The 52,855-nt window shown below is 45.9% G+C and carries 80 protein-coding genes, 2 tRNA genes and 10 pseudogenes; 39 read left to right on the forward strand and 53 right to left on the reverse strand.

The annotated features are described in order from the left end of the window. Together JCM16161_RS03950 and JCM16161_RS03955 are read left to right on the forward strand one after the other, a co-directional pair. Window positions 1–526: pseudogene (locus JCM16161_RS03950) on the forward strand (hypothetical protein); the annotation flags it as partial. Window positions 527–936: 410 nt separating this feature from the next. Then, on the forward strand, window positions 937–1,419 hold the full coding sequence (locus tag JCM16161_RS03955; protein WP_243669182.1) for a hypothetical protein: 483 nt from the start codon (window positions 937–939) through the stop codon (window positions 1,417–1,419). Between the two features lie 409 nt (window positions 1,420–1,828). Here JCM16161_RS03955 and JCM16161_RS03960 read toward each other — a convergent pair whose 3' ends face one another. The 5 genes from JCM16161_RS03960 to JCM16161_RS03980 form a co-directional block, all read right to left on the reverse strand. Next, window positions 1,829–2,188, reverse strand: coding sequence for a hypothetical protein (locus JCM16161_RS03960; protein ID WP_243669184.1), 360 nt, complete (start codon window positions 2,186–2,188; stop codon window positions 1,829–1,831). Between the two features lie 35 nt (window positions 2,189–2,223). Then, the gene (locus JCM16161_RS03965; RefSeq protein ID WP_243669186.1) at window positions 2,224–3,384 is read right to left on the reverse strand and encodes a hypothetical protein; all 1,161 of its coding nucleotides are present in this window, start codon (window positions 3,382–3,384) and stop codon (window positions 2,224–2,226) included. Between the two features lie 760 nt (window positions 3,385–4,144). After that, window positions 4,145–4,363 carry a hypothetical protein gene (locus JCM16161_RS03970; protein WP_054855062.1) on the reverse strand — a complete coding sequence of 73 codons (219 nt, stop codon included), beginning with the start codon at window positions 4,361–4,363 and terminating at the stop codon, window positions 4,145–4,147. Window positions 4,364–4,384: 21 nt separating this feature from the next. After that, entirely contained in the window at window positions 4,385–4,717 is a 333-nt protein-coding gene (locus JCM16161_RS03975) for a hypothetical protein (protein WP_054855063.1), read from the reverse strand. Next, window positions 4,717–5,289 (reverse strand): hypothetical protein, encoded by a 573-nt coding sequence (locus tag JCM16161_RS03980; RefSeq protein WP_054855064.1) that lies wholly within the window; start codon window positions 5,287–5,289, stop codon window positions 4,717–4,719. Before JCM16161_RS03980 ends, JCM16161_RS03975 begins: the two co-directional genes overlap by 1 nt. A 355-nt stretch (window positions 5,290–5,644) precedes the next feature. On the opposite strand from JCM16161_RS03980, the gene JCM16161_RS03985 reads away from it, so the two are divergent. The 3 genes from JCM16161_RS03985 (at window position 5,645) to JCM16161_RS15070 (ending at window position 6,724) form a co-directional block, all read left to right on the forward strand. Beyond that, entirely contained in the window at window positions 5,645–6,190 is a 546-nt protein-coding gene (locus JCM16161_RS03985) for an ATP-binding protein (RefSeq protein ID WP_054855065.1), read from the forward strand. A gap of 94 nt (window positions 6,191–6,284) precedes the next feature. Beyond that, window positions 6,285–6,548 carry an ATP-binding protein gene (locus JCM16161_RS03990; protein ID WP_054855066.1) on the forward strand — a complete coding sequence of 88 codons (264 nt, stop codon included), beginning with the start codon at window positions 6,285–6,287 and terminating at the stop codon, window positions 6,546–6,548. A gap of 26 nt (window positions 6,549–6,574) precedes the next feature. Beyond that, window positions 6,575–6,724 (forward strand): hypothetical protein, encoded by a 150-nt coding sequence (locus tag JCM16161_RS15070; protein WP_243669189.1) that lies wholly within the window; start codon window positions 6,575–6,577, stop codon window positions 6,722–6,724. 270 nt (window positions 6,725–6,994) lie between these two features. Here the strand turns inward: JCM16161_RS15070 and JCM16161_RS03995 are convergent, their stop codons facing one another. The 5 genes and pseudogenes from JCM16161_RS03995 to JCM16161_RS04015 all read right to left on the reverse strand — a co-directional run bounded on the left by JCM16161_RS03995 (window position 6,995) and on the right by JCM16161_RS04015 (window position 9,053). Then, entirely contained in the window at window positions 6,995–7,495 is a 501-nt protein-coding gene (locus tag JCM16161_RS03995; RefSeq protein WP_054855067.1) for a hypothetical protein, read from the reverse strand. Window positions 7,496–7,505: 10 nt separating this feature from the next. Next, a complete protein-coding gene (locus tag JCM16161_RS04000) occupies window positions 7,506–7,808 on the reverse strand; it encodes a hypothetical protein (protein ID WP_054855068.1) in 303 nt (100 codons plus the stop codon). A gap of 72 nt (window positions 7,809–7,880) precedes the next feature. Further along, entirely contained in the window at window positions 7,881–8,402 is a 522-nt protein-coding gene (locus tag JCM16161_RS04005) for a molybdopterin-binding protein (protein WP_054855069.1), read from the reverse strand. Beyond that, window positions 8,402–8,668, reverse strand: a complete 267-nt coding sequence (locus tag JCM16161_RS04010; RefSeq protein ID WP_054855070.1) for a hypothetical protein — start codon at window positions 8,666–8,668, stop codon at window positions 8,402–8,404. The genes JCM16161_RS04005 and JCM16161_RS04010 overlap by 1 nt, the downstream gene beginning before the upstream one ends. Continuing rightward, window positions 8,668–9,053: pseudogene (locus tag JCM16161_RS04015) on the reverse strand (hypothetical protein). The gene JCM16161_RS04010 and the pseudogene JCM16161_RS04015 overlap by 1 nt, the downstream one beginning before the upstream one ends. Window positions 9,054–9,198: 145 nt before the next feature. Between JCM16161_RS04015 and JCM16161_RS04020 the strand changes: the two are divergent. Further along, on the forward strand, window positions 9,199–10,269 hold the full coding sequence (locus JCM16161_RS04020) for a hypothetical protein (RefSeq protein WP_054855072.1): 1,071 nt from the start codon (window positions 9,199–9,201) through the stop codon (window positions 10,267–10,269). A gap of 61 nt (window positions 10,270–10,330) precedes the next feature. Here the strand turns inward: JCM16161_RS04020 and JCM16161_RS04025 are convergent, their stop codons facing one another. From JCM16161_RS04025 to JCM16161_RS04035, 3 genes are read right to left on the reverse strand one after another with little or no spacing between them, the layout of a single operon-like run. Beyond that, a complete protein-coding gene (locus tag JCM16161_RS04025; protein ID WP_243669191.1) occupies window positions 10,331–10,564 on the reverse strand; it encodes a hypothetical protein in 234 nt (77 codons plus the stop codon). A gap of 33 nt (window positions 10,565–10,597) precedes the next feature. After that, window positions 10,598–11,014, reverse strand: coding sequence for an HIT family protein (locus tag JCM16161_RS04030; protein ID WP_054855073.1), 417 nt, complete (start codon window positions 11,012–11,014; stop codon window positions 10,598–10,600). Between the two features lie 46 nt (window positions 11,015–11,060). Further along, complete coding sequence (locus JCM16161_RS04035) at window positions 11,061–11,372, reverse strand: hypothetical protein (RefSeq protein WP_054855074.1); 312 nt, start codon at window positions 11,370–11,372, stop codon at window positions 11,061–11,063. A gap of 157 nt (window positions 11,373–11,529) precedes the next feature. Here JCM16161_RS04035 and JCM16161_RS04040 point away from each other — a divergent pair, with 157 nt between their 5' ends. The 7 genes from JCM16161_RS04040 to JCM16161_RS04065 all read left to right on the forward strand — a co-directional run bounded on the left by JCM16161_RS04040 (window position 11,530) and on the right by JCM16161_RS04065 (window position 14,058). Further along, entirely contained in the window at window positions 11,530–11,718 is a 189-nt protein-coding gene (locus JCM16161_RS04040) for a hypothetical protein (protein WP_054855075.1), read from the forward strand. 183 nt (window positions 11,719–11,901) lie between these two features. Continuing rightward, on the forward strand, window positions 11,902–12,051 hold the full coding sequence (locus tag JCM16161_RS15075; RefSeq protein WP_243669193.1) for a hypothetical protein: 150 nt from the start codon (window positions 11,902–11,904) through the stop codon (window positions 12,049–12,051). Window positions 12,052–12,125: 74 nt separating this feature from the next. Further along, window positions 12,126–12,605, forward strand: a complete 480-nt coding sequence (locus JCM16161_RS04050) for a hypothetical protein (protein WP_243669195.1) — start codon at window positions 12,126–12,128, stop codon at window positions 12,603–12,605. Window positions 12,606–12,619: 14 nt separating this feature from the next. After that, window positions 12,620–12,772 carry a hypothetical protein gene (locus JCM16161_RS15080; protein ID WP_243669197.1) on the forward strand — a complete coding sequence of 51 codons (153 nt, stop codon included), beginning with the start codon at window positions 12,620–12,622 and terminating at the stop codon, window positions 12,770–12,772. 17 nt (window positions 12,773–12,789) lie between these two features. After that, entirely contained in the window at window positions 12,790–13,155 is a 366-nt protein-coding gene (locus JCM16161_RS04055) for a hypothetical protein (protein WP_054855078.1), read from the forward strand. A gap of 102 nt (window positions 13,156–13,257) precedes the next feature. Next, complete coding sequence (locus tag JCM16161_RS04060) at window positions 13,258–13,839, forward strand: ZPR1-type zinc finger protein (RefSeq protein WP_054855079.1); 582 nt, start codon at window positions 13,258–13,260, stop codon at window positions 13,837–13,839. A 45-nt stretch (window positions 13,840–13,884) separates the two neighbouring features. Beyond that, window positions 13,885–14,058, forward strand: a complete 174-nt coding sequence (locus JCM16161_RS04065) for a preprotein translocase subunit Sec61beta (RefSeq protein WP_054855080.1) — start codon at window positions 13,885–13,887, stop codon at window positions 14,056–14,058. Here the strand turns inward: JCM16161_RS04065 and JCM16161_RS04070 are convergent. Both JCM16161_RS04070 and JCM16161_RS04075 read right to left on the reverse strand, forming a co-directional pair. Next, window positions 14,044–14,817 (reverse strand): geranylgeranylglyceryl/heptaprenylglyceryl phosphate synthase, encoded by a 774-nt coding sequence (locus JCM16161_RS04070; protein WP_054855081.1) that lies wholly within the window; start codon window positions 14,815–14,817, stop codon window positions 14,044–14,046. The genes JCM16161_RS04065 and JCM16161_RS04070 overlap by 15 nt on opposite strands. 32 nt (window positions 14,818–14,849) lie before the next feature. Beyond that, window positions 14,850–15,284 (reverse strand): hypothetical protein, encoded by a 435-nt coding sequence (locus tag JCM16161_RS04075; RefSeq protein WP_054855082.1) that lies wholly within the window; start codon window positions 15,282–15,284, stop codon window positions 14,850–14,852. Between the two features lie 230 nt (window positions 15,285–15,514). Here JCM16161_RS04075 and JCM16161_RS04080 point away from each other — a divergent pair, with 230 nt between their 5' ends. From JCM16161_RS04080 to JCM16161_RS04090, 3 genes are all read left to right on the forward strand, one after another. After that, window positions 15,515–16,357, forward strand: coding sequence for a DUF92 domain-containing protein (locus JCM16161_RS04080; protein ID WP_243669199.1), 843 nt, complete (start codon window positions 15,515–15,517; stop codon window positions 16,355–16,357). Between the two features lie 208 nt (window positions 16,358–16,565). Next, entirely contained in the window at window positions 16,566–16,904 is a 339-nt protein-coding gene (locus tag JCM16161_RS04085) for a hypothetical protein (protein WP_054855083.1), read from the forward strand. A gap of 45 nt (window positions 16,905–16,949) precedes the next feature. Beyond that, complete coding sequence (locus tag JCM16161_RS04090; protein ID WP_054855084.1) at window positions 16,950–17,930, forward strand: AIR synthase related protein; 981 nt, start codon at window positions 16,950–16,952, stop codon at window positions 17,928–17,930. Here JCM16161_RS04090 and JCM16161_RS04095 read toward each other — a convergent pair. From JCM16161_RS04095 to JCM16161_RS15090, 3 genes are read right to left on the reverse strand one after another with little or no spacing between them, the layout of a single operon-like run. Beyond that, entirely contained in the window at window positions 17,927–19,387 is a 1,461-nt protein-coding gene (locus JCM16161_RS04095) for an MFS transporter (protein ID WP_054855085.1), read from the reverse strand. The two genes, JCM16161_RS04090 and JCM16161_RS04095, sit on opposite strands and share 4 nt — an antisense overlap. Beyond that, window positions 19,363–20,115: a hypothetical protein gene (locus tag JCM16161_RS15085; RefSeq protein WP_243669201.1), complete on the reverse strand. Its 753-nt coding sequence runs from the start codon at window positions 20,113–20,115 to the stop codon at window positions 19,363–19,365. The genes JCM16161_RS04095 and JCM16161_RS15085 overlap by 25 nt, the downstream gene beginning before the upstream one ends. 41 nt (window positions 20,116–20,156) lie before the next feature. Next, the gene (locus JCM16161_RS15090) at window positions 20,157–21,200 is read right to left on the reverse strand and encodes a hypothetical protein (protein ID WP_243669203.1); all 1,044 of its coding nucleotides are present in this window, start codon (window positions 21,198–21,200) and stop codon (window positions 20,157–20,159) included. A 113-nt stretch (window positions 21,201–21,313) separates the two neighbouring features. Here JCM16161_RS15090 and JCM16161_RS04105 point away from each other — a divergent pair. Together JCM16161_RS04105 and JCM16161_RS04110 are read left to right on the forward strand one after the other, a co-directional pair. Next, a tRNA-Leu gene (locus tag JCM16161_RS04105) sits at window positions 21,314–21,401 on the forward strand. Between the two features lie 297 nt (window positions 21,402–21,698). After that, the gene (locus JCM16161_RS04110) at window positions 21,699–22,169 is read left to right on the forward strand and encodes a PaREP1 family protein (protein WP_054855086.1); all 471 of its coding nucleotides are present in this window, start codon (window positions 21,699–21,701) and stop codon (window positions 22,167–22,169) included. Between the two features lie 345 nt (window positions 22,170–22,514). Here the strand turns inward: JCM16161_RS04110 and JCM16161_RS15095 are convergent, their stop codons facing one another. The 7 genes from JCM16161_RS15095 to JCM16161_RS15115 form a co-directional block, all read right to left on the reverse strand. Further along, window positions 22,515–22,670 carry a hypothetical protein gene (locus JCM16161_RS15095; protein WP_243669204.1) on the reverse strand — a complete coding sequence of 52 codons (156 nt, stop codon included), beginning with the start codon at window positions 22,668–22,670 and terminating at the stop codon, window positions 22,515–22,517. A 639-nt stretch (window positions 22,671–23,309) separates the two neighbouring features. Then, window positions 23,310–23,873, reverse strand: coding sequence for an RNA 2',3'-cyclic phosphodiesterase (gene thpR, locus JCM16161_RS04120; protein ID WP_054855088.1), 564 nt, complete (start codon window positions 23,871–23,873; stop codon window positions 23,310–23,312). 36 nt (window positions 23,874–23,909) lie between these two features. Then, on the reverse strand, window positions 23,910–24,344 hold the full coding sequence (locus JCM16161_RS04125) for a MarR family transcriptional regulator (RefSeq protein WP_054855089.1): 435 nt from the start codon (window positions 24,342–24,344) through the stop codon (window positions 23,910–23,912). A gap of 126 nt (window positions 24,345–24,470) precedes the next feature. After that, a complete protein-coding gene (locus tag JCM16161_RS15100; RefSeq protein ID WP_243669206.1) occupies window positions 24,471–24,869 on the reverse strand; it encodes a hypothetical protein in 399 nt (132 codons plus the stop codon). 38 nt (window positions 24,870–24,907) lie between these two features. Then, complete coding sequence (locus tag JCM16161_RS15105) at window positions 24,908–25,189, reverse strand: hypothetical protein (RefSeq protein ID WP_243669209.1); 282 nt, start codon at window positions 25,187–25,189, stop codon at window positions 24,908–24,910. Window positions 25,190–25,196: 7 nt separating this feature from the next. Next, window positions 25,197–25,403, reverse strand: a complete 207-nt coding sequence (locus JCM16161_RS15110) for a hypothetical protein (protein ID WP_243669211.1) — start codon at window positions 25,401–25,403, stop codon at window positions 25,197–25,199. A gap of 123 nt (window positions 25,404–25,526) precedes the next feature. After that, window positions 25,527–25,664, reverse strand: coding sequence for a hypothetical protein (locus JCM16161_RS15115; protein ID WP_243669213.1), 138 nt, complete (start codon window positions 25,662–25,664; stop codon window positions 25,527–25,529). A 179-nt stretch (window positions 25,665–25,843) separates the two neighbouring features. Between JCM16161_RS15115 and JCM16161_RS04140 the strand changes: the two are divergent. Next, window positions 25,844–26,754: pseudogene (locus tag JCM16161_RS04140) on the forward strand (carbamate kinase). Window positions 26,755–26,803: 49 nt separating this feature from the next. Here the strand turns inward: JCM16161_RS04140 and JCM16161_RS15120 are convergent. From JCM16161_RS15120 to JCM16161_RS15135, 4 genes are read right to left on the reverse strand one after another with little or no spacing between them, the layout of a single operon-like run. Beyond that, complete coding sequence (locus JCM16161_RS15120; RefSeq protein WP_243669215.1) at window positions 26,804–27,592, reverse strand: cytosine permease; 789 nt, start codon at window positions 27,590–27,592, stop codon at window positions 26,804–26,806. A 55-nt stretch (window positions 27,593–27,647) separates the two neighbouring features. Continuing rightward, complete coding sequence (locus JCM16161_RS15125) at window positions 27,648–27,920, reverse strand: hypothetical protein (protein WP_243669216.1); 273 nt, start codon at window positions 27,918–27,920, stop codon at window positions 27,648–27,650. A gap of 7 nt (window positions 27,921–27,927) precedes the next feature. Then, window positions 27,928–28,239: a cytosine permease gene (locus tag JCM16161_RS15130; protein WP_243669218.1), complete on the reverse strand. Its 312-nt coding sequence runs from the start codon at window positions 28,237–28,239 to the stop codon at window positions 27,928–27,930. Further along, window positions 28,140–28,403 (reverse strand): hypothetical protein, encoded by a 264-nt coding sequence (locus tag JCM16161_RS15135; protein ID WP_243669221.1) that lies wholly within the window; start codon window positions 28,401–28,403, stop codon window positions 28,140–28,142. Before JCM16161_RS15135 ends, JCM16161_RS15130 begins: the two co-directional genes overlap by 100 nt. Window positions 28,404–28,512: 109 nt before the next feature. Here JCM16161_RS15135 and JCM16161_RS15140 point away from each other — a divergent pair, with 109 nt between their 5' ends. From JCM16161_RS15140 to JCM16161_RS04165, 5 genes and pseudogenes are all read left to right on the forward strand, one after another. Further along, complete coding sequence (locus JCM16161_RS15140) at window positions 28,513–28,926, forward strand: enoyl-CoA hydratase/isomerase family protein (RefSeq protein ID WP_243669223.1); 414 nt, start codon at window positions 28,513–28,515, stop codon at window positions 28,924–28,926. After that, entirely contained in the window at window positions 28,917–29,255 is a 339-nt protein-coding gene (locus tag JCM16161_RS15145; protein WP_243669225.1) for a hypothetical protein, read from the forward strand. The genes JCM16161_RS15140 and JCM16161_RS15145 overlap by 10 nt, the downstream gene beginning before the upstream one ends. Before the next feature lie 34 nt (window positions 29,256–29,289). After that, entirely contained in the window at window positions 29,290–29,820 is a 531-nt protein-coding gene (locus JCM16161_RS04155) for a hypothetical protein (RefSeq protein WP_054855090.1), read from the forward strand. A gap of 23 nt (window positions 29,821–29,843) precedes the next feature. Further along, window positions 29,844–30,136: pseudogene (locus JCM16161_RS04160) on the forward strand (bifunctional precorrin-2 dehydrogenase/sirohydrochlorin ferrochelatase); the annotation flags it as partial. 3 nt (window positions 30,137–30,139) lie between these two features. Beyond that, window positions 30,140–30,499: a hypothetical protein gene (locus JCM16161_RS04165; RefSeq protein ID WP_054855092.1), complete on the forward strand. Its 360-nt coding sequence runs from the start codon at window positions 30,140–30,142 to the stop codon at window positions 30,497–30,499. A gap of 10 nt (window positions 30,500–30,509) precedes the next feature. Here JCM16161_RS04165 and upp read toward each other — a convergent pair whose 3' ends face one another. From upp to JCM16161_RS04180, 5 genes are all read right to left on the reverse strand, one after another. After that, the gene (upp, locus tag JCM16161_RS04170) at window positions 30,510–31,169 is read right to left on the reverse strand and encodes a uracil phosphoribosyltransferase (protein ID WP_054855093.1); all 660 of its coding nucleotides are present in this window, start codon (window positions 31,167–31,169) and stop codon (window positions 30,510–30,512) included. A 121-nt stretch (window positions 31,170–31,290) separates the two neighbouring features. Then, window positions 31,291–31,509: a hypothetical protein gene (locus JCM16161_RS15150; protein ID WP_243669227.1), complete on the reverse strand. Its 219-nt coding sequence runs from the start codon at window positions 31,507–31,509 to the stop codon at window positions 31,291–31,293. Between the two features lie 219 nt (window positions 31,510–31,728). Further along, the gene (locus tag JCM16161_RS15155) at window positions 31,729–31,914 is read right to left on the reverse strand and encodes a hypothetical protein (RefSeq protein WP_243669229.1); all 186 of its coding nucleotides are present in this window, start codon (window positions 31,912–31,914) and stop codon (window positions 31,729–31,731) included. Beyond that, window positions 31,911–32,177: a hypothetical protein gene (locus tag JCM16161_RS15160; RefSeq protein WP_243669231.1), complete on the reverse strand. Its 267-nt coding sequence runs from the start codon at window positions 32,175–32,177 to the stop codon at window positions 31,911–31,913. The genes JCM16161_RS15155 and JCM16161_RS15160 overlap by 4 nt, the downstream gene beginning before the upstream one ends. A gap of 79 nt (window positions 32,178–32,256) precedes the next feature. Further along, the gene (locus JCM16161_RS04180) at window positions 32,257–33,003 is read right to left on the reverse strand and encodes a HesA/MoeB/ThiF family protein (RefSeq protein WP_243669233.1); all 747 of its coding nucleotides are present in this window, start codon (window positions 33,001–33,003) and stop codon (window positions 32,257–32,259) included. 58 nt (window positions 33,004–33,061) lie between these two features. On the opposite strand from JCM16161_RS04180, the gene JCM16161_RS04185 reads away from it, so the two are divergent. Then, a complete protein-coding gene (locus JCM16161_RS04185; RefSeq protein ID WP_054855094.1) occupies window positions 33,062–34,219 on the forward strand; it encodes an MFS transporter in 1,158 nt (385 codons plus the stop codon). Here the strand turns inward: JCM16161_RS04185 and JCM16161_RS04190 are convergent. Then, window positions 34,209–34,553 (reverse strand): hypothetical protein, encoded by a 345-nt coding sequence (locus JCM16161_RS04190; RefSeq protein WP_054855095.1) that lies wholly within the window; start codon window positions 34,551–34,553, stop codon window positions 34,209–34,211. The genes JCM16161_RS04185 and JCM16161_RS04190 overlap by 11 nt on opposite strands. A 78-nt stretch (window positions 34,554–34,631) precedes the next feature. On the opposite strand from JCM16161_RS04190, the gene JCM16161_RS04195 reads away from it, so the two are divergent. From JCM16161_RS04195 to JCM16161_RS04205, 3 genes are all read left to right on the forward strand, one after another. Then, window positions 34,632–34,708, forward strand: a tRNA-Lys gene (locus JCM16161_RS04195). A 92-nt stretch (window positions 34,709–34,800) separates the two neighbouring features. Beyond that, on the forward strand, window positions 34,801–35,745 hold the full coding sequence (locus JCM16161_RS04200; protein WP_054855096.1) for a tyrosine-type recombinase/integrase: 945 nt from the start codon (window positions 34,801–34,803) through the stop codon (window positions 35,743–35,745). 35 nt (window positions 35,746–35,780) lie between these two features. Continuing rightward, window positions 35,781–36,083 (forward strand): hypothetical protein, encoded by a 303-nt coding sequence (locus tag JCM16161_RS04205; RefSeq protein ID WP_054855097.1) that lies wholly within the window; start codon window positions 35,781–35,783, stop codon window positions 36,081–36,083. 373 nt (window positions 36,084–36,456) lie between these two features. Here JCM16161_RS04205 and JCM16161_RS04210 read toward each other — a convergent pair whose 3' ends face one another. The 5 genes and pseudogenes from JCM16161_RS04210 to JCM16161_RS04225 form a co-directional block, all read right to left on the reverse strand. After that, window positions 36,457–36,888: a hypothetical protein gene (locus tag JCM16161_RS04210; RefSeq protein ID WP_054855098.1), complete on the reverse strand. Its 432-nt coding sequence runs from the start codon at window positions 36,886–36,888 to the stop codon at window positions 36,457–36,459. Between the two features lie 334 nt (window positions 36,889–37,222). After that, window positions 37,223–37,462 (reverse strand): hypothetical protein, encoded by a 240-nt coding sequence (locus tag JCM16161_RS04215; protein ID WP_054855099.1) that lies wholly within the window; start codon window positions 37,460–37,462, stop codon window positions 37,223–37,225. Between the two features lie 102 nt (window positions 37,463–37,564). Then, on the reverse strand, window positions 37,565–37,669 hold the full coding sequence (locus tag JCM16161_RS15165; RefSeq protein WP_243669581.1) for a hypothetical protein: 105 nt from the start codon (window positions 37,667–37,669) through the stop codon (window positions 37,565–37,567). Window positions 37,670–38,404: 735 nt separating this feature from the next. Next, complete coding sequence (locus JCM16161_RS15170; protein ID WP_243669235.1) at window positions 38,405–38,647, reverse strand: hypothetical protein; 243 nt, start codon at window positions 38,645–38,647, stop codon at window positions 38,405–38,407. Beyond that, a pseudogene (locus JCM16161_RS04225) lies at window positions 38,637–40,207 on the reverse strand (phosphoenolpyruvate carboxykinase (GTP)). The gene JCM16161_RS15170 and the pseudogene JCM16161_RS04225 overlap by 11 nt, the downstream one beginning before the upstream one ends. A 211-nt stretch (window positions 40,208–40,418) precedes the next feature. On the opposite strand from JCM16161_RS04225, the gene JCM16161_RS04230 reads away from it, so the two are divergent. After that, on the forward strand, window positions 40,419–41,246 hold the full coding sequence (locus tag JCM16161_RS04230; RefSeq protein ID WP_054855100.1) for a hypothetical protein: 828 nt from the start codon (window positions 40,419–40,421) through the stop codon (window positions 41,244–41,246). A gap of 2 nt (window positions 41,247–41,248) precedes the next feature. Here the strand turns inward: JCM16161_RS04230 and JCM16161_RS04235 are convergent, their stop codons facing one another. From JCM16161_RS04235 to JCM16161_RS04250, 6 genes and pseudogenes are all read right to left on the reverse strand, one after another. Beyond that, window positions 41,249–41,695, reverse strand: a complete 447-nt coding sequence (locus tag JCM16161_RS04235) for a hypothetical protein (protein ID WP_243669237.1) — start codon at window positions 41,693–41,695, stop codon at window positions 41,249–41,251. A 304-nt stretch (window positions 41,696–41,999) separates the two neighbouring features. After that, window positions 42,000–42,380, reverse strand: a complete 381-nt coding sequence (locus JCM16161_RS15175) for an IS200/IS605 family accessory protein TnpB-related protein (RefSeq protein WP_243669239.1) — start codon at window positions 42,378–42,380, stop codon at window positions 42,000–42,002. Window positions 42,381–42,446: 66 nt separating this feature from the next. After that, entirely contained in the window at window positions 42,447–42,800 is a 354-nt protein-coding gene (locus JCM16161_RS15180; RefSeq protein WP_243669241.1) for a hypothetical protein, read from the reverse strand. 2 nt (window positions 42,801–42,802) lie between these two features. Continuing rightward, window positions 42,803–43,045, reverse strand: a complete 243-nt coding sequence (locus JCM16161_RS15185; RefSeq protein ID WP_243669243.1) for a hypothetical protein — start codon at window positions 43,043–43,045, stop codon at window positions 42,803–42,805. Further along, window positions 43,042–43,647 (reverse strand): annotated as a pseudogene (locus tag JCM16161_RS04245) (IS607 family transposase). Before JCM16161_RS04245 ends, JCM16161_RS15185 begins: the two are co-directional and overlap by 4 nt. A 56-nt stretch (window positions 43,648–43,703) precedes the next feature. Further along, entirely contained in the window at window positions 43,704–43,916 is a 213-nt protein-coding gene (locus tag JCM16161_RS04250; protein ID WP_054855101.1) for a hypothetical protein, read from the reverse strand. A gap of 164 nt (window positions 43,917–44,080) precedes the next feature. Between JCM16161_RS04250 and JCM16161_RS04255 the strand changes: the two genes are divergently transcribed. Further along, window positions 44,081–44,356: a hypothetical protein gene (locus JCM16161_RS04255; protein WP_054855102.1), complete on the forward strand. Its 276-nt coding sequence runs from the start codon at window positions 44,081–44,083 to the stop codon at window positions 44,354–44,356. A gap of 122 nt (window positions 44,357–44,478) precedes the next feature. Here JCM16161_RS04255 and JCM16161_RS04260 read toward each other — a convergent pair. The 3 genes and pseudogenes from JCM16161_RS04260 to JCM16161_RS15195 all read right to left on the reverse strand — a co-directional run bounded on the left by JCM16161_RS04260 (window position 44,479) and on the right by JCM16161_RS15195 (window position 46,084). Beyond that, a pseudogene (locus JCM16161_RS04260) lies at window positions 44,479–45,609 on the reverse strand (NAD(P)H-hydrate dehydratase). After that, the gene (locus tag JCM16161_RS15190) at window positions 45,606–45,791 is read right to left on the reverse strand and encodes a hypothetical protein (protein ID WP_243669245.1); all 186 of its coding nucleotides are present in this window, start codon (window positions 45,789–45,791) and stop codon (window positions 45,606–45,608) included. Before JCM16161_RS15190 ends, JCM16161_RS04260 begins: the two are co-directional and overlap by 4 nt. Continuing rightward, window positions 45,755–46,084, reverse strand: a complete 330-nt coding sequence (locus JCM16161_RS15195) for a hypothetical protein (protein WP_243669247.1) — start codon at window positions 46,082–46,084, stop codon at window positions 45,755–45,757. Before JCM16161_RS15195 ends, JCM16161_RS15190 begins: the two co-directional genes overlap by 37 nt. Window positions 46,085–46,134: 50 nt before the next feature. On the opposite strand from JCM16161_RS15195, the gene JCM16161_RS15200 reads away from it, so the two are divergent. The 9 genes and pseudogenes from JCM16161_RS15200 (at window position 46,135) to JCM16161_RS15215 (ending at window position 50,882) form a co-directional block, all read left to right on the forward strand. Next, the gene (locus JCM16161_RS15200; protein ID WP_243669249.1) at window positions 46,135–46,287 is read left to right on the forward strand and encodes a hypothetical protein; all 153 of its coding nucleotides are present in this window, start codon (window positions 46,135–46,137) and stop codon (window positions 46,285–46,287) included. A 2-nt stretch (window positions 46,288–46,289) separates the two neighbouring features. After that, window positions 46,290–46,466 (forward strand): Hsp20/alpha crystallin family protein, encoded by a 177-nt coding sequence (locus JCM16161_RS15205; RefSeq protein ID WP_243669251.1) that lies wholly within the window; start codon window positions 46,290–46,292, stop codon window positions 46,464–46,466. Beyond that, a complete protein-coding gene (locus JCM16161_RS04265) occupies window positions 46,466–47,086 on the forward strand; it encodes an HAD-IB family phosphatase (RefSeq protein WP_054855223.1) in 621 nt (206 codons plus the stop codon). Before JCM16161_RS15205 ends, JCM16161_RS04265 begins: the two co-directional genes overlap by 1 nt. Window positions 47,087–47,162: 76 nt before the next feature. Next, window positions 47,163–48,427, forward strand: a pseudogene (locus tag JCM16161_RS04270) (enolase). Between the two features lie 64 nt (window positions 48,428–48,491). Further along, window positions 48,492–49,168 (forward strand): annotated as a pseudogene (gene rpsB / locus JCM16161_RS04275) (30S ribosomal protein S2). Window positions 49,169–49,237: 69 nt separating this feature from the next. After that, window positions 49,238–50,097 (forward strand): annotated as a pseudogene (gene amrB / locus JCM16161_RS04280) (AmmeMemoRadiSam system protein B). A gap of 68 nt (window positions 50,098–50,165) precedes the next feature. After that, window positions 50,166–50,447 carry a hypothetical protein gene (locus tag JCM16161_RS04285; RefSeq protein WP_054855224.1) on the forward strand — a complete coding sequence of 94 codons (282 nt, stop codon included), beginning with the start codon at window positions 50,166–50,168 and terminating at the stop codon, window positions 50,445–50,447. A 73-nt stretch (window positions 50,448–50,520) separates the two neighbouring features. Beyond that, a complete protein-coding gene (locus tag JCM16161_RS15210) occupies window positions 50,521–50,739 on the forward strand; it encodes a hypothetical protein (protein ID WP_243669253.1) in 219 nt (72 codons plus the stop codon). Beyond that, a complete protein-coding gene (locus tag JCM16161_RS15215) occupies window positions 50,736–50,882 on the forward strand; it encodes a hypothetical protein (RefSeq protein ID WP_243669255.1) in 147 nt (48 codons plus the stop codon). Before JCM16161_RS15210 ends, JCM16161_RS15215 begins: the two co-directional genes overlap by 4 nt. A gap of 204 nt (window positions 50,883–51,086) precedes the next feature. Here the strand turns inward: JCM16161_RS15215 and JCM16161_RS04295 are convergent, their stop codons facing one another. From JCM16161_RS04295 to JCM16161_RS15225, 4 genes are read right to left on the reverse strand one after another with little or no spacing between them, the layout of a single operon-like run. Beyond that, window positions 51,087–51,449: a cytidylate kinase family protein gene (locus JCM16161_RS04295; protein ID WP_243669257.1), complete on the reverse strand. Its 363-nt coding sequence runs from the start codon at window positions 51,447–51,449 to the stop codon at window positions 51,087–51,089. Between the two features lie 5 nt (window positions 51,450–51,454). After that, a complete protein-coding gene (locus JCM16161_RS04300) occupies window positions 51,455–51,721 on the reverse strand; it encodes a 50S ribosomal protein L34 (RefSeq protein WP_054855104.1) in 267 nt (88 codons plus the stop codon). Window positions 51,722–51,749: 28 nt separating this feature from the next. Next, complete coding sequence (locus JCM16161_RS15220; RefSeq protein ID WP_243669259.1) at window positions 51,750–52,286, reverse strand: hypothetical protein; 537 nt, start codon at window positions 52,284–52,286, stop codon at window positions 51,750–51,752. Continuing rightward, window positions 52,244–52,816 (reverse strand): hypothetical protein, encoded by a 573-nt coding sequence (locus JCM16161_RS15225; RefSeq protein ID WP_243669261.1) that lies wholly within the window; start codon window positions 52,814–52,816, stop codon window positions 52,244–52,246. Before JCM16161_RS15225 ends, JCM16161_RS15220 begins: the two co-directional genes overlap by 43 nt. Between the last annotated feature and the right edge of the window lie 39 nt (window positions 52,817–52,855).

Raw genomic sequence — 52,855 nt, forward strand, 5'->3', positions numbered from 1 at the left:
CGATCCATGCATTGGCACGGTTGAGGCCGTGCAGTGGGCCGTGATGACCTGGTTCGCGGCCTACAATAACACCAGCGTCAATGAGTTCGAGGCGGAACCGCTGAACCCAACGGTAATGATGAACTACGTACAGACACTACTCAATAATGAGGCGTTTAATACGGTAACATTCCCAAGCAATACGTACGGCATCTCGGTGGGTGATGTTGATACCCAGGTGAGTGCGACGCCGTTATTCGCCTTTGCGGGTGGTATGGGCGCGATTCTTGAGGCCATGGGAGTGTCAATACCTCCTGAGCTACAGCAATTCCTAAACTACCTAATAGTGGGCATATCCTTTAGTACGCAGACCATTAGCAATATTCAAAATACAATATTTATACAAATGAGTTATCCATCTGGTATCAACGTATGCACAAGCCCCATTGTCTATGAATTTAATTACCAAGTCTACGTAAGTAACCTGAGCAGTTACTACCCAGCACCTACGGCCTACGTCGACTTCAACGCCGGACCATGCTCATAACCCTAAAAGCGGCCAGCCCGTTGAGGACTTTTAAAAATCACCCCTTCTTTTCCCTTTCTTGTTCTCACCCCTCCTGCCATTTACGCATTGGTTTTACCCTCTTGGCTTGTTCCTTTACCACGTTTTGGCAGTAAATCACTCGAACAGGCGTAACTCAACCCACTTTTCATGAATAGGCAGGGTTAAAAGGGGTCTAGTAATTAGGTAATACCATCCTAAAGCCGTTATCAACCAAGACCAATTCATTACTAACAGCCCTCGCCCACGAGTAAGCAAGGGTAAACTCAACATCACTCCCATCACTGGCATTCGCATAAATACCAACAACATCACCCTATAGTTCCGCAGAGTCAGCATTTGCGGCAACAAATCCGGCGGCTAATTTTGGTTCTGGTTGGAATCCAGCACCAATGAGTAGTATAGGTGATTGCGGATTGCCCATCGGTTTAAGTACGGGAGGAATTACGGTATCATACTCCATATCAATGCCCGCTGGTACCACTGAGTCGATTAGCACCTCTAATAGTCCGTCTAAGATAGTTCAATTTGACGGGAATAATGCGGAGGTGGCTAATCTGACCTGGACGTTCAATATAACCCAAACCGAGAGTAATGCGGCCTTCCCGAATGCCTTTGAGGATGATTCGCCGGGCTTAATCATAATGCTTAACTTTAACTCATCGCAGCAATACGCGGCGTCATTTAATATCGATTTCGAGAACTATACCATCACGTCTTACTACGTATGTAGTTACTACACGACCGAGACCATCTGGGCTCAGACGAAGTGGGTAGTTATTGTGACCACTCAATTAAGTACTACGGCCAGTATTTCGGGTCAATTGTACATATATGGCTCGCCATACGCGCCATCCCACCTTATTCATATGTAACGGGGGTGATGTCAGGAGAGTACTATATACCGTGTGGGTGATTTAGTGATTTCAGATTACGAGACCCTTATTTTAAATTTCCTGATGTTGTTTTGTTGATCATTGGTTGTGTTGGTGGTGGGTGTGGGATTATTGGGGTTAGTGTGTTGTGTCTATCTCCGTATCTTTCTGCCTTGGTTTCCTTGCGGGCTGTGGTTTTTAGTCCTTGGTATTTTATGTTAAGGCTAGGCTTGGTGTTTCGGAGGACATACTTATTAGTGCCTTTTCCGTAGTCATTGAGGTGAACAACTAAAACATGGCATTACCGCATGCGACGGTAAGGAGTACCGTGAAGGTGGGACTAACGTTGGAAGAAATGGGAAGGAAAAATAAAAGGCGTATTTAAGGGTGGTTAATAAACAAAATTGCCCTAACTGGGGCATGTATTTTCTGCTTGGTATAGTATGATTGGTATCCAGTAATCGTTTGTGGATTGTTGTGTTACTGTGTATGAAGCTGACGGATTGTACTGTAATACGAAGTATATAGCGCTATTAAAGGTATCAACGTAGTAACCACCATTATAATTTGGGTAGCACACGGCACCGCTTGTCCATAGTATTGGTGATGCCGCGGTATTTACCGACCCAGCGCCTGCGTTTAGGAACCATATTCCGTCTGCCGTATCAACCTCAAAACCGACCGGGTACTGGGCACCGGCCGTTGTTGTGGCTGGCGTGCATAGGCTCGTGGTTACGCCGATGCTCCATATCAAATCGCTCAGGTACAAGTTATATGGATTATTAACTACGGTTAGGGATGAAGTTAATCCTGCGACCTGCCCATCACTTGTTGCTGCTTCAAATACGAATTCAAGTGTCTGCTGTAAGATCTCCAGAGCCATCTCGAGGGTTGAGTAGCTGAATAGCGAACAACCAGTGTTGCTAGGTTGAGCCGCGCCGCTTTCTCCTCCCCAGCCATGTATGAGTTATAGCCGTTGGCTTGGTCCACCTCGTAAGCCTCCGTCATGTTTATACCCACGTTATAGTAGGCGAACGAGCCTCCGTCGCTCGACGGTATGTAATTGGAGTAGCCTAGATAATCAACTGGGAATTGCGGTGTCGATGCTTGGGTTGGCGATATATTAATTACTAAGACGCAATAGTCGTATTCAAATACATTGCCTGCGATATCCTCGTATTTCGTGGGTCCCGTGTAGAACAACCAACCATACTGGCCATTTAGTTGACCCCCATATTGATTTATGAGGTACTCGCATGGATCTGTATCTGTTGGGTCCATACCACTTACTGTATTAAACGTATTGTGGACTGTTGAATACCAACTCGTTATTAATTCGTTTAGGGTATTTGTTGCATATTCATACTGCGGTATCACGTTTATTTCCAAGCCATAACCTCCAAAACCAACTATGTAAACGGCGCTCGCGTTACCGACCCCAATCACTGGGTATCCAATGACCTTGCTATGGTAGTAATTGCCCCAGGCCGCTGCTATTGCTTCTTCTAATGCCTGTGCTTGTTTAAGGTTTTTGGTGTATAATATGATTAGGTCCTTCCTACTAATCAAGGCTTGGAGTTGGTTGGATAATTGATTTAGTGATTTATGCATGGTGTCATTCACGTAATCCCAATCAATAACTACAATTGAACCACCAGGTAACGTAGGTAACTCGCCTAAACTCACAGACCTAATCATGGATTCAGGAGCGCCTAAACCAACCAACTCATTAATGAATTGGGGAGGGCCAACCACATAAGCCACAACAGGCAGGGCAAGGGGCTGGGGCTTAACGGGCGTTGGTATGCTGATGCCATGCCACAATAACTCAAATTTATAAATGGCATTAAGCATTCCATTAACGTTACCTACGAATGAGGGGCGTAAGATGGCAGCTATGAACAGGGCATCAATTAAGATCAACACGAGCATGGTTATGATTAGCCACTTCGTTTTTAGGCCCATAACCATCGGTTTTACTTAATTCACCGGACTTTTTTTTACTTCGCCTATTCATAAAAGGTGATTCGAGTTACGCCTATTTAAGTGATTCACTGCTAAAACGCGGTAGAGGGAACTGGCCAAGAGGGTGATGGCAGGAGGAGGGGGTGAGGACGGGTGATTTTAAGGCTGCCTTAATAAGGCTGCATCACTACGTCTGGAAGTCTTGATACATGTTGCATGTGGTGTATTGGTTAAGCATCTGCGTATACTGAACATTAGAATTCTCAGCAGTATTATTGCCGAGATTGCCCTGATATAGATTTACATTGGAGCAGTAATAGAACATGCCAGAACCACCGGAATTAAAAATTACATAAGAGGCGTCAGCGCCGGCCCAAACAACATTAGATGGAAACCAATAATCCGAGTATTGAGATGGCATATTCCATACATATGTCCAAGGTCCATTTGTATTAGGTACTGACACCTGCTCATACACATATATGAAATCATACCTTACTATTCATACCATATAGGATATACCAGACAGCGCCGGAGATAAGTGGCCACGGTACATCTGATACATATCCAGGACTTGGTGGTTGCCAAATGAGGGCAGGAGGACTCACACATGGACCCATATCTGTACAGTGAATAGTAACTCTTGAGTATACGCATTGTATCCAATAACTCCCTGGACCCAGTATTCATTGCCTTGATTACATACGAGATATTCATCTGGGTTGAACTGCAACGAAATCCAGCCATCATTTGGCCCGTACTACTGCGCAGTCATAGTATTGATGATAACCGCGTGAACACTTACATTGCCTGGTGCGCCTGTGGTATCGACCTCATAATTACATCCACCGATAGGTTGTGAGCATGTGTTTTGCGCAACCACGCGTCCTGAGAATACCAACACTACCGTTAACATTATTAAGAGCGTTAGTAAAGCAATAATTGTCACCTTCGGGTTCTTCATCACCATGCTAATCACCCGTTGGCGTCTATCTCATTTTTATTTGAGTAAATAACTGGGTAATTCGTAGGTAATGGGTACCAGATATACCCTATTGTGTACTTTGGTGCTATGTTGCTTATCCCAGGTGTTATGTCGTCCATGCTTATTGATTGCAGGTTTTGTGATTGACTTTGTGATCACGTATATCGTGGGCTCCTCAATGATGTATTGACCGTTTTCAAATAATTGCTTGGCCGTTGGTAAGGACTTATTCGTGCTTCCAAAGGTGCCGATCCAACCATACTTAACCATTAACTGAACCTCCTCAGCATCGCTCGTGATGTTGCAGACCGGTAATGCGTAGGGGACTGCGGAGTATAGGATCACCACTATGGTGTCGCCTGAAGTGACGTTGATTGCGGGAACCCAACGCCTATTCCCGTGTGCACCACGTACCAATTCTCCGTATTAGCTATTTGCCAGAAGTTCATGGTTTTATTACCGTAAATGTATGGGTGATTGACAGTTATGGCTAATGCCTGCAGTGGCTGAGATTGATTGTTTGAGGCTATTAACCTGCCGTTTAGGTAGATGCCAAGCCACATGGCGTTGCCTGAATAGGACATGCTGGCCCATGATGATAACGTCTCATTAATTATGGCGGTTGGGAAGTCAATGTATAATTGATAACCATTAATCTTCATATCCCCATGAACATGGTAGACAAGGGCTATTGCGGAGCCGCCGGGCATGATGAGGTCATAAGAGGAATTACACCAGATAGCACCGTATTGGATGATGATTGGCATTATGGTTGGTGGAGGCTTAATTGATTGACCCACGTGAGAGGGACCCACGGAGCCGGAACCACTAATATGCCAAGTACTACGCACGATAAGCAGGGATACAGCCACAGCCACTATTACCAACACAGCCACCAACCACCCCACCCTCAAACCCATAATAATCAATTCTTCTAATTTCATGGGGCTTTTTTTACTTTGGGTGTTCAGAGAAAGTGATTCGAGTGGGGTTGAAATACCTTGTTTATGCCCTTTAGTAACGGTATTCATTATTGGGGCGTGGGTTGAGACCGATACGTTGTGGTTTCTCGAAAATGCGTGTTGTGGAAAGTCGAGGCATTGATTACTGTTGTAATTATCATCTATTATCCATGAATTCATACTCTTCATAATTATTTTAAGCCTGTCTACCTGCCAGGATTTTACCAAAAATGGGCTTTTTAAGATCGTCGTAAATACCCTATTAGTTAGGTTTTTACGCTTCCGCTGTGGAAGTTACTTTCGGTGTGGAAGCGTGTTATTTGATACGAAGCCTAAGACGCGTAGGGCGGACTTGTTTGATTTTGAGGAGGAGTTTAGTAGGCTTTCGCGGTTGATCAATGATTCATTGACTCGGCTTATCGTTGTTAGGGGTTTGAGGAGGACTGGGAAGACTTCGTTGGTGCTGACTACGCTTAATGAGTTGGGCGTGCCTTACGTATTTATCGATGTTAGGGAGGTTGTTAGGTCTAGGAGGGGGTTGTATGAGGTTTTGTCTAGGGCATTGAGTGATTTTCTTAGGAGGTACTCGCTGCGTAAGGCCTTACTTAATAGTATTATTAAGGCGTTGAGTGGTGTTAGGGGTGTTAGGGTGCATGGTGTTGAGGTCTCGCTTAATTGGGGTAGGGATAGGCCATTACTCACTGAGTTATTTAGGGAGTTTGATGGGGTTTCGAGTAGTGTGGGTGTTGGGTTCGTGATTGTTATTGATGAGGCCCAAAGACTCGGTGGGTCTTTGGGTATTGAGGTTTGGAGTGCCGTGCTCACGCCTATGATTTTCTCGGAAATATTAAGTTCATAATATCTGGCTCCGAAATGGGTGTTTTGAACTCAATACTTAATAATCCCGAGTCTCCATTATTTGGTAGGCTTATGCCGAGGTTATTACTGAGAGGTTGAGTCGTGAGAAGTCTCTGGAGTTTCTGCAGCGTGGCTTCTCCGAGGTGGGTGTTGAGGTTGATGAGGGTGAGCTTAATGAGGTTGTGGATAGGCTTGATGGCGTCATTGGTTGGCTTACGTACTACGGCTACTCAAGGAGTGTTGGTGGTAGGGACTTAACATCAATATTTAATGATGCCATTAACCTGGCTAGGGAGGAACTTGAGAACTTCCTAAACTTAGGGTTAGTAGGAGGTACAGGGTCGTACTTAAACTCCTAGCCTCAGGCGTTAGGGAGTGGGGATTATTGAAGAGGAGGCTTGAGGATTACGAGGGCTCACCAATTAGTGATAGGGTGCTTCACGACATATTAACCGCATTAAAGATGCATTCAATAATTAATGAGGAGTTGGAATTCACAGACCCGATCGTAAAGGAGGCGGCGCGGGAATTATAGTATCAAGACCCTGGATCGGGAAAGGAGTTTCGAGAATTATAGGCCCATGCCTAATAGAACCGAACTTAATGGAAGTAATGAGACAATTACTGTGACCACTTTACAGTCGTAATTAGCCGCTTCATTTTAGAACCATAACCGTTAACCCTATATCATTCAATGAATATTCAAACCCTGGGTATTCAGTGGGGTTGGATTAATAGGATTGAAAAATAGTTAGGTGATTAAATGCGATGTAATACGTCAATAATACCAAAGATTACTACTGGGTTATGCCGTGCATTCGCTTATGTCCATTCCATGGCCTTTTAAGGCTTGCCTTAATGCTCCGTAGTCCTCGGGTTTTAGGTATGGTATTTGGTACGTAATGCCTTGGTAATTGATGAAGACATTATACGCGTATGGTCTAAAGCCCCTTCCTATTATGGTCTTGTAACATATGGTTATTTCGTTAAGTTTTGCCGTATATGCGCCATTGATTGTATTAAGAATGATCAAGCCGTCTCTAATCTCCACCTTCTTAAGATTTGCTATGGCTCTTCTTATTGATTTAATACGTGTATAGGAATATACAGCTAATGATGTAAACGTGACCACCATTATTGATGCGACTATTGATAATTCAAGGAGTTGATTATCCTCTGCGTATGGTGAAAGAGTGATTATAATTACCACGTATAGTACTAGAAAAAGCATGCTAATTACCATGCCTATTGAATGTATATTAATTGCCCATTCAGCATCATTGCCCTCCCAGGACCACTCGCTCATGGGTTAATTATTAATGTAATTCCTGCCTTGTTATTATGTATTTTGCGTTTCCCTCTCTTTCTATTTTTAGTTTTAGTTCCTGGGCTATTGCAGGTAGGTAAAGTACGAGGGTTCTTATGCATTGTTGTGATGCCCTGGCTCCGTACTTCGTTTGGTGCCATGCGTGGAAGCATGCCATTGTTATTTTGTACTCGTTGTCCTTGGTTATGTTTCTCCTGCAGTTAATTAGTGCGTAGCTTATCAGGAATTCCTTAATGTCACTTATCCCGCACCTATGTCTCTGCTCCTGGCTTTGCAGTAGTGTTTGTTTCACATAATTATTTTATCCACTTGATTTATAAGTTACTTTCAGTGTTGGGGCTGAAATACCTTGTTGAATTGAAAATCACTCACGAGGGGGTTCCCTCAGGAGTAGTGCCTCGACGTAATCACCCTCCCTAATTATCTGCCCCTTCCTCGTGAACACGAGCCCATTAATCATTAGAAGCGTGTGCGTCAATGAACTACCCTGCCTCGGCAACTCCTCAATAACGTACTCATTACCAACCCTCCTAACCCTAACCCTGTACTGTCTCGCAACCTCCTCATCACCTAATGTTCCCCTGACGAGCCTAGCCATTACCCTTGGCTCCGCGATATCCACCTTAACACCCGCGAGCCTCTTAATGACCTCCTTAACGACTACCGTCATCGCGTTTAAGGCCGATATTGGGTGCCCCGACAGGTTAATAATGACCTTGTTATTACTCAATATTGCCAATCCTGTCGGCCTACCTGGCCTCATCCTTAACCCCCTGATGTATATCCTTGGGTTTAGTGATTTTGTTACCTCATAAACATAATCAACACCACTTGGTCCCGTACCACCGGTGGTTATTACAATGTCTGCCGTGTCCAGCGCCCCCATTATGGCATTCCTAATTGCTCCTGGTCATCAGGCACTATTGTCCTACCTACAACCTCTGCGTATGGTACGTACATGCTTATGTAATTCCTTACAAAGGATGCTGTGCTCTCCACGACCTTGCCATTAATTATCGCACTTAGCACCTCACCTGGTGTCTTGACCTCAATGAGCTCGGAGCCCGTGGCTACCACGAATATCCTGACCCTCCTCCTAACCCAAACCTCGCCAATACCGAGCTCAAGAAGTGCTGGTATGTCCCAGGGCATTATAACCGTGCCCTCCTAAGAACCACCTCACCCTTCCTTGCAAAGTCGCCTGTCGGGTCAACATTCTCCCAGGGCTTGACTGACTTATTAATAACGACTTCGTTATTGCTAACGACATCGACGAACTCCTCAGGGACAACAGCATCAGCGCCATCTGGCAGGTAGCGCCGGTGGTTACGTACGCAGTCTCCATGGTGCCCACCTTAATACTTGGAACCTCACCAATACTTATTGAACCAACCAGCCTTAACCTAATTGGCGCCTTGGATACATCCTGGCTTCTAACGGCATAACCATCATAAGCCGCCTTAGGGCGTGGAGGCACATCTATGGGCACCACCACATCCCTAGAAAGTACCCTACCCATCGACTCCCATACAGGCACCCTCTCCTCATCAATAACCGCCAACGTGCTTATCGCATTGGTTAGTTCCTCAAGCTCATGAGGAACTACGAACTTATACTCGTGGGGCTTCACGTAACTTTAGGAGCAATGCGCTATTTAAAACCTATAGCCTTAATAATTAACTGTGGATGAATCATTAGACATTAACGTGCTGGAGGGGGCTTACCAACTGATTAATTATGATGATGAGGATGATGAGGCGTTAATCCAGGACTTTAACTTAAGGTATGGAGATGAGTACGTGGAGATTCTCAGGAGGGCTAGGGAGCTTGTGTCATCACTTGGAGAAGACGCCAGTGGTAGGATTAAGAGGTTTTATGAGTCATTAGCTGACCACTCAATGGGTAAGATTAGGGGTTTTGGTAATGCAGTCTACGCGTTGGTTAAGTATATGGGGCTTGGTGGTGATGAGGATGTCCTGAGGATTCAGTTTAGGCTTGTTGGCTTTAACGAGGACGTACTTACTGAGTTAATAAGGGCTGGAGTTCTAATGCATAGGAGGAGGGGCATCCTCTTCGTGCCTGAATACTTAATACCTAGGCTTCTTGAGATGTCAGGAGACATACCGACACCCAACATTAGGGAGTCACTGAGTGGCTTGGATACCCTTGGGTTGGTTGCCGTGGAATCAGCGGCCTTTGGCTCAAAACCAATTAGCTGGTTGTTTAGGGCCATCTATGGCGTTGATTTTAGGGAGTTCGTGGTTAAGACGAGGATTGACAACGTGCTTGACGGTTCCATCGGCGAGTTAATACTTAACCCAATTATTGACCTGAGGGAGCTTAGAACCGTAATTCATGAAATGAAGGACTCAAGCGCTAGGGCCATGAGGAGGGTCATAGGCCCCCACGGCCAATACACCTATAGCAGGATTGCCAGGTGTGGCGTTGTCTATACGGTATTTGGTGAGGGCGGCAGGGAATTGATAATGCTTTATCCATGGATTGTACCGAGCAGGAGAGTCCTGGATTACCACCCACGGGAGGATAGGGTTATCGTAATAATGCATAGGCCCAGCGAGGAGTTCGCAGATGTAATGGGTAGGCATGTTAATGATTTGCCGCAGCGTACGGGTTTCGTGTTCATAAGTGGTGACGAGGCTGTGGTTTATAAGCCCCAATCAATGAGTAGGGCCTTCGACTCATTCCTCGACTTCCTATACAGGTCAAACCTGAGGGTTACCTACCTTAACTAACCCTTTATTAGGCCTATGATGAGGCCTATGATGAATGCCAGGGATGAGTATGGGATGGCGCCTATGAACTGCTGAGCCTTTGCATAGCAACGCTCATCGCATAGCCAGCGTAATGCAGTAGTGTGACTAGGGTTGATGGGCTTAGGTAGCCCAGGGCTATCGCGAGTATCACGATCGCCAGTAATACCAGGGCAACACCTATCAACCTCCTTATTAGTATACCCACGAGTAGCCCAAGCACAAATAGGCCTATTATACTGACTATCTGCGTTAGTGTTAAACCAAATATCTCCATTAGAAGTAAATGAGTAGAACTGATATATAAAGGTTAACCCATATTATTAATTATTTCCTTAACAGCCTTAGATAATAGCCCAGAGACTTCACGACCCTCCTCCTCGGTTAAGTAATGCCTACCTGCCATGCGCCCAGTCATGGGTATTACATGGAAGTGCAGGTGAAAAATCACCTGACCAGCCTCAGCACCGTTATTCTGGACTATCCTAACCCCAGGCACGTTCAATGCCTTGATAACGGCCATGGCCACGGCCTTCGTCACCCTTATCACACGGCACAACTCATCGCTTGGTATCTCCGTTATATCCCTATAATGCCTCTTTGGCATGATAAGCGTGTGGCCCCTACTTATTGGGTACTTATCGAGTATAGCCATTACATGCTCATCCTCATAAACCACATAGGCAGGTTCCTCACCCCTGACGATTCTACAGAATACGCAATCCATAGTAATAAGACGCCATAACAACCCACCCCTTTAAAGATTTAATTACTCAGCAGATACCTCCATATGACGAGATGGAGAGTAGGTAAAAGCTAACGGTAAATATCACGAGAACAGCCACAAAGACCACCAACAACAAATCACTGACACTACCCCTACCCAGGTAATTCATTAGTAAGTAAACGCCAGCAACCGCCAGTATTAGGGCTAGTATCTCCATTAACGTAAATGGGCCGGAGCATGTTGAGACAACGCCGGGCGTGTAGACCGCATACCAGAAACCCATTATGAATAGTACGAGTATTAACACAGCCACGATGCTAAGGGCCATAAGCCACTTGCTCGGCGTTACTGAACTCATCAAGGTACGCACATGAAGCAACCCCCTTTTAAAGATGACTTACCCACCGTAACAAGTAGATACGCGTAATGACTCGGGTGAATCAGGATCTCATTGAATTACTTCATTATCATTAATAATTAACATTTAAGTACTACCATCATTAGTAAATTATAGTATGAAAATTGACTATTCACTATTCATGATCATGGCAATGATAATCATAGCAATAATTACTTTATTACTCCCCACCAATGCCACACAAAACCCAGCATTGAGTAACGCCTCAATTAATAAATTAACACCAATAGGAATTAACACGCCTATTTACGTGATCGGCCTACAGCCCTGGCACAGGAATTCGTGAAGATCGGAATTAACAAATCACTCATTAAAATCATTACACTCAACCAATTACCCGAACTGCCTAATGGGAGTATTGTAATAATTGATTGGTCCTTGATTAAGCCCAGCATTGCGATAAATAATACCGATGGTATGGTTTTCATTAATTTAACCAGCCCGGTTATTCATGAATTAGTTAATGCGATTGCCGGAGGGGGATGTTGTTGGTGTATACGCAAACTCCGCTGACGAAAACCCTGTTGAGTTTTTACTTACCTATTCCTGGCTAAGGCCGTTGGTAATGAACTTGTTATTATCGGTAATGGCTTTAGAGAGACCCTGCCAGGTTACCTAATCGCCTACCCAATAATACCAATAAGCAATAAGGAATCAGTAATATTTATTGTTAAATTGGTAAGGCCTGAGGGATTGATAATAGGACCGATATACCTAAATCAATTACCGCAGTTCGTGAACAATATCATGAGGCCCACCGCATTTAGTGTATTTAATGTAGATCCATGTTATGTGGGTTACTGGAACTATTTATTTAAACAGGCACTAGAACTAACGATTAGGGAGAACCTACTCACCAATCTCTTCATCTTCGTATGGACAGCGCCCATGTTCACCTCACTACCAATCTTTGGAATACCAGCCTACACAGATGGTAACGGGACCTTTTACTGGGACACATGCATTGCGGTGGGCAACACGGTTAATGCAGAGTCGTTATATGGCTATAACCTAGTTTATTGGGTTCCCGTGGATGTACTCGGTTATGAGAACTACCTCGAGAACCCTACCATGTATTATAATAATGGTTTTGTGGTTTCCCAATTAGGAGCTATTGATTATTACTACGGGTATAAGCAGTATAGCGCCGGTATTACCAACACCATATGGTAATCAGGGTGCTACCGGTGTTTGGGCCCACACCAGCGAATGGTGTTAATCAATACGGCGTGTTCCTGCTCAGCGTGGTTACGGAAGTACCATTCATAGGCGTCAATATTACATTACCTGCGGATGTTAGTGAGATATCGGCGGTTCACTTAATCCCGTTGAGACAATAAGCGTTGATGGTTGGACGGTGGAGGTAGCTAATACTACGTGGATCTTCAACATAGATTACGGAGGCAGCCAGAGTATATTTGCGAACGCCTTTGAGAGTCTCATGGCCAATATGTTCATACCAAGCCTAACCTCAGTAAGTGACGCTGTACTTAATGCGCATTTCGAGAATTACGCAATTACGTCTTACCAACCCTATGCCTACCTCACGACGGAGACTATCTGGGTTAATACTACGTGGGTTACCGTTTTCATACCCCAATCAAGCACCGTAATGGGCATATTCATGCAATATCAACAATCACAAGCACCGCCGAACTCCTACGTGACTGGCGTATCATCGAGTAGGTATTACTCATTATATGGCTTATATGGTTATGGATAGTCGGTAACACAGAACGCCCTAGCATCCTGCATGTATTAAGGAATGCCATCGAGATTCCCTAAATAATATACTTTAAAAACTGGGGTTAGGTCATGATCCTTAATGGATAGTAATGACTTAAGTATTCACGGTAAGGTACTTTATACGGGGATTGAGAAGTGCCCCGTGTGTGGTAGGGAGAGCCTTCACGTGATTGAGATATTATATAACGACCCAGTCTTCGGCGACTTAATACTGTATAGTAATAAATGTGATTACTGCGGTTATAGGAGGGTCGATATCCATTACCTTAACTCCAGGGGCCCAACAAGGATAATATACGAGGTTAAGGATGACGTTGACGTTTATAAAACCTACATATTTAGGTCGAGGACCGCCAGAATAAGTAGTCCTGAGCTTGGCTTTGATATTGACCCAGGGCCTGATGCGGAGGCTATGATAACCACGGTTGAGGGCCTACTGCTGAGGATGATCGATGTTGCAGAGAGGATGGAGGTTCTTAATGAGGATGATGAGGAGAGTGTGCGTAGGCTGAGGGAGTTCAAGGAAAAGGTGCAAAGGGCCCTCCAGGGTAATTTTAGGTTTAAGATAATCATTGAGGACCCATACGGTAATTCAATAATTAAGCCACCGCCCGGTCGTGATTTGGGAGTCCGTATTGAACCACTTAACCCATCGGCGTGATGACCTTTGAGTTAAGTTTTTAATTCCCTGCTATGCCAATAATTGATGCCTAGGCGTAGGCGTACATCCGGGATGTCACCATTCATCGCCGCCGGGTTGGTTAAGTTTAATGAGGCTAAGGAGATTGAGAGGATTAAGATAAGTCCTCAGGCAGTTATATTTCTCGGTATTGCGATTTCCGTATTAATAATAATCCTGAAGTTCCTAGTTCCTCTCTGAACCCTTCTTCCTCGTGATTCCACCCTCATGAACGGCCCTAATGATATCCTTAATTAATTCGGGCCTTTCCTCAACAATCGTGCCCGTAACTATCGCGTCCGCACCGGCCAGGGCCAATTCCGCCGCCTTCTCAGGATCCCTAATACCACCACCAACGATTAACGGCTTACTAACCAATTGCTTAACCCTTGAAACCATCCTCGGCCTCACGGGCTCACGAGCACCACTACCGGCCTCGAGGTATATCATGTCGAACCCCATTAATTGAGCTGCATATGCGTAGGCCAGGGCAATGTCATCCCTGTCATACGGTATTGGCCTTGCATTACTTACATAACCGACGGCGCCACCATCACCAACGATTATGTAGGCCAATGATATTGGTTCCAGGTTCCTAAACCTCTTTATTAGCAGTACCGAGGCCTGTATTTGGGCACCGACTATGAAGTACGGATCAGTACTATTAAGTACGCTGAGGAAGAACACGGCGTCGGCATGCCTACTCAGGTTTGCCACGCTACCTGGGAATAAAATAATGGGTATCTTTAATGAATCCTTAACGGCGCTTAAGTACTCATCAAGCTGCCCCTCAGATATACCCAGTGAACCACCCACCATGAGTGCGTCGCTACCGTACTCCTGAACCATCAACGCCAACTCCCTGAACTCCCTGGCAGTTACCTTATCTGGGTCTAGTAATGTCATGTGTATTGTGCCGACCTCAGCAATACGCTTGAGTAGGTAATCCTTAACGCCCATTAGGAATGAAAAGAATTATTGAATTTTAAGTATCACTCCTCGGCGTACCCAGTATCCTCGGAGTACTCGCCCTCCTCGCCATATACCTCCTCAGTACCGCCAACCTCGCCGAATTCCTCACCACCCTCATTAAGTGACTCGGTTGATTCCTGCTCCTCATTGAGTAATGGATTTTGCTTAGTCGTTAATTGGGTTAGCGACACAGTGACCTCCTTCTTCGGCTTTATCTGACCCTGGTAATAAAGATCAACGAACTTATTGAAATAATCCACGGGGAGTAGGCCAGGTATGTAATTGAATTCCGCCTCTAATCCGCAATTACCGCAATTAACTAATACCTTACCCTCCTTCCTATCAATCTTCACATTAACCAACGGTGCACCGCAATGCGGGCATGTGAATATCTTTGGCAGTGTCTTCTTGGGCTTAAGCAGTAACTTCTTACGACTTTTCCTCCTACGACCCATCGAAGCCCCAACTAAACTTTAATATAAATATCTTTTTCTTCTTATTCTTCTTAATTCCTAAATTCCTAATTATTGTTAATGCCCATGAATTACAAGGAGGGAATCAGTCGGGTATGTTCTCGTCACTGTTCTGCGTAACTCTGAATCATCATGTTCAACGCGTTGATTATCACCAAGCACCAATAATTATTGAAATAATACTTAAAAAAACCTTATCGAGCATTTAATTGATGCATGGATTAATCACGAACATTGACAATGCCATAATTACGTATTTAGCGATTACAATTGCGGCATTGATAATATCATTGATATTGACTTACGCAGCATTAAGAATTAGGGTGATTACGAGGGATGCGGTCATACCATCAGTACTCGTCGGCTCTATGATACTACTTGGTGGGCCATCATCAATACTGCCATTCGTCGTATTCCTAGGTAGCTCAAGCGCGCTTACCAAGGTGGGTGTTGAGAAGAAGGAGGAGCTTGGAACAGCAGAGGATGTTAGGGGGAGGAATTGGAAGCAGGTATTAGCCGTTGGCCTGGTGCCAAGCACCCTAGCGTTACTGGCCGGCATGGCGTACTTCGCGCGCGACATGGCCATGTATCAATTGCTCTCCACGGCGGCGGTAACAAGCATTGCCTACTCAAACGCGGATACCTGGGCCTCTGAATTGGGTGTCCTCAGTAGGTCAAGGCCTAGGTTGATAACAAGGCCCTGGACTACCGTTGACCCTGGCGTATCCGGTGGCGTTACATTACTCGGCGAATTAAGCTCATTTACTGGATCAATGGCGATAGCACTCACTTACTTGGGCATTCAATACCTGCTTAAGTTCCTGGGGTACATAGGCTCGGTAAATATTTGGCTGGTTATCGTAGTTTTAGTCCTTGGCTACCTGGGCGAGGTTTTAGATAGTGTGTTTGGAGCTTTATTTCAGCCTAAGTACATGTGCCCGAGGTGCGGCGTTATGACTGATAGGGAGGTTCACGTGTGCGGTGAGAGAACTGTGAGGATAATGGTAGTTATGACCTTGAGAATGAGGATGTCAACTTACTCGTATCGGCCATAATAGCCGCAGTCTCAATAATCGCCCTACTACTGTTAATAGGCCCTCATGTGATTATACCTAATTTATAAGGCTAGTGGGTAGGTAATTGTTCTTCACGGGTAACCATAAGTACAGGCATATTTATTGCATATTTATGCCTGGATATACAGGGCTAATACGTATACGTACTTAATCATGAGCTTTAAATCCGGCTGTCTACGTCTACCTAATGACGCAGATAACTAATATTTACGCTGATTTCAAGAAAATCGAGGAGTTGGTCGCAAGGGGTTTGTGGGTGGCCGTTAAGTATGCGAGGGGTACCTGCGTGAGCTTCACGCCAAAGAAGGTCCTTGAGTATGCGGAGTTCAATGATGCGATACCCGTGGTACTTACGCTTGTTAAGCACGTGCTTAAGCAACTTAGTGATGCGGGCTATTTACAAGTTGATAGTAGTAGGAGCATTGTTAGGTATAGGCTCTGCAAGGACTCCAGGCTTTGGGGGCTAATTAAGCAGAGCGGTGGCCCTGAAGACGTCTTGAAATTCCTTGAGGAAGTGACGCAATGAGGAACCATTTAAAACACTAATACCTTATACGCGCATTCCCATTAAATGACCAGGGAAGACAGTAAAGGGAACGTATTAAGAGGTTTTGGAGAAACCAACCTAATAGGCATTATTAAGAGCATCACAGGCTCGACCGAGGATAACGACTTAGAATTCATCGAGATAGACGGCAATGTATTGGCTATTAAGATTGATGGAATATCACTGTCAACATCGAGGATGCCCTTCATGTCGTACTTTGACATGGGTTGGAAGGTCATGACCGCGGTGGGTAGCGACTTCCTCGTGAAGCTTAGCAAGCCTCTATATGCCGTAGTATCAATAACGATGAGGGGGGACTCGGATGTCAATGAGTTCAGGGAATTGATTAATGGGTTGAATGAGGGGGCCAAATACCTGGGCATGAAGTACCTGGGTGGTGATTTAAATGAGGGGCTTGACGATATAATCGATGTCGCCGCACTGGGTAAGCCACTGGCAGGTGTTATAGGTAGGAGTCCTAGGATTGGTGATGTGCTCGTAACCAAGCCCTACTTTGGTTATACAGGCCTCGTCTTTAAACTATACTATAGTAATGAATTGGGTAGGTGGATTGATTCAGAAATTGTTAAGGAGGGTATTGAAATGCTCAGGAGGCCCAGGCTGGAAATTAATCTATTAAATGAATTGCTACGATATAGGGAGTGCATCTCAGCTAGTATGGACTCGAGCGATGGGCTCGGTAAAGTGCTTTGGACTATGTCCGTGAACGGTGGTGTTAGGATCACGGTTAACGAATTACCCGTGAGCGACGCATTCCTCGACTCGGTAGGCGAGATCGGTAATGTCAATGTTGAGGAGGTGGTGTTTAATGGCGGTGAGGAGTTCCTGCCCGTTTTCTCAATAAGGAGGGACTGCTTACCCGAGTTTGAGAGACTTGGTTTTAAGCCATTTGCCGTGGTTGAGGAGGGCAATGGCGTTTATTTTAGGGGTTCGATACTTAGGTACAGGGGTTGGGACTACTTCATTGGTTGGTCCAGTACCTAAGTCTCGAGAGCCCTTATTTCACCCTTCACAAATATTTCACGTGTTAATGCTACAATGACTACGATGGCCATTACGTAAAGGGCTGTGGTTATGATAAACATTAATTGATAGGAGAACTTGGCAGGCAACGTAATCCAGAACAGAGGCTTTAGCGAGATGAGTACCGAGGCCTGGTACATACTCATTAGGGAACCAGCCACCGCCGGGCCCCATGCACCACCTATATTCCTAAATACGGAGTTCAAACCCGTGGCCAAGCCCATGTTCCTCCTACCCACTGAGAAGACCAGTATGTTTATTACGGCAACATTCACCATACTAATGCCGGCGGATAGTACCGACATTGACCCTATCACGTATGATAAGCCGTAGAATGAGGTGTACGTGAGCATTAATAAGCCAATTATAGCTATTGAGGATCCGATTACCGCTAATTTCCTGGCGCCAATGCTCGTGATAACCCTACCCGCTATTGGTGCAACGATCATCTGAACAACGGCCATGGGTATCATCATTATGCCGGTATCGAGTATCGATAAGTCATAACCAAGTGGTTTAGGTGATTCGAGTAGGTACGTCAGGGCCTGGGCCATTAGGAATAGTGCGAAGCCAGCAAGTGCCACACCGATGTTTGCGGCCATGACATTGCTATTGCCCAGTAGGCTTATTGGAACGAGTGGGTGGTCAACCGTGGTCTCATATAGTATGAATACTCCAAAGCCTAATACAAAGAGGGTGAGAAGCAATATTATTAGTGGGTCTGTCCAGCCATAGGTTGGTGCATCAGTGACGGCTATCAAGCCGCTAGCCAGCGATACTGAGAGTAGGAATAAGCCGATCCAATCAATTGGTTGTGGATTCCTAACCCTGCTCTCCCTAATGTATAGGTAAACCATTAGGTCCTCGAGTATGATGAATGGGTAGACCGTGTGATACGTAGCCTGCCAACCGAGGGTCTGGGATACGTAGGCACCAAGCGGTAGTGATACGGCCATCCCGACGCCGAACATGGCACTTATCAAGCCCTGGACCTGCGGTATCATGCGTGGCGGGAACTCCTCCCTAACCAGGGCGAAGGCCAGGGGCATCATTGCCATGCCAACACCCTGCAATGCCCTACCCACAAGGAGCATTCCGTAGCTCGTTGAGAAACCCGTGATAAGGGCGCCAATTGTGTATGTAATCATTGTTATCATGAGCATTCTCTTCTTACCGTACATGTCACCCAGCTTACCCATTATGGCTGAGGATAGGGTACCCATGAGTATGTATATCGAGAGTATCCAGGAGGCGTCGGCAGCGGATATGTTCATGTCCCTTTGAATAGTTGGTAATGAAGGCACGAGCATTCCCTCGGTGTACATAACAACCAGCGTTAATGTGACCAATATTGCGGTTGCACGCCATGCATAGGCGACGTCATACTCACCCTTTAGACCAACTCCACCTCCACGCACCCATCATCACCGCCGCAGAGCACTTCGTAGCTCACGAGCCTACCTTGGTAATTACCTGGCCCCTGACCCGCATTAGAGGCCTGCAGCCCACGGTTATTACCGCCCAACCTGCGCCTCCTTATTGCGGCAACTATCCCTATCGCAATTACTATTATTATGAGTATTAAGACGATCCAGAGCAGTACGTTTGGTGCGGGCTTCACGGTTACGTAGGTAGTTACGGACTCTGTCAATGGGTATAACGAACCCGTCTGATTCCATATAAACGTAAGCACCAGCGGGTAATTGCCTGGCCTTGCATTTGAGTCCACGTCAACCAGGAATGTGACGTTTATCTCCTGCCCAGGCTTTAAATCGCCAATGAATGCCTGCGACGCCGTTAATGCCGAGAGTGGGTTACTCGATGATACGTGTGGCTGTATTACCTGGCCTGTGGATATTGTCACCATTATGTTCTTCGCCTCGACTGGTCCCTCATTCATTATCGTGATCGTTATCGGAACCTTGGACTCACCAGGCGATAATGTTGGTGAGGTAATAGTACTAAGTAATGCGCCGAGGTTTGATAGGCTTAGGCTCGGTGGTTGTGGGTAACTAACACTCACGATTACTAGGTTTGCCCTCGGCCTTACGTTTAATACGTAATACCTCGTTGTTGACCCACCATCATAGGCTACTGTTACACTCATTGTGTAATTACCTGGACCACTCGGTAGGCTTATGGGCACTGTAAGCTGTATTGGTTGGCCAGGTGGTATTGCACCGAGTATTAATGCATGCTCACCAGCGGTGAAGCGCCCGTTCCATTTATGAGGAGCCTAGCATCATAGGCAATCCCAGACCCTATGTTAACAATGCTTAGTATTAACTGAGCCATTGAGTAGCCCTGGAATACCTCAGGTGGGTTTGTGGCTATGGACTGAATATAGACAATGGGTTCCTGGGGCACCACCAGCGTTGCGTTTATAACATCGTCAACGCCCGTGAAATAGTCAACCCTTAGCCCCAGCGTGTAATTGCCCTGCGGTATATAGCTGGGCACGTATGCGTAAAACGTTAGGGGCACCGGCTGACCAGGTGGTAGGGCTGGGAGATGCTGCGTGGTGTTTACTACGTCGAGTTGCGGTGGCGCTGATAGTAAGGTAACAGTGACGTTGTAGACCGGGGTATTTCCATAGTTGGTTAGGTATATCGTTATGGGTACGTAAGACTTAGGTAACGCCTGAACCACATTGTCTGGCGTACCTATGATCGCCGTCGCCTCAAAACCAACATAACCAAGTATGGGAATTGAGACATTGGTACTTACGCTCTTCGAGGATTGGGATGTGGATATTGAGGGTATTGAACCCATCACAGTGGGTATCTGTATTGTGACCGGTACAGTCTTAACACCTGTTATGACGGGCTCGCCATTATACAGCGTCGTGGTTACTAACGTGGTGACGGGTATCGATATTGTTTGGTAAACAATCAACGGCTTAACACTAGTCGTTATATTAACCTCGGTGTAATTAACGGTTACCGGCACCTGGTAAATACCCATGGAAATCCCCGGATCCACCTGGACATAAACAATGCATGAGCTATTACCCTCAGGCGGCACAACGGGTATTTGACAGTAGTTGGATGAGGAATTAACGTAGTAAATGGGCTTTATTAATGATGAATTTATGGTTATGGTCATATTAAATAAGTAGGCCTGCGTCGGATTAAACACAGTAAATACCAGGTATGAATCCTCACCGGGCGCCACGGGCTGGTTTAACAGCCAATGCGCCAGCACTATTATAGATAGTGATATCGGATCCATCGAAACACACAAAACAAACACCCTCTTTAAAAACCATTCTCAGTTATCGAATAGATATCGATGAAAAGCACGTACAAAAAAATTAATAAACCAAGGACAATGAAAATGAACTTGCGGGGGTGCCCGAGCCAGGTCAAAGGGGACGGGTTTAGGTCCCGTTGGCGAAGGCCTGCGTGGGTTCGAATCCCACCCCCCGCACCAGAAACTGAAGTATTTTTTTCATTAGCCATTTTGCAATTTAATATTCTTCCCTTTAACAGTATTCTTTATCTTTGGCACATTAGCAATATAGAGACTTAAAGTATAGTCGATTTCGGCGAATAACTCAGATAATCTCTTAGCGTAAATTTGGGTAATACTATTTTCCCATGACTTGAACCACGTCCTTTAATGCATCACTTATTAAATGCAAATACTTTATTTTTATAAAGTATTAGACGTATTTTATGCGATATTCGTCGGACTTAATTTTTTTAACTTAGCGGCGCTTCTAAGGATGTGGCCTTAGTAATATCACCAATTGTGGCTGAGGTTTTAAGGAGGGTGGCCGGCGATAAGGATGTTGAGGAATTCATAATTGAACTCATAGCCGATAGGCTTGACCCAAAGGATAGGGTTGATGTCTACCTAAGGCTTCACGAGAAGTATCTTAATGAGGCTGAGGAGCTCTTTAATAAAGGTGACTTGACGCAGGCTGGCGAGAAGTACTGGGGCGCCGTGACCGCGTTGCTCAACGCCATTGGTGAGATGAGGGGTCTTCCGCATTATAGTCATAGGGATTACTCGGTAATCATTGATGAGCTTTACAGGGAGACTGGCGATAGGGATTTGGTCATTGGTTTTCGCCTTGCTGAGGGGCTACACGCTAATTTTTACCATAATTTCATGTCGAGGGAGGAATTCCAACTGCATAGAGAGACTGTGATTGAGCTTGTTAAGAAGTTAAGAAATATGGTGAAGGTCTCATAAAGAATAAGCGTTGATATGCATTGCCCCTTAATAGCCTTATTGAGCCCATTAACCTTTAACCTGCCTAACCATCTTTTTATTAACACTATGGTGGTAATTATCCAAAACATTACACATAATTACACATATTGCTACTTACTACTTTCTTTTCCTCTTCCTATACATTACTACTACGAGGACCATTATCATTGCAGTGATGATCCACAGCGTATCATTGTGAACGCATCATCAAAGAGGGTGTAGTGCCAAGAGTCATTAATTAATTGCGACTCGCTGGTCGCATATAGTGAATTACCGAAGAAGTAAAGGAAGTGCCTATCATTGATTGTGAGTGTGGGCGTTATATTATGGAAGTATGGAGTTCGGGCTTGGTGAGTTTATCACAGGTAGCTTCAGTGGCTTTATGAATTCATGAATTACGGAATCGCTCGTTATGTTTATGACTGTTATTAATTCCTTATACCTATAAACGCCATAAGATATACCGCATGGATATACCACAGTACGGCTATGTCCTTACCCATAGGACTAAGGCTCAAGCAGTACTCGCCTAATTCAGCGTGTAGGTTTATCGGTATCACTATCTTCTGATACTCATGCAGTTATTCTCTATCACCGTTAAAGTAATGCCATAATTGCCTTGGCTAAGTACCATGCCGTAATCATTCATATCGTGCACAACGCCACTTAAGTTACTAATTTGGAAAACCAACCTTGGCTTATCACTCATTAAATCAATACCGCATAAAGATGAGCCATCACATGGATATATGAGCACGTTATTTACAGCTGCGGAGTAGTAAGTACTTCCTAATGTTAGTTACGTTTTTGCAGTATATACTGAAGCGTTGAATCATTAATAAGTAAAATGTGTTATACGACTCATTATTCATACGTTATGAATAAGGCCAGGGTAAATGGAATTAATGCATAATGAGGAACTTTTGACCTAAACATTCGGGATTAATATTATGATGGGAAGAATATAGGTGTTACGTTATGTACATGTATAAAGCGAGTTTTACTTACGTCCCTCATGATCATTAGATACTTGCACTATTAATCTAGCAATTATTTAGGTCATAAATCTCGGTAACATCAACATGGTCAGTGAAGCAGGTGAGGGGTTAGGGTTAATGATCATGATAGTTTTATTGTCATTAAATCGCTATATATCGGGCCCTTTGGTGTTAATACACTTCTCTTGAGTTTTATTGAGTCTACGAGCTGTATCCCGAAGTCGGCGCTTTCGTATTTTCTAACCACCTTCATGTACTTATCCCTGTTTCTCACGTATTTAACCCTTGCAATGGTTATGTGTGGTACGAAGTCTCTCTCGTCTTTCTCTCCAATATCTCCTGTGAGCTTCATTATTAATTCGTGAAGGTTCATTAGGTCCTTGGCGCCCTCCTCGATACCGACCCAGATAACCCTTGGTCTCTCTATGTTTGGGAATGCGCCAATTCCTCTGATGTGCATTGTGAATTGGTTATACTTAACATTGCTGAGTCTCTTCTTCAACTCCTCAACGAGTTCCCTACTTATCTCGCCAATGAATCTCAGGGTTATGTGTAGGTTCTCGGGCTCCACGGGCTTCATATCGACACCCGCACTCATGAGGTCTCTCTGCATCCTGATTATTGGGTCCTTTAGCTTGTCCGTTAGGTCCACGGCAATGAATACCCTGTATAACTCCCTAGACATTACCAACTACTAATGCGACAATTAATTTAATTTTAACTATTGGGCAGGCCCCTTCCTAATCATCTCATAAATCCACTTATTAAGATACTCACACTTCTCAGGCGTTATCTCATCGGTGGTCCCGCATATGTCGATGTATGGGCAGTAGAAGCAGGGTATCTTCGTCAGTAGGTCGTACGTTAGGACCTTCATTAACGAACCTGCCTCAGTCAACTCCCTGGCCACGGCCATACCCAGTTCGGTCAACCTAACCCTATACATGACCCTCTTACCGCTACCAACATTCTCCTTGGCAAGCAAACCCCTCTTCTCAAGCTTGTTAATGAATGGCATACCCGCCTTACTCTTGATGCCCATGACCCTCCAAATATCCCTAAGCATTATCTCACCGCCAGCCTTGTAGATCTCCTCTAGGATCTTCGTCTCCTTATCACTCAACTCCTTAATTAATGAGGACACGTCACTACTCACGAACAAAGGCGACAAAACACATCTCTTTAAAAATTTCTAATCACATCACGACCATCTAAGTCATGCCAAAAGATCTAGAAGGAATTAATTACTTTTAACGTAAAGATAGACAGCGCCACAAAGGGGCTAGACCTCAATGACTATATTTATCTTGGACACAACCTCCTTATAGCGATTCCTAATCGTCACGTCAGTCACGCCAGACGCCTCAGCAACATCACGTTGCCTCTTCCTAACGCCCATTAGGGTTACGGCTATGTAGACCGCCGAAGCCACGAGCGCGTAGAAGGTCCTGCCATTGGTTAGGCGCTTACGTTGGCCCTCGTTTATGATCTCCATGGCGAGCTTCGTCACGTGGTACCTAATGTCCTCATTAAGCCTAAGCGCATTAATCACCCTCTGGAGGAATCTACCGAGCTCCTCCTGGCTCTTTATGACCACATCACCGTTACCAACGACCTCCCTAACGAGACCAAGCAACCTACTAATCCTCTTGCTCCTCTCAACATTTAATGCATTCCTCAACTCACGGAGTGGGCAGACAACCTTAGACCTCTTACAGGCTACGTAGAGTAGGACCAGGGCAAGGTCCTTAGTCCTGACACCCCTGAGTCATGCCTACTCGCCAATTGCCTAAAGAGGATCATGGCCTCGTCAATCACATTATCGGGCAGATTCAACTCATATTTGACGGGCTTAATCACGTCAAGTAACTCGGCAATCCTCCTCTCGGTATATTGATACTGATTATACCTATTAAGCCTAATCAACGCCCTCAACTTGCTATGTAGCATTAGGTTAGGCTTCATGCTGATCACGGAGTTACCAAGGCCCTGACCAGGCAATGCAGGCTTATTGGCTTAGCCTCTCATGCACCAAAGCCTCATCGCCACTAAACGCCCTCCACTCAGGCCCTAAGTCCATCACGTGCTCCTCAATCACTAGGCCACAATGCCTACAAACTAACTCGCCCCTCTCTGGGTCGAATACTATGTCCGTAGAGCCGCAATTGGGGCACACGAGCCTCTCCGCCTTAACTAGCTTATTTGCCGTGACCATGGCCACCACCCCTCCTTCTCCTTAGGTCTATATCCCTAACGTATGCGGACTTACCCACGAAATCCTCGGGCCTTGATAATTGGGGATCCAACTTAACCAAGCCGTAGGGTGAGTTTACGGGGCCTATGATATCATATAAACCCCAAGCCTCTTCATTGCGTAGTTATAGACGGTAATGCCGAGTGGGGGTGTTGTTGATAGCTTTATCACGAATCTCCTGTCGTGGGATAAATGCATGATATCGCCTATCTTCTTGAGCATCTAACGTATACGTCGTATACAATATTTAAAAGTAATACTTTTCGTCGTGGAGAATACGGTTGTATTACAACAATATCAGGTGAGGAATAATAAGGTATGTATATACTTAAGTATAGATATAATGCGTAGTATGTATAATAATACGAAATAAATATAAATGTGTATAATGGCTTTGGTGTGTGCTCGCTGTAATTGCGCTGGGTGGGAATGCCTTCGCGAGGGAGGGTGCTAGGGTTGGTTCACCCGAGGAACAGTGGGAGAGGGTTAGGTTGGCCGCGAATGACGTTGCTGATATGATTGGGGAGGGGTTCGATGTCGTTGTTACTCATGGTAATGGACCGCAGGCGGGTTTGCTTGCTGAGAGGTTGGTGATTACCTGAGCCTGGACATGATTGATGCGGCCACCGAGGGTTGGATGGGCTACTTAATTGCTAATGCCCTGACTAACGAGTTCCTGCGGCGGGGTATTCGGCGGAGCCCGTCATTGTTATTTCACGGTCAATCGTCAGTAAAAATGACCCAGCCTTTCAAAACCCAACTAAGTACATAGGTCCAATATATGATAAGGGGACGCTGATAAATTATCTAGGGAAAAGGGTTGGGTTTTCAGGTGGGACTCCCGTGGTGGGTTCAGGAGGGTCGTGCCATCACCAGAGCCGATGGGTATCATGGAGCTTGACCTAATTAGGTTATTGTTGAGGGAGGGCTATGTGCCATCGCCGTGGGTGGCGGTGGGGTCCCAGTCATTAGTAATGATGAGGTTAGTGGCGTTGAGGCGGTCATTGATAAGGACCTGGCAAGCCAGGTGTTGGCAAATGCCATTAATGCCGATTACCTACTGATACTGACTGACGTGGATTACGTATATATTAATTACAAGAAGCCCAACCAGATGAGGTTGACGGAGGTCACCGTTGATGAACTCGAGAAGTACTACAACGAGGGTCAATTCCCACCAGGTAGTATGGGACCCAAGGTCCTGGCAGCCATTAGGTTCATAAGGAATGGCGGAAAAGCAGCATACATAGGACCGCTGGGTAGGGCTAGGGATATCATCAGGGGTCGTATTGGGACGAGGATTGTGAGATAAAAGGAGATTAATTTGATTAATTTAATCTAGCGTGACTATCGTGACTATTCTATGTATTTCTATTAAATACCGTCATCACTTCATTACTTACGTAACCTCCCCTAAATATTGAACCTTTCAGCTCAGGTTGGTACCTGGGCATGATCCACTGCGTCATTAGTGGTACGTATATTAAGCCCGAAAGTAGGAAGGATAGTAACCATGAATTGCTAAATATTATGTTGTGGTACGGTATGAAGGGTGCGTAAATTATGAACTCCACTATTGCGAAGGTTATGAATGCCGCCGGATTAATACCCCTCCAATACCTAAATCTGCCCTTGCTCCAGAATACGTCCGTTAATTCAAACTTGAAGCGCCTTATTAATGCGTAATCAAATATTATGATGCCCTCAACGGAGCCCAACAACCCACCATACGTCAAAAGCCAATTATATAGGTAACCATAGGCTGAGCCGTAGTAAGTCCATGCACCAAGTATCACTGATACCGCAATAACTATTAATGCGCCTCTGAACCAGGTGAGTTTTCTTGGGAATGTATTGGCAAAGTCGTATGCTGGACCGACGGTATTTGCGAACACGTTAACGGAGAACGTGGCCAGTAGGAACAGGGTATTCAGTAACACCGCAAGTGTTGGGCTTAGGTATAGTGTTGATGCGAGTATTGGGTCCCAAATGGCTACGTGGTATACCTGCTCTATAGCGCCAGTAGTCATGACACCAAGCAACGCTATTAGGAGCATCATGAAGGGCATGGGCACTTGACCAACGGCCTGGGCGAATTGGCTCTTGGCGAACCTTGTATAGTCGGGCATTGATAGTGCATCGTGGCCCAATAGGCAATGTTTGCATTAAGGAATGCAAACCACATGACCCAGTAATTAACCCCAGTCACTGTGGCTTAAGCGAGAATATCTGCCCGAAGTTCCAGTGGGATAGGCTCATGAAGTTGTACCACAGTATTACGAAGCCGAGGAGCACCAGGGGCGCCGCGAGCCTTGCAAACCACTTAAGGGCTGGTTGCGCCTCGGGCACTGGCGAGAAGTATAGTAACGCTATTTGAAGTAGTATTATTGCTGCGAATGTTGTCCAGAAGACCTGTGGGAAGGCTAGGCTCAATGTGTATGGGCTTGCAATGCCCTTGGCAACGTAGCCCTCTATCACGCTTAATTTATGGGTCAATACGGCGTATATACACGGCTGCCTCAGTCATTATGTAGGTCTCTATCCCCCACCAACCAGCCCCAATGACTGCCCTGATCCAGCTTGGGAATATGGCGCCATATACTCCCCACCTAGTCCTAGTTAAGACGGGCTCTGGTATTCCATATCTGGCACCGCCATGGCTTTGTATTATCATTGGTATTAAGACTATTGCATTGCCTAGGAACACCAGGAGTATTGAGTCCAGTGTCCCCAGACCAAAGGATAGCCGACGCTGGCTAATGACCAGCTGGGCACTATGAAGGCCATGCCAAACCAAATGGCTGCATAGGTATACCAGTCCCAGTTCCTCTTCCTTATTGGTGTTGGGTGGAAGTCAACATTCCATAGGAATTTCTCCTCTGGGTATCCCTTGGTTAATTCAACCTGGCCTCTTTTTACGTCGTATTTAACGGCTTCCAACCTGTCCGTTGGGTGTGCCAAGATGCCCTCACTACGTCTTAGAATGCTTTTATAAGGGTTACTCGTAATTTAAGAGTTGGATAGGTTAAATTATTATTGAGCCAGTTCTTTAATGCGTGGGGCTCTCTTTATGAGCGTTGTGGCTACAAAACCGGTGGATGGTTCATTAATTATCAAATTGAACAGGCCGGAGAAGAGGAATGCGTTCAGTCTTGAGTTAACCCTAAGGGCTAAGGATGCAGTAATGACTGGCTGTAGGGATTATAGGGGTGTCATAATTACTGGTGAGGGTAAGGTGTTCTCAGCGGGTCTCGATTTAGCTGAGATATATGGTTTTAAATCCATTGAGGATGCCAGGAGGTACTTCTCTGCAATTAAGGACTTAGCTATTACTGTGGCTAATTGCGAGAAGCCTGTCGTTGCCCTTGTTAATGGCTCTGCCTATGGATTCGCAACAGAGCTTCTATACTTCGTTGACCAAGTCGTTGCGGTTAAGGCTCTGAATTCTCCCTGCCCGGTATTAGGTACGGCCTTGTGCCCGTGACGCCGGCCTTCGCGCCTTACCTCTTCGGCATGCTTAGGTCCAGGTTCTTCCTGGACAGGGATTTCAGGTTAAGTACCGATGAGGCTGTTAATTGGGGTCTTGTCCATAGGGTTGTTGAAAATGTTGATGAGGGCTTGAGGATATCCCTGGAACTTATTAATAAGATCGGTGCTGTACCCCACGGCGTTTACAAAACGATTAAGAGGTTAATGATCTCCTCACTAATTAATGAGGTTAGTGGTAGGTGGGATGAATTATTGAACACACTCGCTGAGGAGTCATTAAAGCCTGAGGTTAGGGCGAGGCTCGAGGAGTTCCTCAAAAAGTAATGTTATTTAAGGTATCATATCCATGTTTCCTACGATGATTGAGATATTTAGTGGTGATGAATATAGGGTTTATGTTAATGATGATGTACTGATCTTTAGTCCAAAAATCATCAATGGCATTACGCTGTTATTGCCACCACCGGGTGTTAAGCCTCAATTCTACTCAATATTAGCCGTAGTGCTTGCGAAGTCGGGTATTGAGGTGGTAATGCCGAGGCGCCATTTACCATGTAATCAATCAAGGATTAAGCAGGTCGTTAATAAACTACTCGAGAGGGGTAATTATGACTTGGTCTTAATGCTTGGTTTCGACTTAGGTATGGTTGGTTACCCTAAGTTGGTCATTGGGTTTAGTGGCGATAACGCCATTAGGCAATTGGTGATGTCAAACGTGCCTGGGGCAGTTCATGGCTTACTAATCAATGACTGCACCTGGATTAGGGATAGTGCTGGGAACGCTGATCTAGTCGTTAATGAGGAACTACCTTCACTCAATACCATTATTAAGATTAGGGACCTAGTCCTTAATACATTGCATTTGGGAGGTGTAAGTAAAAATAATTAATTGACTTAGTAACCTAGGTTATTGTGAGGGTACCGCTTTTCATAGAGTTTAGTGGTAAGAATGTATTGGTAGTTGGGGGTGGCGGTGTTGGCACTAGGAGGGCTATTAAGTTCCTCCTGGCTGGCGCCAATGTCAGGGTGTTAAGTCTCGAATTCAGCAATGAGTTGATTCGTTACGCTGAACAGGGTAAGGTGGAGTTAATAAGGGTGATGCTCATGACGAGGAACTGCTTAGGAGGAATATTGAGTGGGCTGACCTAGTAGTCATTGCGACGAATGACCCAGCAATTAATGGAAGGGTTAGGGAGTTGGCCAGGAGTATGCGGAAGTTCTTTAATGACGCCACTAACGCGGAGGAGACTGAGGTCGTAGTCCCCTTCGAAGGTGAAATTAATGGCATTAGGATTGCGGTAACGACGGAGGGGCTTAGCGGCATTGTCGCGAGGAGGACGCTGGATAAGATAATGAACATGCTTAGGGGGGATGAGGAGTTAATGAACATGGCTAGGGTTTGGTATGCAGTTAAGAGTAAGCTTAAGGAGGTGGTGAGTGACGTAAGGACTAGGTTAAATCTGTACATGGAGTTGGATAGTGATGAGAAATTCAATGAATTGGCTAGGAAGGGGTTGGTTAATGAAGCCCTGAATTATGTAATGAGCAGGGCCTCATCTCGCAATTAAGAGATTAATTTTAAGGACCGCCAAAAGCCCTGTCTCCGGCATCACCAAGCCCCGGCACTATGTAGCCCTTCTCATTTATTTCAGGGTCTATGGACACCGTGTATATCTCGGCAAATGGGTACTCCCTGAGAACCCTCTCTATGCCGTATTTAGTGGCTATGACGCTCACTATAATCGTCCTCTTCGGATTCCCATACTTAAAGACGTGCTTCAACACCGAGGTTATTGTGGAGCCGGTGGCAAGCATGGGGTCGGCAACGATGAGGATGTCGTCCTCAAATATCCTAGGCACCTTAACATAGGTAATCTCAACGTCAAAGTCCAGCGAGCCAGGTCTGTGGGACTCCTCAACCCTCCTTGCACTGACGACACCCATCCTAGCATTCGCGAATATCTTAACCAAGCCCTCAACCAATGGCATTGCTGCCCTAAGAACCTGTATAATTACGATGTGGTCAAGATCCCTAATCCTAACACCCTTGGCCTTAACACCCAGTGGTGTCTCCACCTCAACGGTCTCTATGTCCATGGACTTCACAATCTCATAACCCATCAACCTACCAAGCCTAACAAGGCCCTTCCTAAACTCAATTTGCTTAGTATTCTTATCCCTGAGAGTCGTCAATACAGCCTGCGCCAATGGGTGATCCACAACAACGACCCTACCCAAGGAGACCCGCCAAAACCGTGAAAGCACACATTTAAAGAACTTTCTCTAACCTAGCCTAGATACTACTGGTGATGATAATGGTAGCCACCGATTAGTGACGATGGTCCAAAGCGCTGATTACTTAATACGTGATTATCCTTACGGAATCCCTAGCCAACTCGAGGACCTCGAGCCTATCAACGTTTAGGTAAGCCTTTAACGTATTTATGAAGGTCTCGACACCCCTACCTGGGTTGAAGAATGGCGACTTGTACTGGGCGCCTGAGGCATACTTGTGACCACCACCGCCAAGCTTCGTAGCCACTTGTGCAGTCGTACGGACCATTCTTATCGGCTCCACAGTAATACCTGAAGGTCCTCCTATTTAACCTAAGTAGTATGTTTACCATCTTAGCGCCTCTGTGCTGGAGCTCGATCGTTAATTGCCTATAGGATATTCCTAAGTCAATGGGGCTGTAGATGTTTATTATATCCTTAATCGGTATTTTATCGGCAATCTCGAGCATGAGCTTTTTAGCCCTGTAACCCCTCTCAATCAATTTACCAATCCTGGAATTACTCAATGCTTGAAGCCATTAACGGCCAGGTTCTTAACAATAAATATCTTCTCGGGGTATGACGCAAACCTAACAGCTAAGTCGAGCTTCTCAGCCTCATCACTCGTTATATTGGCCGTGTCGGTTTCAATGGCGACCTTAACAAGACCGTTGGCTATTGGGTCGTTCTCTAGGTCCAGGGCCTTCATTGCCATGAGGGCTGAGCAGGGTGCCTCCGGGTCGTAAAACTCGACCTTGGCACAGGGCTTATTGGTTCTGTGGTGATCAGCCTTATGAGGACCTTACCTGGGCATGGCAGGTCAGCCACGAAGGTCCAGAAAAGACGCTTAATCCACCAGGACCTATAAACCTCGCTTGGTGCTGCAAGGACGACAACGCCATTTGGGTACTTCCTCAGGAATAGGGCTGCGCTCGTTATGCCATCAACATCACCACTATCGCAAAGTGCCAATGGCCTATTGCTCAGCTTAGCCATAGTGCCGATAAAAATCTCCTCATGAGCAGTTACCCGGCTAATTAATTCCTTAAAATTATTTTTCCTTAAGATATCTTGAGCAGACAGGGCAATTCTCAACTCTACTTAGCTTTATCTCATCAATGACCCAATTCTTACCATCAATAATCAGTAATTTATTTATGAGGGGCTCACCAATACCCGTTATCAACTTAATAACCTCAGCGGCCTCTATTGACGCCACAACACCAACTATAGGGCCGACAACGGGGCAATAACCAACGCATTGGGGTAATGACCTAACCTGGACCAGTTCATAGAGGCAGGGGGTCTTGCCCGGTATTATCGTTGATACTTGGCCGTACCAACCATTCACCGCGCCGTGGACCAGGGGCTTCCTTAACTTTACGATTGTCTCATTTAGTATCTGCCTACTTAACCAATTATCGAGTGCGTCAACAACTACATCGACATCCTTAAGCACCTCCTCGGCATTCTCACTAGTCAATGCCTCATTCACAGGTCTTAACTTAACGGTTGAGTTAAGGTCATGAAGTCTCCTCGCCGCAACCTCAACCTTCGGCTTACCAACATCCTCCTCCCTATACAATAATTGCCTGTGAAGGTCTGTAAGGCTAATTGTGTCATAGTCAATTATTGTTAATTCACCAACACCAGCACCGACTAGGTACATCGATACCAGTGTTCCAAGACCTCCCAAGCCCACGACCGCCACGCGGGCCCTCGAAAGCTTCTCCTGACCCTCCCTACCAATGACCGCGACCTGCCTTGAATACCTATCAATTAATTGTATAGTACCCATACCAGGAACCATTACTTAAAATTAATATTAATAAGAATTAAGCACCACGTTAGCATCAATGAGAAGTGGCAGGACGTTATTACCATACCTACCAATACTAATGATTAGGATCGGATCAGGAGCAAACACATTCCTAATATCCTACCTATCACCAGGCAGTAACATAATGATCGGCCTAATACTCGCCTCATACCCATTCGTCGAAGCCTTAAGCTCATTTGTGGCGGGTTACATGGCTGATAGGCTGGGCAGGAGGTTAACATTGATACTCGGGTATACCTGGATACTGATGTTCATGGCGCTTATATACCTGGCAATAGCCCTGCTGAGGAATCCCCTAGCCACCGCCATATTCAATGGCGCAATGGGCTTTGGCGCAGCCCTAGTCCTAGTATCCACCCTAGCCATGATAACAGACCTAACCGAGAGGGGGTACAGGGGGTTGGGCATGGGCGTCTTCGACTTCATGAACATATTTGGTTACGCGCTTGGCTACATGATCGGCTCAATACTTTACCAGGTGATTAGGGGGCCCATAGCATTCATAGCACTACTGGTGCTGTTGATCATGCTTTACGTAATAGTCCTTAATTATATAATCGAGACAAGACCGACCATAGGCGCGGTTTACCTAAATCCATTAAGAGGTGTTTCGAGGAAGGCAATACCGACGCTACCCATTTGGTTCTCAATAACCACGATATTGGGTGCCGCGATATACTCGGGAAGAGCCATAGGAAGTATTAAGGGTGTGATGCCGATACACGTTGGCGCCCTATTCCTAGGCGCAACACTCGTGGTTGGCTTGGGCTCCGTATTCTTTGGTTACGTATCAGATAGGCTTGGTAGGCTAAAAACAATGAGTATTGGAGTTACCGGCGTGAGTATTGGCCTCGTAATACTAACCGTATTACTCTTATTGGGTGTTAACCCGATAGTTGCCGTCGCCGTCTCAGCCCCCTTCATATTCATGGCGTCTGCCGTGGTGCCGTCAATACTTGCGTTAACGGGTGACGAGGCATTAATAAGCATGAGGGGCTCAGCAATGGGCCTATACAGCCTAGTGCTTGGGTTTGGCATGGGATTAGGCAGTATCCTGGGTAGTTACTCATACGTTAAGCTGGGGCTCGGTGGAATAGCACTACTGGCCCTTGTAATATTCATAGTCGCATTCATATTATACATAGTGCTCAGGGCGATCCTACTTAAGAAATGAGCTGGTAATGAATGACTAACCGAGCATTACCGTTCTTACCCCTAAACTCGATAATCGATGTATTAACCTCCTCACGTAGAGTAATCACCAGGGGAAAGCCGAGGACCTTAAGCCTAGCCTTCACTGAACCAAGGACTGATCTGGGAAGCTTAAGCTCATCACCAAGCCTCTTAACAACATCCTCAATTATGCAATTGGCGTAATCCTCACCACAACCCTCAAGCTCAGCCTCAATAACATCACCATCTATATGCTCAACATACTTAATAGTACCACCATCCAAGACCCACTCACCATGGTAATCACCAAGCCTAACATCGACTATTGAAGACACAGAGTAATTTTGAACAACGAGATTAAAAAGCTAAAGTGGCATAAAACCTTAAAAGGCAAGGATAAAAAGATAAGGGCTGGGCCCGTAGCTCAGCCAGGTAGAGCGGTGGGCTTTTAACCCATAGGTCGTGGGTTCAAATCCCACCGGGCCCGCCATTTTCTTGTTCAGTTTTTCTTGACTGTGTTACAATTCGATGTATTTCCTGTTACAGTATCCTTAAATATGGGTCTGTAACAGCTTGTGCAGTATGGTTGATTGCCAGCTTTATGACCTAAGTAAGATTCCTAATGATGTTAGGGTTAGGATCATTAATTACGTGATGGAGCAGAGGCGTGTCAAGGCCCGTGATTTGGGCGTGACTCTTAACCTGATTTCGATGATTCGCTCTGGGAAGAGGCGTGTTACTGAGGACCTTCTCTGCCGTGCGATGGCTTATCTCTCGCCTGACGAGTTGGCTAAACTCCTTGGTCAGGTCCCCGAGGTTGAGCCTGCGAGCGTCAATGATATCATTAGGGTTATTGTTAGGGCCAGGGCTGACCCAGAGTTTAGGGATTTGCTCCTCTCCTACATGGAGCGTTACCTCGGCGATTACATTAGGAGTGTTGGCAGGCAGTGGGTTGTCTCGAAGGAAGACATTGAGGCATTCATCAAGGCTAAAAAGCTCAGGGGAGTTAGTGAGAAGACGATTAGGACTGAGGTTAAGTACATTGAGAGGACCTTGGCCGAGATGGATTGGGTATTGAGCCCCGAGAACATTCGTGAGTACCTGGCTAGCCTGAAGGAGGATAATGAGGACTACGTGTTGAAGCACACGACTTACAGCCTGAAGTCATTCCTCAAGGAAGTACTGAAGCCTAGGGACCCCGGGCTGTTTAGTCTTCTCTATAACTCATTCACCGTGTTCAGACCAAAGAATCACAGCAAAACAAAACTACCAACAATCGAGGAACTTAGGCAGATTCTCCAAAGGATAGAGAGCATTGAGGCTAAGACCTACTTCATCATCCTTGCGGAGACTGGACTAAGGCCAGGAGAGCCCTTCTTAGTTACAATGGATGACGTGGATCTTGAGCATGGTATGCTACGCATTGGCAAGGTGACTGAGACAAAGCGTGCCTTCATAGCCTTTCTTAGGCAGGAAACGCTTGACTTCATCAAGCGTGAGTACCTGCCAGGCGTGAGCGATTCCTAGGCAGTATTGAGAATGCTTGGCGCGCAACGCCATGGATGAGTGATGAGGCCATAGCCAGGGCAAAGAGCAAGTTCCTACCCTTCGACCAATCAAGGCTAAGGAGGGAGATTAAGGAAGCCGCCAAACAAGTCCTTAACAGGGATTTTGAGCTTTACGAGCTGCGTAAGTTCTTCGCAACCTGGATGATCAGCAGGGGCGTGCCCGAGTCGATTGTGAACACCCTGCAGGGAAGGGCACCACCAACCGAGTACCGAGTCCTAATCGAGCACTACTGGAGCCCAAGACACGAAGAACTCAGGAATTGGTACTTAAGCCACGCACCATGCCTACTGTGCTGATTTGTGGGTTAGTTTCTTTGCCGGCTTATTCCGTTACCTCGATTATGCTTAACGGCTTCAAGTCCCGTCTAATGGAAACAGGGCCCATTAATGACCCTGAGCGGGTGCTTGATTTTGCCGCCTCCCCTCTCAATCTACGATCTATTATTATGTAATGGATTACGAAATATAGAGTCATTCCGCATATCGCTGCAGATGCTATAAATACTAAAGCAGCTAAAATAGAAGAGGAGCTAAAAAATAGCTCTCAATAATAATGATAGTGCTATGCTAATATGAAGAATATTCGAGGCTATTATTGAGACTATCAATAACGTTATTATAACTGATAGTGCTGCGTATGCCATTAATGCTATGTCTATCGTCCTCTTCTCTAGTACGTGTGGTGGATTACCCTGCTGATGTTGTTGATTACCCTGTTGATTGAGCGCCTCCAGGCTTCCCTTGTTTCGTATGGTATGAATGTTTCTATGCAATTTCTCTCTATTTCCTTCACGCACTCAGCCCTCTCGATTGAGAAGTACCTGACCTTTATTGTTAGGTGCGTCATCACGAGTATTAGGATCTGCAGCGCCAACAGCACTGCAATGCTCATCCACGCCTCATCGCCTAGTAATAATTTCGTTAAGGCAACAACCAATGAGGAGCCGGCGATGGTGCCGAAGGGAACCTCCCAAAGCAACCTATCATAGTACCTCCAATCCTCAGAAACCCTCCTATAAACCTCAATGAGAAAATCACCCCGATTAATACACGCCCACCAAATTTCATTTCCATCACACCCAACAACCTGCCCCTGAGCCATCAATAAAAGGCAGCTTTCTAGGCGTTAAAATAAATAATGCAATACACGGCAGGTATAATCAACGCGAAGCGGCTCAAAACCCTTTCACGACAGAAAAATCTATAAAGCCACTGAGTTAGTGATTACACAGCGGGGTGGGCTGGCCCCCATCGGTGCCGGCGTATCATCACCACTCAGACGGTCCACCACACGTCATCGGGTCTAGCCCCACCCCGCACATCATAGTGAGGTTGCAATTACACGCGGGAAATTAAAAATAACGCCCCAACCCAAACCCGAAAAGGCAAACTGCTTCACGGCCTGTGGAAAAAAAACGCGTGATAAACCTAACGGCTCACGCGTGATTTTTCTCGATGTCCCTTAAATATAGATTAATCAAGTCCTTGAAGCTTGTGTTTATTGCCACCACGCCGTCCTTAATCGTGATGACTCCAGCAGCCTCGAGGTGCATCAGGTATGGGTAGACCCTCCTGCTGAATAACCTGCGTAGTTCCCTCTCCCTAACGACTTCCTTCCTCGCCATCAACGCGATTAGTACATGCGTCAGGTTATAGCCCTGCTTCCTGCGTGGCACGGAAAAGAGTAACTCCGCCGTTATTTATGGCTAACTCTATTTAGCTTCATAAGCCCCGCAGAACATGAGTTTCTTATTTTATCTTGTCTAATCACGAAGAGACTAAATAGATTTAGCCCACCGCACAACCTGGCGCCAGCTAAGGTAAAACTCAGTAGTTTGCTGGGCAAAGAAATAAGCCTCTGGATAAAAGCCTCTATTAAGCATGTCCCTGCTCAATGCCTTATACCGCTCAGCCCTTGCGTACCATCGTGACGCCATTTATGCCAATATTATTTCATTAATGCCTAAATAATATTTACTGCAACTTAATGCGTTAGTTCACGGGGCTATCTCAGGTAATTAGAAGAACTTGTTTAAGCTCCATTTTATTAACGCCTATTTTATTGGTGCTAAGTGAACGAGGTATTTTAATGAACTAAGAGAGGAACATATTGCAATGTAGGCTCGAACAGGTGGTGGTAAGACCGCGGCTTATCTCCTGCCCACTATGAATTCGATGGTTAGTAATTACGGAATTCCTAATTATCGTGTCAACCCGTGAATTAGCACCTCAATTTGCCTCACATTAAGGGAGAGAGCATATAAACCTCATAGATAGTTGTCCCGGGAGTACTATGCGTTATTACTTCATGGTCTTCATGAAGCAGTACATGAGAGAGCATTAAGAAGGTTTAGGGATGAGGATGGAAAATATCGTATTAGTAACTACGGATTTAGCCTCTGAGATTTAGATATAATTGATGCGTAGCTAATGATTAATTTTGATCTACCGAACAACCCAGAAACTTACATTCACAGGATAGGTAGAACCACAAGGCTTGATAGAGGGCGCGCAGTAACACTAACTACAGGGGATGAGTTATAGTAATGAATGCTGCGGCTAATCTTGGTGATTCTCGATATAAATTAATGGTTTTTGAATGAATTAATGCCCTGTAATCACTCAAACTTTTGTGGTGGTATTACATCACCATACTTACTCCTGGCGTCTAGTAATCTTTGTCTCTGTTCCTCAAGCACCTCGAAGAACCTCCTTGGCGTCGTGGGTATTTCCGAGTATATTTTCCAGATCCTGTCAATCTTCTCAAGGAGTTTTGTAGCCCTTATTGCGAATTGCTTCGTGTAATCCTCAGGCCTATACTCCCTATTTAGCACTTCCTTAAACAGGACCTCAGTCTTCATACCTCGGTATATAGCCTATTGGCGTCCTTATTGCACCAAGCTCGTTATGCACCCTCCTCTCCATCCACTGAAGCCAAACCCTCTTATCCTCCTTACTATTAAGGAATTTGCCCTGTTCATCCCTAAGGAAGTAATTGACACCAAATATCCTTGGAGGTCTCGTAAGGCCCTCACCGAACTTCAGATAATTCGCTATGTAGATGCCCAGATCCACGGATAGGAAGTCAAGGTTAGCCATTGGGTTGAACTCCCTCTCACCGGGCTTACCAATAACCGCTGCCGTCCTCTCTGACTCGAGGGACGCGGCTATCGTGATCACACCATGCTCCCAATTAAAGGACTCAACAACAGGAACGAGCGTATCTGGGTCCCTACCGCCAAATATTATTCCACCAACAACGACGCCGTTTGGATCGTCATAGGCAGGGTCCAGGTTCTTAAAGGCCTTTAATGACACCGTGAACCTGGCATTGGGATGGGATGGTGGTACTGGGTTGCCCCTCTCGTCGGTCTTCCCCCTCCACCACCTACCCGTGTAGTTAATGCCCTTTTCAGGCTCGGGCTTACCCATCCCATTCCAGTATACCTCGCCATCCTCGGTAATTAGCACATTCGAGAATATTATCTCATTGGGTTTTGTCAATACCTCATATATTAATGGGTCATCAACCGGGTTTATACCCTCGATTATTCCAAAGACGCCTATCTCCGGGTTAACGGCCCTAACCTCGCCATTAACATTCCTTAGGAAGCGAGGTCATCGCCAATTAACCTGCCGAGCATTGCCGTTGACGTCTTGCCTGAGTATGACGGGAATGCACCAGTGAAGTAGGTGACCCTGCCCCCAGGTCCTTCAACGCCTATCAGGAACATGTGCTCGCTGAGCCACCCCTCCTCCATTGCTCTCTTAATCGTGAGCCTAAGGGCCAGTTTCTTCAGGCCAATGCTATTGCCACCGTATTGAGTGTTTACTGAGTACACGGTCTCGTCAAGTAGGTCTATGTATATCCTCCTTTGCTTAATGTTCTTGCTCTGCTTCATCTCATTTAACTCACCCTGCGAGTGAATGAACTTGAGGAACCTAGCCCTCTCACCCTGCCTAACGAATTCGTCGTAGGCAGTCCTATATAGTATGTTCTCATTGTGCATTACGTAGTAGGAGTCCGTTATTTGAACAGCCAATATACTGAAAGGCGAGCCCTTGGGTCCAAGCGAGTAGAAGCCAATGAGCATCTCCCTACCCCTCATTATTCCGTTAAGCAATGAGTGTATTTCCTTCAGTCCCTCATCACGATCCTTAGTCCTTATGAATGGCAGTTTCTGACCACCAGGTAATAATATGGCCGTGTCCTCACGGGCCCTGGCTTGGTCGTAAGGACTATCAAAGTGTACCGTATGCCCCGGCGTTTTAAGCGGTATCTCCTCACCAACCTCTATCGCCCTCCTCCTAATGTAGTCAAGATCCTCTGGGCTACCCGTGTTTATAAACACAGAGTCGGGCTTGCACAGGTCCACAGCCCAGACTATGAATTTATGAAGCTCAGGATTCCTAATGCCCATTAATCTTCGGTACATCTCATCACTCATTTTACTTCGGAGAAGCCGTTCAACCTCATCTGAAGTACTCGGTCCCATTAGACCTATTACTACTTATGTCCTTATAACTATTTCTCTATAAGTCACAATATCATAACTACTGGGTAAACCCATTTAACTCCAGTAACTCATATAAGGTAACTCATATAAGTTCGAAACCACTGATTAATTTAGCATGGCATGGAATGCGAGATACACACTCGCACTCTTAATAGTGATAATTGCATTACTTGTAATATCAATGGCGATTTACCTTAACCCAATCATGACAAATACAGGTAACATACTTGCCCAGGAGGGCGCAATGCAGCAGCAGTATTTAGAGCCGATAAATATGACGGTATCATCAATACTTAATTATACGAGAAGTCTATACCACAACCTAGTTAATTACCTAGGTGCAATAACCACATACCTGGAAAATATTTACTATTATCAGCGCGTCAACGCAACAAGCATAATCAATGCAATAAATGGAAGTACTACAAAGGTAATTAATAGATTAATGACCGTTAACTCAACAATCATAAACTCAATAAGTACTGCGGAAAATAATATTGAGAGCAACATAACATCAACAGTAAATAATGCTGAAAGTACCATTTATAATGCCGTAATTAACGTGAGTAATTACGTGGCCAATAACAATACCCAAATAATAGGTCTACTAAATAAATTATTGAGGCATGTCGCCATGTATTATCAATTATACGGTGCGCCTTACACGTACATCCAGCAATCATATACCCTATTCACATTCAGTAACCTAACGCTTGTTGAGGCATTGCTCATTAATATAAGCGTGCCCTCCGGAGGCAATGTGACCGTTTATTGCTATACGGTACCTGGCACATCAATAAGTATTTCCGCGTATTCGATGATCGCGACGACTACGGAGACGATAACCATAAACATTAGTAATTACCCATGCTGGCAGGTCACGATTCAAGCACCAGGCTCAACACTCAACTGGTACTCCGGCGTACTGCTTTACCAGGGTTGAAATCACGGTAATCCGTAGATGAGGACAAGTATTAAACAGGCTAAGACCAACGACTCAATTAATAGCCCAACACCAATTCTCCTAACCCTGCGCCTTAAATCATTCATTGGCAACTTACCCTCCTTAGTAACAATAAACGCCCTAACCGTAGGCTCAATAAGCACTACTAAAGGCAATAATCCACTAACGATGTAGAGCCCGTAGGCCAGGGCTGGCAGGCTTATGAACCAGAGAATCGATGAGTGATAAGGCTTGACACTCTGCCTAAACGGTGGCTTACCCTCCACATACAGCGCAGAGAATGCGTGGTAAGTAACCCACAATATCGACACCACTATTACCTTAATCACCAAGTTGCCGCTCACGAGTACGTACCACGCTAAGTACGTTGACGCTATTAATGCGGTTCCAGAAACATTAGCCACGGCAGACCTACCCCTCCCACGCATTACCTCGGCCATGAATAATGCGAGTGGCACTAATGGGATTAATAGCCAAATACCCAGGTATGGAATAAGTACTAGGTATGGCGCCGTATTTATTAGGAATAGTAGGTAATCACGTAAACCGTTTGTCCCTACACTCGATCATGAGTGTAGGGACTTGGTCCTCAGCCACCTGCTCATCCTGATCACAGGTGGGTCATGGGACCCCGTCGAGGCCAACGGCATGGGCCTCCCATCTCCAGCCCTTCTGACTAGATTATAGAGTGCTACGACGTTCCTGTGCCACAGTTCTCCACCCTTCTCGCACCTACACCCTTGGAGCACCGCTCCCATTGGGTGGGTAGGCGATTCTGCCCCCGTGGATGGGGCAGGTGGAGGAGGTGTGGGCTGGGTTGACTAGGATTACTGGGACTCCGTATTCCCTGGCCTTCTCGATAATTGCGTTCTTCATCGAGGAGAAGGCTGAGCGGTAGATCCTAAGCCTAAGTTGTTTATCCTCCACATCCCTAACCATGTGCTCCGGAGCCCTCTTGGGTAAGTCTTCGAGGACTATAGCTAACCGTCTCTCCTTTGCTTCCATGACGATTAGCTTAGCCAACTTCCTCCTTACGTTAAGTCTCTTGTCCCTTTCCCTGAGTCTCCTCAGCTTCCTCCTAACCTCCCTAACCTTTGTGGAATTGCCCTTCATGATAGCCCTCCTCCTGTACTCATAACCCAGTGTAATCCTCTTGAAATTAGTCTCCAGTAGGATTGGTTAATTCTCGATTAGAATTGAAACCGAGTTTTCATTCAAGTCCACTGGTAGGAAGCCATTGGGTTCATAGGGTTTAGGCTCATCCTTCCTAAAGATGATGTAGAGCTCCACAACGTTACCCTTCAGTAGTTTGAACCTGGCCTCGCTCGCCATCCTCCAGCCACCGTTGAAGTACCTCCAGAAGAGCCTATGGTACTGAGGATCAAGCTCCACCCAACCGCGTTTAGTGGCTACGCGTATAGCGTCAAGCCCAAACCTCCACAGGTGGTCATCAAGGTGTACCGTCACATTCCTCAGCTCAGGTCTGTCAGTGTAGGCCTTCCTAAGTCTCCTCAGCCTAAAGAAGCTCTTCAACCTTATTGATGCATCCTCACATGCCGTGTAGATGTAATGTGACGGCAGGTCCTATGCCTCTCCCTCTCAGCCCCATAAATCCCAGCCTTAATCCTAGTGAAGGAGGTGGTTTTGTTTGATAGTCCGTAATTTATTGCATCCTCCAGAACCTCCCTATACTCCTCCTCAACCTCCTTAAGCTTGGAATACGTGCCGTGATCCACCACAGCCCAAACCCTAACAGTCCTAACCAGCACCCAACTCACCCATCAACTTTTTTTACACCCTGCACTAGCAAGGTTTTTCTGCGGCTCCTCATACCGTAAATTTTCCCAGCAAATGAGGTATAATAGAGATTAAGTCTTCCACGAGTTCTTGTGTAGCCTCCTTAGGTTCTTCTCCGAAAACTACCTCAATCCTAACTCCCATTGCTGAAAAGAACTCCTCAAGGTATTCAAACCCAAATCGTGTAAGTCTGTCCTTATACGTTACGAGAACGACATCAACACTCCTTCCCTCAACCAGTTTGAAGAGTTTGAGTAACCCTTTCCTTTGCGTATTCAACCCACTTGCAACGTCTTTTAACACTTCAACTACTTTATAACCCTTTGCCGTTGCATAATTCGTTAAGTAATTTATTTGCCTCTCCAAGTCCTCCTTCTGGTCAGCCGAGGATACCCTTGCGTAAATTACAGCCCTAGTTTCCTCCCTCCTCTCTAAGTACTTCTTAACCTCGCTATAGGGAATCCTAACTTCCCACCCTCAGTCGTCACTGCCCTAATTTCCCCTCCCTAATCCACCTCAGCAGTGTTGAATACGAAATTCCCAAGACCTGGCAAACCTCCCTAGGCCTCAGCAACCTCTCCACAAAACTAGCTGACAATAAAAGAATATAAAAAGATTTCTATCAACATGAAAAAGAATTCAGCCCCTCCTCATCACTAAGCCCAGGCGTGCCTTAGCGAGACTCACGATGTTAAGCACTGCAAGAGCTGTGGTTAGCATCAACCTGGTAATGCTAATGCTATGCCCGTTAATCATTAGCAGGGTGATTAAGGAGAATGCGTAATTAGTCATTAACAGTGACAGTGCGCCAGTGTCTGTATGAACCCTCCTACTAACCAACCTACTACTCATCACAGCCTAAATAAGGTGGTCAGGGTATAAGCATTCCATTCGTTACAAGACCCGAAGTGTCTGCCCTGGCCTGTATCAAGAATTAATGTTAATCCTTGCATGGAATGTTTTTGAATAATTATGGGGAAACCTTTATTTATCTGGAGTTGAATTATTGAAATAGAATGATTAGAGAAACAATAGTAATAAGGAAAACGCTGTGGCTAGCCCTAAGGAAACAATTAACTGGTGAGTATGGAAACCTAGACTTCGAATGCGAGGTCCTACTGCTTAATGACCCCAAAATACACATCGTTGCTTGTGCCGATGGTGATGTAGTCAACGTGACAATGACCTACAACCCACTGGACATAGCCCTAGACATTAAGAAGACCCATGAGAGGGGTAGGCGTGAACGTTCATTACGGAGTAGAAAGGTTATGAATGTGCCATTAGCATAGGTTTAATAATTCCGATGGTAACGGTAGTAGGTATACGTGATGACAATGGTGGACTCTGACCAGCAAATTGATGAACTTCCAGGCTACTGATAATAATCTCCTCATTAATAGCCATAATGAACCTAGCTAATGAGCTTTAAGGCCTGCGGGTGAATTGATGAGTTAACAATCTCATCAACATTCACCAACTTCCTGAATACCTTAGGTATATTCTCTATCACGTCAATAGGCGTTATGTGATAGCCAAGCTCCCTAGCCGCTAAATCGCCCGCGAGACCCGTCACAAAGGCACCAATTGCGGCCGCCTCTAATGGGTCCTGGACCTTGACCATTAACGCCGAGACGACGCCGGTGAGTACATCCCCCGTACCACCAACGGTCATGCCAGGATTGCCCGTGAAGTTTAGCTTGTACCTCTGGCCATCAGTTATTATGTCGACATTACCCTTAAGTAGCACAACACCGCCCCTCAGCGATGACTTAACCACGTCACGCACTACCAAAGCCCTCGACCAGATATTAACCTCCTTAGTAACGTCGATGCCGATCAGCCACTTAAATTCACCGGCATGCGGTGTCACTATTACATTCTTCGTTATTAAGTCCTGCCTCTTTAACTCGCCAATCGCCTTAATGGCGTCGGCATCAATCACCACCCTCTTACCAACATCAATAGCCCTGGAAACTAACTCAACAACGGCCTTCATGGTCTCCTCCCTAAGCCCAAGCCCTGCCGATGGCTATCACGTGAGACTTACCGACCTGTTCCATTATTTGGTCCACGTGATTAAGCATTAGGTAGTCACCGTCGAGGGGGATCGCTATTATGCTTGGGTCGTGAGCCTTATGTCCCTAGCTACATCCCTAGGGGCCATGACCACGGATAAGTCAACCCCAGTCCTAAGCGCAGCCTTGGCGGCTAGGTAAATGGCGCCTGTGAACTCCCTAGAACCGCCAATGAATAATACACGCCCATTATCACCCTTCTTAGAGTCGGTTCTCCTGGCATAGCTCATGTAGTACATGTCGCCAGGGCCGACAACGTGTTCAACCTCCTCGGGAATACCGATGTCCGCAATGACTAAATCACCGACATATTGAGAAACACCCTCCTTAACCAGGCCAACCTTGGGCCTGTGCATTGTTACGGTAACGTGCGCCTTAACTGCTATGTCCCTAACCTCGCCAGTATCTGGATCCAACCCACTGGGTACGTCAACAGCGACTTTATAAGCCGATGACTTATTTATCAACTCAATGGCCGTTGCCTGCGGCTCCCTGAGAATACCCCTAATCCAGTGCCTATGATTGCGTCGATTATAACCTCAGCCCACGGGTGAAAAACCTCCTGATGCGCAAGTAGGTCGTAGGGTGTTGGAGCCTCTATTATCTCAACATTCAACCCCCTAAGAATGCCCAGGTTATCCACGACCAACTCCTCCCTGGCATCGCTAATGCGTCCCAGCAGAACAACCCTGACCTCCCTACCCACGAGTGTAGGTACCTAGCAGCCACAATACCATCACCGCCATTATCGCCAAGCCCAGCAACAACGAGTATCCTCCTGGCCTTTGGGTACCTCTCAATGACGGTAGTTGCCACGGACCTACCGGCATTCTCCATGAGTATGTGCCTATCAATGCCCATGTAGGCGGCATTCCTATCTATGACGCGCATTTCAAGTGTCGTTATAGCGCCTGAAGACCAATCCCTGAAGTCAATGGGCATACCCAGGAATAACGTATTATGCCTTTAAAAATACTTTTATGCAAGATTTAATGAGCAGCATGGATATAGTGATTAGGGTTGACCTAGGTAATTGGGAGACGCCCAAACACGATGGATACAGCGAGCCTAGGCATGTAATAAGGGTTGAGGGCGACCACGTGATTGCTGAGGTTGAGGTCCCTGGCGTTGGTAAGGAGGCATAACCGTGAAGCTCCTTAATGATAATAAACTCTTCATTAAGGCTGAGGGTAATAATAGGAGGTATCTGCTCATTAAGGAATTACCTGCGCCGGTCACGGTGGAGGGCTCGCATGCCGAGTATAGGAATGGACTATTAATAATTAGATTGCCAATCAAGGGCGTGAGCATCGGTGTTGAGTGATGATTAGGGCAGCCATCCTAGACGTTGATGGAGTCCTCACGTACTTCAGGTCAGCATGGCAGCACTTGCATAGGGTTCTTGGCACTGATGACTGGGCTTCGGTAAATAGGGAGGCATATAAGGCAGGGCTCATTAATTATAGAGATTGGGCGCTTGTTGATGCCCTTCTCTGGATGGGCGTGCCCAGGACCTGGATTGAGGTCCCCATAACCCTGAGGAGAGGTGCTCTGGAATTACTAAAGCTTCTTAGGGACAGTGATGTGCTGGTAATTGCTGTTAGTGGTGGCCTGAACTACACGGGCATTCCCATTAGGGGTTACGTGAATTACTTCATAAGTAATGAATTAGTATTTAATGAGGACGGCTCATTAATCTCAGTTAGGGTTAATGTTGAGAATAAGGATATAGTCGATGAATTAGTTAATGAGTTGGGGCTGGATTGGGATTATGTAATGGCCATTGGCGATAGCGACATGGACCTACCAATGCTCAGGAGGGCCAGGTACTCCATAGCGTATAACCCTGTTAACGAGGAGGTGGCCAACACCGCGAGGATCATTGTCAACTCTGATACGCTATACCCAATCATTGATATTGTGAGAGCCATTCTAATTAAGTAATACGTATACGTAAAGTAAACGTATACTTGCCACTAATAATGCATTTAATACCAGCCTCTTCACTTTATTGAGATCTATGCCAGACACCACGATAGAGGATTTGGGCATCAGGAAAATCTTCAACTCGAGGGGGGAGGAAACCGTTGAAGTTGAGGTATACCTGACGGATGGTTATGGGAGGGCGGCAGCACCAGCAGGCGCGTCAAGGGGCTCTCATGAGGTCGTTTACTTCCCTAATAATGACGTTGACTTAGCAATTAGTACCTTCGAGAAGAGCGTAGCCCCTGACCTAATGGGTCTAGATGCGTCAATACAGGGCGAGGTTGATGCAAGGCTTGAGGAAATCGATGGTACGGAGAACTTCTCAAGAATAGGCGGTGCGGTCGCCATAGCCACGTCAATGGCGAGTGCCAAGCAGCGGCAAATGCCCTAGAAATACCGCTATATCAACACCTCGGCGGTGCTAATACCAGGGATTTGCCGTACCCACTCGGTAACGTCATTGGTGGTGGTAAGCACAGCCGAGGACTTGGCCCTGATATTCAGGAATTCCTGGTTTTACCGTATGGCGCACAGGACATTTACTCCGCACTTAAGGCAAACATTGAGGTTCATAGGGCCGTCTTTAAGGAGTTGGTTAAGGCCGATCCGACGTTTACCGGCGGTCGTAATGATGAGGGTGCCTGGTCGGCCAAGGTATCCACTAACGCGGCATTGGACATACTGAGTAGAGCCGTTAAGGAGGTCAGTTCCAAGATGGGTTTTGAGATAGGGATTGGCGTTGACATGGCCGCATCAACATTATGGAATGGCGAGAAGTACGTATACACTAATGAGGGGGTCTCAAGAACTCCCAAGGAACAGTTTGAGTTTGTTAAGGGATTGATTGAGAAGTACGGGCTTGTTTACGTTGAGGATCCGTTCCATGAGGAGGACTTCCAATCCTTTGCGGAACTAACGGACTCCGTTGGTGATAAGTGCCTAATTGTTGGTGATGACCTATTCACAACAAACCCATCTAGGTTGTCGAGGGGCATTAAGGAGGGTGCGGCAAACGCGATAATAATTAAGCCTGACCAAATAGGCACACTGTCAAGGGCCTGGGAGGCCGTTAGGTTAGCCGTGTCCAACGGCTACACGCCGGTGGTGTCCCATAGGTCAGGTGATACTGAGTATGAGACTTTAGCTCACATAGCCGTTGGCTTCGGAGCACCAATAATCAAGAGTGGGGTTCTCGGTGGTGAGAGGGTTGCTAAGCTCAATGAGTTGATTAGGATTCAGGACTACATGGGCAAGGCTGCCAGGATGAACCAATCACTGCTCCAGAGACTTAGGCGTTGATAACTCACTATTAAATTCTTCATAGTGAAATACTTATTAATTAGATTCTTCACCGTAGTTCTCAATGGGTGAGGAACGTAAGGAGACCCGTGAGGAGGGGCTTGCGCCTGTTCCACCGCAGGAGGAGTTGTTGATAGCCATTGAGCGATACCTAGCGGCCGGTGTTAGGCTTGGGACTAGGGTTTCGAATGCCTACTTACAGAGGAGGGGTTTCGTGTTTTCCGTGAGACCTGATGGACTTAGGATTCTCAACCTTAGGAAGATAGATGAGAGGATTAGGATTGCCGCTAAGATGATTGCTATGTATGATCCGAGAGGGTAGTTGCGTACTCAGCTAAGCCTTATGGCTTTAAGCCCGTTGAGATGTTCTGTAAGTTTGTTAGGTGCAGGGCAATAACGGGTAGGTTCATACCAGGCACGTTCACCAACCCAAACCTTAACCACTACATAGAGGCTGACCTCCTCATATCCACAGACCCAAAGGCTGATGCGCAGGCGATTGAGGAGGCTGCGACGATGGGCATACCTGTCATCGCGCTCGTCGATACGGACACGCCGATATCCTACGTAGACCTGATAATACCATGTAATAACAAGGGAAGGAGGAGCCTGGCACTGGTCTATTGGTTGCTGGCTAGGCAGGTGCTTAGGATTAGGGGTGAGTTGAAGGAGAATGAGGACCTACCTGTACCGCCTGAGGAGTTTGAGGTTAAGGTATCGCTTGAGGGGGTTACTCAATAAGGCCTGGTTTACTACCATAATAACCACAAAGTAAAGCGTTTATTTTTGCTGACTTAGATTAATCACTGTATGGTTCGAGTGCGTAAACCCGCAGTTGCAGGTGCCTTCTACGAGGCGGATAGGGATAAATTGATCAAGCAAATCGAGTGGTCAATAAGTCACCCACTGGTCCTGGCCAATTAATTAGGCAGCCTCGTGAGGGGTTTAAGGCCGTGCCAATAGTCATAGTTCCACATGCAGGTTACGTATACTCAGGCCCTGTGGCTGCCATGTCCTTCGCAGAGATTTATAGGTTTCATAACCCTAAGACGTTCATTCTCGTTGGGCCTAATCACTATGGTATTGGCGCGCCGGTAGCCATATACCCTGAGGGTGCTTGGGAAACCCCGCTTGGGACGCTTGAGATTGATTCTGAAGTGGCTAAGGAGTTGATGAGTAGGGTTAAGTACCTGGAGCCTGACGTTTATGCCTTTGCTCAGGAGCATTCACTTGAGGTTCAATTACCCTTTATACAGTATATATTCGGTAATAACGTTAAAATAGTACCAATAATAATTTGGAGGCAGACTAAGGAGGTCGCCAGAGACCTGGGCAATGCAATAGCGGAGGTTATATCGAGTCATGAACCTGGCTCCATAGTATATGTAGCCTCCAGTGATTGGAATCATTACGAACCCCATGAAATAACCACGGAGAAGGATATGAAGGCCATAGACCCAGTCCTTAGGCTTGATGAGGACTCCTTCTTCGATGTTATCGAGCGTTATGACGTGTCGGCTTGTGGTTATGGCGCCATCGCCACGGCTATAGTGGCTGCCAAGAGACTTGGTGTTAAGAACGCAGTGCTACTAAGGCATGCGACGTCCGGTGATACTAGCGGATATACGCTGGAGACCGTGGGTTATGCATCAATAGCCTTTTACCTATAATGAAGTCCCTATGTTTAATCAAAATACTTAATTAATTTATTTCCCTAGGCATTAGATGCTGGGTGGGTATGAGTGCCATTAGGATATTCTTCGAGATACTACTCGTGATAGTTGCCCTTGCCCTAATATACTCGATAGTCGCACCCTTTAAGGCTGAGTTGAAGGCATATATATTCAGTATTGGTAATAGGCAGGTCAGTGAGTTGCTGTATATAGGGGGTTACATTATTTATAAGTTGGGCTATTTATCGTATACATTATTAAAGATTATAGCTGAATATTCCTATCAAGCAATTCAATATTTATTAAGTAGTTCAGGGATTAAAACAAGCCTATCACTAAGTATTTAGGAGTATGTGATCAATTTCTCTTTTGATTAAAAAGAGAAAGATTTAAATAGAAAGAAAACAATAAATTACTTTGATGAGCGTTATACAGCCTAAGGAGGTTAGGACATGGAAAGACGAGCTGAAGGATACACTGACCAAGTATGTGAGGGATCCATTTAAAGATAAGATTGATGAGTACCTGGCTTCCTCGACACCCTATATGATAAGTGGTGGAATGGCGATGTCAAGACCAGGGAGTACTACGCATACCACATGGCCCTCCTCATGGCGAAGTCAGACAAGCCAAATGTGATTAAGGCAAAGCTCAACAGTTACTATGCGTACCTCGTCTATAAGGGCTACGTATCGGCCTATAGGCTCATGAAGGATAAGTACGTGGCTGGCGGTGAGTCAATATACACCTGGCTCAGGATGTACCGAAAGGTCATTGGGTAAGCCGAGGGATTAAGGCATTAACCTAAAATTTCCCCCTGTTATGTAGTACGTTGTATACGTATTCATAGACAATATCAACAACCTTCCCAGCATCTATATACGTGGTATCAACGACCAAGTCAAAAATTGAGGTGTCATTAATGTCAATACCATAAATGGCCAGGTACCTCCTCCTGTTCGACTCCTCACGCGCCCTAATTTCATTCAGAGCCTCCTCAATTGATTTACCATCCCTAGCCGATAACCTCTGGGACCTAGCCTAATATCGGCCTTAAGGTAAATACGCACATCAGCCACATCCTTAAGTATCCAGGCAGCTAGGTGACCCTCAATAACGACATTGCCTCTCCTAGCCTCCTTAATGGCCTCTTCATCAACTGTCCTATCAATGCTGAAGTCCGTCTCGGCGATCCTATGAAGCTCAAGCAACGACACGCCTCTCTCAACTGCAATCCTCCTAAATAACTCACCAATTGATACAAACCTATAATTCAACCTACTTGCTAACTCCCTAGCTACCGTGGTCTTCCCACTTGCTGCTTGTCCTGAAATTGCTATAACGCCCATTTAAATCACGTTGCTGATAATCGTACGGCCATCCTAAGCGCGAGGGCTAGGCATCTATGGCAAATGTAGCCACCGTATGGTCTCGAAACCGTTAAGCCGGCAATGTGCTTGGTCTTAATCCTAGCCTCATCAATACCCTGTAACGGCCTACCACAAATGGCGCACCTAGGCTTAGACGCGAATTTCTTCTCATAATGAATAACGTGGTTACCACCCGGCGTCTTGGTCTGCGTCCTCCTTAATTTCCTAGACCTTAATGCGGGCCTTGGCATAATCGCCCGTCAAAACACCTGTTAGTTTTTATGCTTTACTTACGTACCTATACGTTAAGGGGCCAGGCCTGGCAACACCAAGTGATAGGTACTTATTTAATTCCTCATCATCAATCACGTAGATGCGGGACTTCCTCAACACTAAATCTAACTCCCTATCAGTCGCGTTGACCCAGTTGATTCTGCTTATCATTGATTTCGGAATCGCAAGCACGGTGCTACCCTCCATACGTAACCTATACGCCGCCCTCTGAAATTCATAAAATAATCTATTTACCCTATCCCTCTTGGACATCGCCCTAATGATTGCCGTCTCGATACTGCCTACCTCAAAGAGTGTCATTAATATTATCTCAATGATCTTATTTATCCTATCGGGAACGCCGATAATCGAGCCCCTAAGCTCAATCCTACACCTAGGCACATTAAGTCCCAGCAACCTGTACAGCCTAGCCGTCTCACCCTTAACCCTCCTCTCCTTATCAACAATACCACCAATAATGAACGTATGAGTCCCCTTAATCAACTCCTCATTAAGAACGCAATCACCCTCCGGATCAAGCACCACAGCATTGCCAAGAACAACGGTTTATCGCGCTTAATAATTACGCCGTGCCTAAACCCCCTAGCGAATCTACTAAATCTCTCGAGAAATTCCTCGCTCACACTCGTTAACTCCAGGTTTGAGTCCCAAAGATACCTCCTCACAGTATTTATTGAAGCTAATACCTGCTCCACAAGTTCGTTCTTCTCAGAATCCGTATGATCACTCCAGAGGGACAGGTCAATTATGAAGTGCGGCTTTTCCGGAACATTAATCAGGAAATCCAGCGATACCAAGCAATTGCCGGGCTTGGCTAGGTATGCATCGCATGGTAATGAGCCCGTTGAGGATGACATGAGTATCTCAAGTTCGTTAATTCCCGTAATTACGCGGTCGCCAAAACCGCCTGGGCACAGTACGTACTTACCCAGTAATAAATTCACGGCTATGCACTGCGGTAGGTAATAATTGCACCTGAGCCTGCGGGGTATGCATAGTCTATGAATGCCAAGGCTCCTTAAGATGCTCAGCAGTTGATTACCAAGTATCACCTGAAGGGATTATTAATTAAGTCCTAATAAAAACATGAA

The organism is Vulcanisaeta sp. JCM 16161, assembly GCF_001316285.1.

Bases quoted from the DNA above. Each gene is read 5' to 3' on its own strand.
- JCM16161_RS03955 (WP_243669182.1), top strand. From the start codon at position 937: ATGAGTAGTATAGGTGATTGCGGATTGCCCATCGGTTTAAGTACGGGA.
- JCM16161_RS03965 (WP_243669186.1), bottom strand. From the start codon at position 3,384: ATGGGCCTAAAAACGAAGTGGCTAATCATAACCATGCTCGTGTTGATC.
- JCM16161_RS03980 (WP_054855064.1), bottom strand. From the start codon at position 5,289: ATGGGTTTGAGGGTGGGGTGGTTGGTGGCTGTGTTGGTAATAGTGGCT.
- JCM16161_RS03995 (WP_054855067.1), bottom strand. From the start codon at position 7,495: ATGAGCGAGTGGTCCTGGGAGGGCAATGATGCTGAATGGGCAATTAAT.
- JCM16161_RS04005 (WP_054855069.1), bottom strand. From the start codon at position 8,402: ATGGGGGCGCTGGACACGGCAGACATTGTAATAACCACCGGTGGTACG.
- JCM16161_RS04010 (WP_054855070.1), bottom strand. From the start codon at position 8,668: ATGCCCTGGGACATACCAGCACTTCTTGAGCTCGGTATTGGCGAGGTT.
- JCM16161_RS04025 (WP_243669191.1), bottom strand. From the start codon at position 10,564: ATGGAGATATTTGGTTTAACACTAACGCAGATAGTCAGTATAATAGGC.
- JCM16161_RS04030 (WP_054855073.1), bottom strand. From the start codon at position 11,014: ATGGATTGCGTATTCTGTAGAATCGTCAGGGGTGAGGAACCTGCCTAT.
- JCM16161_RS04035 (WP_054855074.1), bottom strand. From the start codon at position 11,372: ATGAGTTCAGTAACGCCGAGCAAGTGGCTTATGGCCCTTAGCATCGTG.
- JCM16161_RS04040 (WP_054855075.1), top strand. From the start codon at position 11,530: ATGAAAATTGACTATTCACTATTCATGATCATGGCAATGATAATCATA.
- JCM16161_RS04060 (WP_054855079.1), top strand. From the start codon at position 13,258: ATGGATAGTAATGACTTAAGTATTCACGGTAAGGTACTTTATACGGGG.
- JCM16161_RS04065 (WP_054855080.1), top strand. From the start codon at position 13,885: ATGCCTAGGCGTAGGCGTACATCCGGGATGTCACCATTCATCGCCGCC.
- JCM16161_RS04070 (WP_054855081.1), bottom strand. From the start codon at position 14,817: ATGGGCGTTAAGGATTACCTACTCAAGCGTATTGCTGAGGTCGGCACA.
- JCM16161_RS04075 (WP_054855082.1), bottom strand. From the start codon at position 15,284: ATGGGTCGTAGGAGGAAAAGTCGTAAGAAGTTACTGCTTAAGCCCAAG.
- JCM16161_RS04080 (WP_243669199.1), top strand. From the start codon at position 15,515: ATGCATGGATTAATCACGAACATTGACAATGCCATAATTACGTATTTA.
- JCM16161_RS04085 (WP_054855083.1), top strand. From the start codon at position 16,566: ATGACGCAGATAACTAATATTTACGCTGATTTCAAGAAAATCGAGGAG.
- JCM16161_RS04090 (WP_054855084.1), top strand. From the start codon at position 16,950: ATGACCAGGGAAGACAGTAAAGGGAACGTATTAAGAGGTTTTGGAGAA.
- JCM16161_RS15090 (WP_243669203.1), bottom strand. From the start codon at position 21,200: ATGGATCCGATATCACTATCTATAATAGTGCTGGCGCATTGGCTGTTA.
- thpR (WP_054855088.1), bottom strand. From the start codon at position 23,873: ATGTCTAGGGAGTTATACAGGGTATTCATTGCCGTGGACCTAACGGAC.
- JCM16161_RS15110 (WP_243669211.1), bottom strand. From the start codon at position 25,403: ATGGTCACGGCAAATAAGCTAGTTAAGGCGGAGAGGCTCGTGTGCCCC.
- JCM16161_RS15115 (WP_243669213.1), bottom strand. From the start codon at position 25,664: ATGCTCAAGAAGATAGGCGATATCATGCATTTATCCCACGACAGGAGA.
- JCM16161_RS15140 (WP_243669223.1), top strand. From the start codon at position 28,513: ATGAGCGTTGTGGCTACAAAACCGGTGGATGGTTCATTAATTATCAAA.
- JCM16161_RS04155 (WP_054855090.1), top strand. From the start codon at position 29,290: ATGATTGAGATATTTAGTGGTGATGAATATAGGGTTTATGTTAATGAT.
- JCM16161_RS04165 (WP_054855092.1), top strand. From the start codon at position 30,140: ATGCGGAAGTTCTTTAATGACGCCACTAACGCGGAGGAGACTGAGGTC.
- JCM16161_RS15155 (WP_243669229.1), bottom strand. From the start codon at position 31,914: ATGAAGGCCCTGGACCTAGAGAACGACCCAATAGCCAACGGTCTTGTT.
- JCM16161_RS04180 (WP_243669233.1), bottom strand. From the start codon at position 33,003: ATGGGTACTATACAATTAATTGATAGGTATTCAAGGCAGGTCGCGGTC.
- JCM16161_RS04185 (WP_054855094.1), top strand. From the start codon at position 33,062: ATGAGAAGTGGCAGGACGTTATTACCATACCTACCAATACTAATGATT.
- JCM16161_RS04200 (WP_054855096.1), top strand. From the start codon at position 34,801: ATGGTTGATTGCCAGCTTTATGACCTAAGTAAGATTCCTAATGATGTT.
- JCM16161_RS04205 (WP_054855097.1), top strand. From the start codon at position 35,781: ATGAGTGATGAGGCCATAGCCAGGGCAAAGAGCAAGTTCCTACCCTTC.
- JCM16161_RS04210 (WP_054855098.1), bottom strand. From the start codon at position 36,888: ATGGCTCAGGGGCAGGTTGTTGGGTGTGATGGAAATGAAATTTGGTGG.
- JCM16161_RS15165 (WP_243669581.1), bottom strand. From the start codon at position 37,669: ATGCTTAATAGAGGCTTTTATCCAGAGGCTTATTTCTTTGCCCAGCAA.
- JCM16161_RS15170 (WP_243669235.1), bottom strand. From the start codon at position 38,647: ATGAAGACTGAGGTCCTGTTTAAGGAAGTGCTAAATAGGGAGTATAGG.
- JCM16161_RS04230 (WP_054855100.1), top strand. From the start codon at position 40,419: ATGGCATGGAATGCGAGATACACACTCGCACTCTTAATAGTGATAATT.
- JCM16161_RS04235 (WP_243669237.1), bottom strand. From the start codon at position 41,695: ATGCGTGGGAGGGGTAGGTCTGCCGTGGCTAATGTTTCTGGAACCGCA.
- JCM16161_RS15175 (WP_243669239.1), bottom strand. From the start codon at position 42,380: ATGAAGGGCAATTCCACAAAGGTTAGGGAGGTTAGGAGGAAGCTGAGG.
- JCM16161_RS04250 (WP_054855101.1), bottom strand. From the start codon at position 43,916: ATGAGTAGTAGGTTGGTTAGTAGGAGGGTTCATACAGACACTGGCGCA.
- JCM16161_RS04255 (WP_054855102.1), top strand. From the start codon at position 44,081: ATGATTAGAGAAACAATAGTAATAAGGAAAACGCTGTGGCTAGCCCTA.
- JCM16161_RS15195 (WP_243669247.1), bottom strand. From the start codon at position 46,084: ATGCCCATTGACTTCAGGGATTGGTCTTCAGGCGCTATAACGACACTT.
- JCM16161_RS15200 (WP_243669249.1), top strand. From the start codon at position 46,135: ATGAGCAGCATGGATATAGTGATTAGGGTTGACCTAGGTAATTGGGAG.
- JCM16161_RS04265 (WP_054855223.1), top strand. From the start codon at position 46,466: ATGATTAGGGCAGCCATCCTAGACGTTGATGGAGTCCTCACGTACTTC.
- JCM16161_RS04285 (WP_054855224.1), top strand. From the start codon at position 50,166: ATGAGTGCCATTAGGATATTCTTCGAGATACTACTCGTGATAGTTGCC.
- JCM16161_RS15210 (WP_243669253.1), top strand. From the start codon at position 50,521: ATGAGCGTTATACAGCCTAAGGAGGTTAGGACATGGAAAGACGAGCTG.
- JCM16161_RS04295 (WP_243669257.1), bottom strand. From the start codon at position 51,449: ATGGGCGTTATAGCAATTTCAGGACAAGCAGCAAGTGGGAAGACCACG.
- JCM16161_RS04300 (WP_054855104.1), bottom strand. From the start codon at position 51,721: ATGCCAAGGCCCGCATTAAGGTCTAGGAAATTAAGGAGGACGCAGACC.